The 57,671-nt window shown below is 68.0% G+C and carries 46 protein-coding genes and 1 CRISPR repeat array (1 of these 47 running past the window's edge); of the genes, 26 read left to right on the forward strand and 20 right to left on the reverse strand.

Going from position 1 to position 57,671, the window contains the following annotated elements:
* Positions 1-118 precede the first annotated feature (118 nt).
* Positions 119-415 (forward strand): hypothetical protein, encoded by a 297-nt coding sequence (locus ABZ664_RS30620; protein ID WP_362517326.1) that lies wholly within the window; start codon positions 119-121, stop codon positions 413-415.
* A gap of 154 nt (positions 416-569) precedes the next feature.
* Here ABZ664_RS30620 and ABZ664_RS30625 read toward each other — a convergent pair whose 3' ends face one another.
* Positions 570-890, reverse strand: a complete 321-nt coding sequence (locus ABZ664_RS30625) for a hypothetical protein (protein WP_362517330.1) — start codon at positions 888-890, stop codon at positions 570-572.
* Positions 891-1,281: 391 nt separating this feature from the next.
* Positions 1,282-5,295 (reverse strand): MobF family relaxase, encoded by a 4,014-nt coding sequence (gene mobF / locus ABZ664_RS30630; RefSeq protein ID WP_362517333.1) that lies wholly within the window; start codon positions 5,293-5,295, stop codon positions 1,282-1,284.
* A 497-nt stretch (positions 5,296-5,792) separates the two neighbouring features.
* Between mobF and ABZ664_RS30635 the strand changes: the two genes are divergently transcribed.
* Positions 5,793-6,461: a tyrosine-type recombinase/integrase gene (locus ABZ664_RS30635; RefSeq protein ID WP_362517336.1), complete on the forward strand. Its 669-nt coding sequence runs from the start codon at positions 5,793-5,795 to the stop codon at positions 6,459-6,461.
* Between the two features lie 254 nt (positions 6,462-6,715).
* On the opposite strand, the gene ABZ664_RS30640 is transcribed toward ABZ664_RS30635, so the two are convergent.
* A complete protein-coding gene (locus ABZ664_RS30640) occupies positions 6,716-8,071 on the reverse strand; it encodes a hypothetical protein (RefSeq protein ID WP_362517340.1) in 1,356 nt (451 codons plus the stop codon).
* Between the two features lie 143 nt (positions 8,072-8,214).
* On the opposite strand from ABZ664_RS30640, the gene ABZ664_RS30645 reads away from it, so the two are divergent.
* The gene (locus ABZ664_RS30645; RefSeq protein WP_362517343.1) at positions 8,215-8,460 is read left to right on the forward strand and encodes a helix-turn-helix transcriptional regulator; all 246 of its coding nucleotides are present in this window, start codon (positions 8,215-8,217) and stop codon (positions 8,458-8,460) included.
* 60 nt (positions 8,461-8,520) lie between these two features.
* Here ABZ664_RS30645 and ABZ664_RS30650 read toward each other — a convergent pair whose 3' ends face one another.
* Positions 8,521-9,321 carry a WbqC family protein gene (locus ABZ664_RS30650; protein WP_362517346.1) on the reverse strand — a complete coding sequence of 267 codons (801 nt, stop codon included), beginning with the start codon at positions 9,319-9,321 and terminating at the stop codon, positions 8,521-8,523.
* Positions 9,263-11,047 carry an ElyC/SanA/YdcF family protein gene (locus ABZ664_RS30655; RefSeq protein WP_362517349.1) on the reverse strand — a complete coding sequence of 595 codons (1,785 nt, stop codon included), beginning with the start codon at positions 11,045-11,047 and terminating at the stop codon, positions 9,263-9,265. The genes ABZ664_RS30650 and ABZ664_RS30655 overlap by 59 nt, the downstream gene beginning before the upstream one ends.
* A gap of 157 nt (positions 11,048-11,204) precedes the next feature.
* Between ABZ664_RS30655 and ABZ664_RS30660 the strand changes: the two genes are divergently transcribed.
* The 8 genes from ABZ664_RS30660 to ABZ664_RS30695 all read left to right on the forward strand — a co-directional run bounded on the left by ABZ664_RS30660 (position 11,205) and on the right by ABZ664_RS30695 (position 21,118).
* Entirely contained in the window at positions 11,205-11,648 is a 444-nt protein-coding gene (locus ABZ664_RS30660) for a recombinase family protein (protein WP_362517352.1), read from the forward strand.
* 730 nt (positions 11,649-12,378) lie between these two features.
* On the forward strand, positions 12,379-12,561 hold the full coding sequence (locus ABZ664_RS30665; RefSeq protein WP_362517357.1) for a hypothetical protein: 183 nt from the start codon (positions 12,379-12,381) through the stop codon (positions 12,559-12,561).
* Positions 12,562-12,629: 68 nt separating this feature from the next.
* Positions 12,630-12,803, forward strand: coding sequence for an FxLD family lanthipeptide (locus ABZ664_RS30670; protein ID WP_362517360.1), 174 nt, complete (start codon positions 12,630-12,632; stop codon positions 12,801-12,803).
* Positions 12,804-12,865: 62 nt separating this feature from the next.
* The gene (locus tag ABZ664_RS30675) at positions 12,866-14,890 is read left to right on the forward strand and encodes a lantibiotic dehydratase family protein (RefSeq protein WP_362517363.1); all 2,025 of its coding nucleotides are present in this window, start codon (positions 12,866-12,868) and stop codon (positions 14,888-14,890) included.
* Positions 14,887-15,948: a lanthionine synthetase C family protein gene (locus ABZ664_RS30680; protein ID WP_362517366.1), complete on the forward strand. Its 1,062-nt coding sequence runs from the start codon at positions 14,887-14,889 to the stop codon at positions 15,946-15,948. Before ABZ664_RS30675 ends, ABZ664_RS30680 begins: the two co-directional genes overlap by 4 nt.
* Before the next feature lie 36 nt (positions 15,949-15,984).
* The gene (gene fxlM, locus ABZ664_RS30685) at positions 15,985-18,033 is read left to right on the forward strand and encodes a methyltransferase, FxLD system (protein WP_362517369.1); all 2,049 of its coding nucleotides are present in this window, start codon (positions 15,985-15,987) and stop codon (positions 18,031-18,033) included.
* Between the two features lie 16 nt (positions 18,034-18,049).
* Entirely contained in the window at positions 18,050-19,168 is a 1,119-nt protein-coding gene (locus ABZ664_RS30690) for a hypothetical protein (RefSeq protein WP_362517705.1), read from the forward strand.
* A gap of 465 nt (positions 19,169-19,633) precedes the next feature.
* A complete protein-coding gene (locus ABZ664_RS30695) occupies positions 19,634-21,118 on the forward strand; it encodes a hypothetical protein (protein WP_362517372.1) in 1,485 nt (494 codons plus the stop codon).
* Here ABZ664_RS30695 and ABZ664_RS30700 read toward each other — a convergent pair.
* Positions 21,051-21,887 (reverse strand): hypothetical protein, encoded by an 837-nt coding sequence (locus tag ABZ664_RS30700; protein ID WP_362517375.1) that lies wholly within the window; start codon positions 21,885-21,887, stop codon positions 21,051-21,053. The two genes, ABZ664_RS30695 and ABZ664_RS30700, sit on opposite strands and share 68 nt — an antisense overlap.
* A gap of 417 nt (positions 21,888-22,304) precedes the next feature.
* On the reverse strand, positions 22,305-23,681 hold the full coding sequence (locus tag ABZ664_RS30705; RefSeq protein ID WP_362517378.1) for a hypothetical protein: 1,377 nt from the start codon (positions 23,679-23,681) through the stop codon (positions 22,305-22,307).
* 257 nt (positions 23,682-23,938) lie between these two features.
* Here ABZ664_RS30705 and ABZ664_RS30710 point away from each other — a divergent pair, with 257 nt between their 5' ends.
* The 4 genes from ABZ664_RS30710 to ABZ664_RS30725 all read left to right on the forward strand — a co-directional run bounded on the left by ABZ664_RS30710 (position 23,939) and on the right by ABZ664_RS30725 (position 32,823).
* Positions 23,939-25,201 (forward strand): helix-turn-helix transcriptional regulator, encoded by a 1,263-nt coding sequence (locus ABZ664_RS30710; protein ID WP_362517381.1) that lies wholly within the window; start codon positions 23,939-23,941, stop codon positions 25,199-25,201.
* A gap of 65 nt (positions 25,202-25,266) precedes the next feature.
* Positions 25,267-26,538 (forward strand): hypothetical protein, encoded by a 1,272-nt coding sequence (locus ABZ664_RS30715; protein ID WP_362517384.1) that lies wholly within the window; start codon positions 25,267-25,269, stop codon positions 26,536-26,538.
* Positions 26,535-29,849 (forward strand): hypothetical protein, encoded by a 3,315-nt coding sequence (locus tag ABZ664_RS30720; protein WP_362517387.1) that lies wholly within the window; start codon positions 26,535-26,537, stop codon positions 29,847-29,849. Before ABZ664_RS30715 ends, ABZ664_RS30720 begins: the two co-directional genes overlap by 4 nt.
* A 31-nt stretch (positions 29,850-29,880) precedes the next feature.
* Positions 29,881-32,823, forward strand: coding sequence for an RNaseH domain-containing protein (locus ABZ664_RS30725; RefSeq protein WP_362517390.1), 2,943 nt, complete (start codon positions 29,881-29,883; stop codon positions 32,821-32,823).
* A 275-nt stretch (positions 32,824-33,098) separates the two neighbouring features.
* Here the strand turns inward: ABZ664_RS30725 and ABZ664_RS30730 are convergent, their stop codons facing one another.
* On the reverse strand, positions 33,099-33,782 hold the full coding sequence (locus ABZ664_RS30730) for a DUF2637 domain-containing protein (protein WP_362517393.1): 684 nt from the start codon (positions 33,780-33,782) through the stop codon (positions 33,099-33,101).
* A gap of 533 nt (positions 33,783-34,315) precedes the next feature.
* On the reverse strand, positions 34,316-34,483 hold the full coding sequence (locus ABZ664_RS30735) for a hypothetical protein (protein WP_362517395.1): 168 nt from the start codon (positions 34,481-34,483) through the stop codon (positions 34,316-34,318).
* A 107-nt stretch (positions 34,484-34,590) separates the two neighbouring features.
* Between ABZ664_RS30735 and ABZ664_RS30740 the strand changes: the two genes are divergently transcribed.
* From ABZ664_RS30740 to ABZ664_RS30750, 3 genes are all read left to right on the forward strand, one after another.
* Positions 34,591-35,247, forward strand: coding sequence for a DUF4352 domain-containing protein (locus ABZ664_RS30740; protein ID WP_362517398.1), 657 nt, complete (start codon positions 34,591-34,593; stop codon positions 35,245-35,247).
* Positions 35,248-35,380: 133 nt separating this feature from the next.
* Positions 35,381-35,620 carry a hypothetical protein gene (locus tag ABZ664_RS30745; RefSeq protein WP_362517401.1) on the forward strand — a complete coding sequence of 80 codons (240 nt, stop codon included), beginning with the start codon at positions 35,381-35,383 and terminating at the stop codon, positions 35,618-35,620.
* Positions 35,617-36,630: a hypothetical protein gene (locus tag ABZ664_RS30750; protein ID WP_362517404.1), complete on the forward strand. Its 1,014-nt coding sequence runs from the start codon at positions 35,617-35,619 to the stop codon at positions 36,628-36,630. Before ABZ664_RS30745 ends, ABZ664_RS30750 begins: the two co-directional genes overlap by 4 nt.
* A gap of 12 nt (positions 36,631-36,642) precedes the next feature.
* Here ABZ664_RS30750 and ABZ664_RS30755 read toward each other — a convergent pair whose 3' ends face one another.
* Together ABZ664_RS30755 and ABZ664_RS30760 are read right to left on the reverse strand one after the other, a co-directional pair.
* Positions 36,643-37,485 (reverse strand): alpha/beta hydrolase, encoded by an 843-nt coding sequence (locus tag ABZ664_RS30755; protein WP_362517407.1) that lies wholly within the window; start codon positions 37,483-37,485, stop codon positions 36,643-36,645.
* Positions 37,469-38,353 (reverse strand): alpha/beta fold hydrolase, encoded by an 885-nt coding sequence (locus ABZ664_RS30760; RefSeq protein WP_362517411.1) that lies wholly within the window; start codon positions 38,351-38,353, stop codon positions 37,469-37,471. The genes ABZ664_RS30755 and ABZ664_RS30760 overlap by 17 nt, the downstream gene beginning before the upstream one ends.
* A 129-nt stretch (positions 38,354-38,482) precedes the next feature.
* On the opposite strand from ABZ664_RS30760, the gene ABZ664_RS30765 reads away from it, so the two are divergent.
* The 4 genes from ABZ664_RS30765 to ABZ664_RS30780 are packed head-to-tail and all read left to right on the forward strand — an operon-like array spanning position 38,483 to position 42,904.
* Entirely contained in the window at positions 38,483-39,670 is a 1,188-nt protein-coding gene (locus tag ABZ664_RS30765) for a CoA transferase (protein ID WP_362517414.1), read from the forward strand.
* Entirely contained in the window at positions 39,667-40,665 is a 999-nt protein-coding gene (locus tag ABZ664_RS30770) for an NADPH:quinone oxidoreductase family protein (protein WP_362517417.1), read from the forward strand. Before ABZ664_RS30765 ends, ABZ664_RS30770 begins: the two co-directional genes overlap by 4 nt.
* Positions 40,662-42,062: an MFS transporter gene (locus ABZ664_RS30775; protein ID WP_362517420.1), complete on the forward strand. Its 1,401-nt coding sequence runs from the start codon at positions 40,662-40,664 to the stop codon at positions 42,060-42,062. Before ABZ664_RS30770 ends, ABZ664_RS30775 begins: the two co-directional genes overlap by 4 nt.
* A gap of 20 nt (positions 42,063-42,082) precedes the next feature.
* Entirely contained in the window at positions 42,083-42,904 is an 822-nt protein-coding gene (locus ABZ664_RS30780) for an IclR family transcriptional regulator (RefSeq protein ID WP_362517423.1), read from the forward strand.
* On the opposite strand, the gene ABZ664_RS30785 is transcribed toward ABZ664_RS30780, so the two are convergent.
* The 7 genes from ABZ664_RS30785 to ABZ664_RS30815 form a co-directional block, all read right to left on the reverse strand.
* The gene (locus ABZ664_RS30785) at positions 42,876-43,895 is read right to left on the reverse strand and encodes an amidohydrolase family protein (RefSeq protein ID WP_362517426.1); all 1,020 of its coding nucleotides are present in this window, start codon (positions 43,893-43,895) and stop codon (positions 42,876-42,878) included. The two genes, ABZ664_RS30780 and ABZ664_RS30785, sit on opposite strands and share 29 nt — an antisense overlap.
* Complete coding sequence (locus ABZ664_RS30790) at positions 43,892-45,358, reverse strand: AMP-binding protein (protein WP_362517429.1); 1,467 nt, start codon at positions 45,356-45,358, stop codon at positions 43,892-43,894. Before ABZ664_RS30790 ends, ABZ664_RS30785 begins: the two co-directional genes overlap by 4 nt.
* Complete coding sequence (locus tag ABZ664_RS30795) at positions 45,355-45,876, reverse strand: hypothetical protein (RefSeq protein WP_362517433.1); 522 nt, start codon at positions 45,874-45,876, stop codon at positions 45,355-45,357. The genes ABZ664_RS30790 and ABZ664_RS30795 overlap by 4 nt, the downstream gene beginning before the upstream one ends.
* 21 nt (positions 45,877-45,897) lie before the next feature.
* Complete coding sequence (locus ABZ664_RS30800; protein ID WP_362517436.1) at positions 45,898-47,475, reverse strand: amidohydrolase; 1,578 nt, start codon at positions 47,473-47,475, stop codon at positions 45,898-45,900.
* Positions 47,472-47,888, reverse strand: a complete 417-nt coding sequence (locus ABZ664_RS30805; RefSeq protein ID WP_362517439.1) for a RidA family protein — start codon at positions 47,886-47,888, stop codon at positions 47,472-47,474. The genes ABZ664_RS30800 and ABZ664_RS30805 overlap by 4 nt, the downstream gene beginning before the upstream one ends.
* A gap of 50 nt (positions 47,889-47,938) precedes the next feature.
* Positions 47,939-49,369 (reverse strand): aldehyde dehydrogenase, encoded by a 1,431-nt coding sequence (locus tag ABZ664_RS30810; RefSeq protein WP_362517442.1) that lies wholly within the window; start codon positions 49,367-49,369, stop codon positions 47,939-47,941.
* 104 nt (positions 49,370-49,473) lie between these two features.
* Positions 49,474-50,247 (reverse strand): enoyl-CoA hydratase-related protein, encoded by a 774-nt coding sequence (locus tag ABZ664_RS30815; RefSeq protein WP_362517445.1) that lies wholly within the window; start codon positions 50,245-50,247, stop codon positions 49,474-49,476.
* Positions 50,248-50,401: 154 nt separating this feature from the next.
* Between ABZ664_RS30815 and ABZ664_RS30820 the strand changes: the two genes are divergently transcribed.
* Positions 50,402-51,166 carry an SDR family NAD(P)-dependent oxidoreductase gene (locus tag ABZ664_RS30820; RefSeq protein ID WP_362517448.1) on the forward strand — a complete coding sequence of 255 codons (765 nt, stop codon included), beginning with the start codon at positions 50,402-50,404 and terminating at the stop codon, positions 51,164-51,166.
* 62 nt (positions 51,167-51,228) lie between these two features.
* Here ABZ664_RS30820 and ABZ664_RS30825 read toward each other — a convergent pair whose 3' ends face one another.
* A complete protein-coding gene (locus ABZ664_RS30825) occupies positions 51,229-51,426 on the reverse strand; it encodes a 4-oxalocrotonate tautomerase family protein (RefSeq protein WP_344749865.1) in 198 nt (65 codons plus the stop codon).
* A 110-nt stretch (positions 51,427-51,536) separates the two neighbouring features.
* Positions 51,537-53,195: an MFS transporter gene (locus ABZ664_RS30830; protein WP_362517452.1), complete on the reverse strand. Its 1,659-nt coding sequence runs from the start codon at positions 53,193-53,195 to the stop codon at positions 51,537-51,539.
* A 457-nt stretch (positions 53,196-53,652) separates the two neighbouring features.
* A CRISPR array of direct repeats spans positions 53,653-54,082; the repeat unit is 30 nt; unit sequence GTTGTGACCCCTCGCAGGGGCGATGAGGAC.
* Positions 54,083-54,550: 468 nt separating this feature from the next.
* Here ABZ664_RS30830 and ABZ664_RS30835 point away from each other — a divergent pair.
* The 3 genes in view from ABZ664_RS30835 to cas7i are tightly spaced (each overlapping or abutting the next) and all read left to right on the forward strand, a layout consistent with a single transcriptional unit that may run on beyond the window.
* Positions 54,551-55,294, forward strand: a complete 744-nt coding sequence (locus tag ABZ664_RS30835; protein WP_362517455.1) for a CRISPR-associated endoribonuclease Cas6 — start codon at positions 54,551-54,553, stop codon at positions 55,292-55,294.
* A complete protein-coding gene (locus tag ABZ664_RS30840; protein ID WP_362517458.1) occupies positions 55,291-56,700 on the forward strand; it encodes a hypothetical protein in 1,410 nt (469 codons plus the stop codon). The genes ABZ664_RS30835 and ABZ664_RS30840 overlap by 4 nt, the downstream gene beginning before the upstream one ends.
* Positions 56,697-57,671 carry the 5' portion of a type I-B CRISPR-associated protein Cas7/Cst2/DevR gene (gene cas7i / locus ABZ664_RS30845; RefSeq protein WP_362517461.1) on the forward strand. The gene runs 51 nt beyond the window's last position, so the window shows 975 of its 1,026 coding nt (coding positions 1-975); it begins with the start codon at positions 56,697-56,699; the stop codon falls past the right edge of the window. The genes ABZ664_RS30840 and cas7i overlap by 4 nt, the downstream gene beginning before the upstream one ends.

Raw genomic sequence — 57,671 nt, forward strand, 5'->3', positions numbered from 1 at the left:
TTGGACTCCACCACGACAGCGTCACCTGGCGAATCACGGCCATGCCCTGAAAGGCGGCATCGCCTGATAGACCAAGATCTTCATCGGCCTTCTAGTAGTTGGCTTAGTGGCTGTCCTAGTGGCTGTCCTTGCCGGTCCGCGCGTCGCGGCGCTTTTCCGTGACGTCACGCCGCCGTCGGCCGAGACCCTGACGACCGGTTGCCAGTGGAAGATCATTCGCAAGATCGCGGGCGTATATGAGGAGCCGCGCAAGGACGCCCCGCGGATCAAGACCAAGGAGAAGGACAACAAGGTCGGCCCGTACTGCACCAAGTGGACCAACCCCGAGGACGGCAAAACCTACATCCCTGTCACAACCGACAGCGCCATAGATCGCATAGGCTGGATTGACGCGAGCACCCTAACCCCGGCCTGACCTACCGGCCCAGTGCACCCGATTGAGCACGATCAGGCATCCGTCGCGCACTGCGCGAAACACTCGCCGCTCCGTGCGGGTCACCGACTGCACCGCGTCGCAGTTGGGGATAGGCTCCTCCACAACAGGCCTTTACCATGGGGCTCGCGATTTTCTACGCGCTCGCCGACAGATCCCCGGACGTCTGGCACTGGCAAGGTGTCATCACCAGCGTGCGGGTGGTCGCATCCAGGTGCGCCACCGTCTGCGCCCCCAGGCAGTAGCGGCACCCCAGGACGGCGGCGGCCGCGGAGCCGGACCAGATGCGGTGTTCCCAGGCCGGGGGTGGCTCGGTGGGCGGCGGGGGAGGTTCGGCGGGCTCGTGCTCGGCGCCGACCCAGCCACGGCCGTGGCAGAATCGGCACGCGACCCGCAGACGGCCCAGCCGCTGGCCACCGTCGCCCTTGCATTCGGGGCAGGTGATCGGGTCACTCATCGCCGCCCCGTCCCCGCGCACGAGGTACACGTCACCCAGACGCTCTGCTTGGCGCTGCTGCCGTTGCGGTCGATCCATTCGCCGCCCGCGCCCAGGCAGGTGCCGCAGATCGGCGCTTCCTGTTGCTTCTCGGCCTTACCTCGACGCTACGCCGTCCCGAGAATCCCGTCAGGTCCTTCCTGGTCACCTTGCCCGCTTTCCTCCCCGCGCCTTTGCGGCGTAGATTTATTTCCTCGTTTCGGGTCGCGTGGTCGTCGTGGTGGCCCGTAAGGCTGTCGGTGATTGCGGCGGTCAAGGCCAGGAGTTGAGCGCAGCGAAGGTCGTGGCCTTGAGGGCCGCGGAGCCGACGGCCATACTTCGGGCCGCGACGATCACGCCCCTGCCCCCACGCTCACATACGCAGCCCCGGGCCGGGGCCCCTAGCGGTGGGCGGGCGACGGGAGTAGGTCCGCTCGGCGGCCTGGGCGGCCTGGGCGGCCTTGCGTTGTTGCGCTTCGGTGCGCGCACGGGCCTGCTCGTTTCGGGTACGGACCCGCTTGGCTGCGGCCGGATCTTGGCGGGCGCGGTCTTGGCCGCGCCGCACATCCTCGCTGAGCTGGCCGCGGTGGTCGCGCTCGGCGACCAGGGAGGCCAGCAGACGGGTGGCGCGCTCGCGCTGGCCGGCAGGGGAGTCGGCGATGGTGTGGAAGCTGAGCCGGGCGGCCGCGACGCGCTTCCGGTTGGCCAGGCCCGGCATCACCTGCTCCACGCGGTCAGCGATCGTCTTGTTCAGCACCTTGGCGAAGGACGTCGAGCCGGTTAGGAGGCGGTGGCGCGTCTGCAGGTCGGCCGCGCTCGTACACGAGGGGGAGGCCTGGCGGGCGGCGTGCAGCGCGGCCTGCTCGACGCGGGCGGCGGCCTCAGCCCGGCGGGCGGCTCTGGTCATCGCCTGGGAGGCCTCCTGCAGCTTCTCCTGCAGCCGGGTGCGCTGGCTGCTGGGCAGCAGGGCGCGCAGCCCGCTGTTCTTCTCGGCCAGCGCCGCCTGCAGCCGGGCAACGCGCTGCTGGACGCGCTGGTAGGTACCCCGGGCGTCGTGGCGCCGGTCGCCAGCGGTGCGGGCTTGGTCCAGGGCGTGGGCCAGGCGGTCGCGCTCGTCGACCAGCTCGGTCTTCACCTGGACGCGGATGGCGGCGATTTGCTCGGCCTCTTCGCGCTCGTTGCACCGTTGCTGGGCGACCTGCTGGGCCAGGGTCGTCGCTTGGGCGGCGATCGTCTCGATGCGGGCGTGCAGGGCCACATCGCTGAGCAGGCCGTGTGGGCGATCGGGGCGGGTGACCTCGTTCAGCGCCACGCGGGCGGCTACCACCCGGGCGGCCTCGGCCTTGATGGCCGCCAGTTCGCGGGCCTGGGTCACGACCTGGGTGGCCTCGGCTTCGATGGTGGCCAGTTCGCGGGCGCGCACCGCGGCGATCGGCTCAGGCTCAGGGGTGAGGAGATCGTCGGCGCGGTCGCCGTGCAAGGTGGCGGCGTAGGCATCCAGCGCGCGGTGCAGCTCCTCGGCCGCATTACGCGGCTCACCGTGGCGAGCCCGATCAGCATCGGACTCCAAGACGTTACGCGGCAGGTACAGGTGCGCCGACAGACGGTCGCGGCTCATCGCCGCATACAGGGTGTGGGGGTCCAGGCCCATGCCGTAGATGAGGGTATGGTGACTGGTCAGTCCTTGGGCGGCCGCCACCGTCATCGCGGTGCCGTGTGAAAGGCCTCCGGCGGCGATGTAGGCGGGCGTCACCCGCTCGACGACCGGGGCCGGGCCGTCAGCGCCGAGCCGTCGCCACTGCACGCTCACCGACCGGTCGCGGTGAATGGCGGTGACGATGCCGCGGTAGCCGTTGAGGACGTCCGCACGCCGCCCCTTGCTCTTGCGGGAGCGGTAGTCGTTGGCCCGTACCCGCACGTGGTCGCCGACCGCCAGCTCTAAAGTGCGCCCGCCAGGAAGCCGGTACCGGACATCTGGGCCCGCCAGCTCCCCGGCCGCGCGGCGGATCGCGCGCGCGGCGGCGTTGAGGCGTTCGGCTTCGGCGTTGCTGCCGGCCAGCACCAGGACCGCGGCGAGCTCGCCGTGCACGTCGTCGCGGTAGCCAGTGCGCACCGTGGCCCAGTGGGCCAGCAGCGCACCGAGGGTGTCGGTGGCGTCGCGTCCGGCGTGCACGCGCCCGCCGCGACTCCACGTTCGCAGCGCCTCGGTGCGGTCCCCATCGCGCCATTGGGCCAGCGCTTGGCGCTCGATCGGGTCACGCTGGCGCCGGTTCTCACTGAGCACCAGGCCGTCGACCTGGCGGTGGAGGGCGGCGAAGGTGCCGCCGACGCCGATCGCGCGCAGCTGCAGCGGGTCGCCGATCGCCACCACCTTCGTGCCGGTACGGTGCGCCTCGCCCAGGACCACCGCCAGGTCTCGGTCATCAACCATCGCGGCCTCATCGATGACCAGGACGTCGACGCCATCCAGGCCACGGCCGCCGGGGCCCTCGGGGTCGGTGATGCGCTGCATCCAGGTGGCGAAGGTGTACGCGCCGATGCCCGATTCGGCGGTCAGGTTCGCGGCCGCCACCGCGGCGGTCGCGGCGCCGGCCACCACCAGGCCGCGACTTTCCCACCCGGCCCGGGCAGCGGCCATCAGCATGGTCTTGCCCGCACCCGGGACGCCGATGAGCGCATCAACGCCATGGCCGTCACCGAGCAGGCGCTCCAGGACGGCGCGCTGGGAGGGGGAGAAGGTGACGCTGTGGGCGACCTCGAAGGCTTCTCGCGACAACGCAATCGCCGCGGTGTCCAAGACGGCGGCGCCTTCGGTGTAGCGCTGCCGGGTGAGGTGCAGGACCTGCTGCTCAGCTTCGAGGATGTCGGTGGAGGTGTAGCGGGCGGAGTTGACCAGGTGCCGCGCCCCAGCCTCAGCCAGGCGCACGGCGGGCTTGTGGGTCAGCACCGCATCCGTCAGCACCTGCAGGTCAGCCAGATCGGCGACACCGTCGGGGCAGGCATCAGCGACGGCGGCCAGGACATCGGCGTGGCTGACGGTCTTGGTGTGCGCGGTCAGCCCGCTGCCAGGGCGCCAGATCCACTCCGCGATCTGCTGCGCGCCAGGCCGCGGCGGGAGGCCTTCGCCGGGGTGCAGGCAGGAAGTCATGACGGCGGCCGCGTCAACGCCGTCGGCGGCGCACTGGGCGTGCCAGTCGCCGCGCCGGTCCCCGTCCAGCAGCTGGTGTTTGGCCTGGCGGCTGGTGGCGCTGGCCACCTTGCGCGCGTGCGGGTGCGCCTCGTCGTAGGCCAGGCCGTGTTCGGCGAGCAGTTCCTTGATCTGGCCGTCGCGTTTGGAGAAGCGGGTGCGCATCGTCTCGTCGATACCGACGATTTCCCACGCGCCGGTGTGCGCGTCGCGCTCCCAGCGCAGCCCGAGTTCCTCGGTTAACCGGCGCCGAAGGCGGGCCTTGAGGAAGGCGTCGGCGGCGTGGGCGTGGCGGTGCAGGTCCTTGCCGCCAGCTGCGATGGCCGACCATTTGCCGTCGACTCCGCGCACCATGTTGGCGATCTGGACGTGGGCGTGCAGGTGCGGATCGGGGACTTGGCCATCGACGGGGCGGGCGGTCTGGTGCCACATCACCCACCCCAGCAGGCCCCCGGTGGCCGCGCGGCCAGCAAGTCGGCCGTCGCCCTGGTGGCCGCGCTGGCCGTAGGCGACCCACCCCTGCACCGCATCAACGGTCTCGATGACCGACGCGGTGAACTCCTCGTCGACGACGGCGGAGACCGCCGCATCACCCAGGCCGTGCAGCACACTGACGCTCTTGGCGAGGTCCAAGGTGAGGTCATAGCCGCGGTTGCCGACGCGCACCCGGGCCTCGCGCCAGCGCCGCGCCTCAGCCAACTGGTCGGCGTCGTAGACGGCCGCCAGGTCCAGCCCGGCGGCCTTGGCGAGCCGGCGCGCGTCGTCGTAGGGGATCACGTAGGCCTCGCCCTTGCGCCGCACCCCGCGCTGCAGCCGCACCGCACGCTTGGCCATCTCCTCGTTACCGGCCACCAGCGCGGCGACGTCGGCGACGCCGCGCTCAGCCGCGGCCTTCTCCAGCGCGGTCAGCAGCGGGCCGCCGGGCAGCATCGCGCGCGGGTCAACGGCCCGTTTCGCCTCCATCAGCACCTGGCCGGTGTGCGGGTGACGGCCGTCCATGAGAGCGCGGGCCATCTCGTGCTGGTCGGCGGTGAGCGGAGTACCGGGGGTGAGGCCGACCTCGCGCAACCCGTCACCGATCCACATCAACGGGCGATCCCCGGCCAGCCGGTAGGAGATCTGCCCATCCTCCTGACCGCGCACCAGGTGGTGACTCTGACAGCCGGCGCCTTCCTGCAGGCGGTAGTCGACCTGCGCCATGGACGGCCCCAGCGTGCTCACCCACGCCACCAAAACCACCCCCTTCACGTCCGCGCAGCTCAGCGCCGGTTCCTGCGGCCGCAGGCCGTCCGTATCGCCAGATACCTTGGGTCCAAAACTTGAATTGATCTTGTAAGGAATTATGACATATTGTGTTGATATTAGGTAGATCGTAACTAGAGCTGGTGATAGCAGCGTTGAAGTAGTGGTTTCTAAAAGATCTTGCTTGAAGGTTGTTGCGCGTGGATTTGATGTCAGTAACTGGCTGCCGATCACCTTGGGCGGCCGGGGTGCTCGCTATCGGCTCAGGTGGTCGTGGAGCATCCGGTCGAAGGTGTCGCGCAGGTCGAGGTCGCGGGTGACCTCCAGCAGGGCGCGGGCCAGCCGCCGTCACCGCTTGGCGCCGCCACCTACTCGCCGCGGGCGCGTCGCCGGCGACGGTGAACCAGGCGCTGGCCGCAGTGACGCTGCTGTACAAACACGGACCCGCACTACGCTTGGCGGTCAAACGCGCCCGCGTGCCCAAACCCGGCGCCCTGGACGCGTTGTCACGTGCGCAGGAGAACCCGACCCGCCGCACCGCCGACCGCCGCAGCCCCCGCGACGCCGCCCTCATCGCCCTGCTGCTCGGCGCGGGCGCCCGTGCCGAGGAATGCCAACGCCTTCACGTCGGCGACGCGCCGATCACCGCGCGCAGTAGCACCGCCCGCCTGCACGGCAAGGGAGATGAGGTGCGCACCGTCCCGCTGCCGATTCCGGCCCGCGAACGCTTGACCGCCTGGCTGCAGGTGCGCGCCGAACTGCTGGCCGCCCGGCCCGCCCTGGCCAACGCGGTCGGCGAAGGACTGTGGGCCGTCCAGCGCGGACGGCTGACGGTCAACGGCGTCACCGACGTGGTCCGCGCGGTCGGCAAGGACGCCTTCCCCGAGGTTCCCCCTGCCCGCCTTACCGCGCCGATGCGAGCGAATCCGGAAAACCCTCCGAAGCGGCCTCATGAAGGCACCGCCCCGGGCGAGCAGCGCCCAGGGCCCGCGGTAAGGAGAACCGCTCATGATCGACCGCCCGTTACTGCGCCGCCTGGCCCGCGCCGCGCTGGCCGCCGCGGTACGCAGCGCGGCCGCGGCCGCCGCCTCGGCCCCCATCACCCTGGCCATCTGGTCTGCTGATTCACGTCCGAATCGACGCCTACGCGCAAGTGCTGGCCGCGCGCTGCGACCTCGATGCTGAACCCGCTCTCGACCTCGCCGAACTCCTGTCATAGGAGCCTGAGGTCACGCGGCGCAGAAAGGGTCGAAATAGCGCTCGTGACCCCCAGTTGTAGGTAGCGGTTGCAAGCTGACTGATCCACAAAATTATGGAGGTTTCCAGGGATTATTGGCGGGAGTCCCCAAAGGTCCTTGGCGACTGCGTCGGTACGCCTCTATATATCGATGCGGGCCAGCTCCAAGACCTCTCCTGGTGAGATCTCACGATCCCACGGGGTGGCCACCTCGGTCAGGAAGCGCACCGCACCCATCAATGGGTACGGAGCTTCGGGGCGCCCCGCCGCGTGCAGGACCCGCCAGGGGGAACGTACCGTTGTCCCGATCATCAGTTGAGGTTCGTCGCACGAGCCGGTGTCGGTGCTTTGGGTCAGGATGCCCACGTGCTGCCAGAACGCCAGCAGGTCCGCCATGGTCTCCACCTCCGGGTAGCCGCAGGCCTGAACCAGTGCGGAGAATCCGTTGTCCCAGTGGGCCCAGCTGTGCTCATCGCCGATCATCTGCAGCCGCAACGTGTAGATTCCGGGGTATTCGTCCAGTTCGGGCATCTCACCGGCAGCCGGTATGCAGTCCAGGGGCGGCTGGATACCGTCCCAGACGCAAGAGGTCAGCCACTGCTCGCCGTCGTCCCAGCGTGCAGGGGTCTGGGCCACGGCGTGTGCGGCGATCTCCTGCGCCGAGGCGCACGGGGTGTCGAGGAAGGCCCTGATGATCTCACCGGCGCGGGGGCAGATCGTCAGCCAGCCGGTCTCGTACACGCCGATGACCGCGTGCGGCGTATCCGCCGGCTGCGGGACGTCGGGGTGGGTGAGGGTGATCTGGTGCGGTCGCGAGGGCAGGGTGGGCAGTTCCACCCGGTGGGGGCGGCGGCCGTAGCGGTCGAGCCAGTCATGGGCCAAGGTCACTCGCTGGCACTCGATGGCGTCTTCTTCGGCCTGGCGGACCTTGTCGCGGGCGGCGCGCAACTGCTCGCGGCGCTGCTGTTCGGCGGTGGTCAGATGCACGTGGCAGTGCTCGGCGCCGATGCCGGTGAAGATGCGCTTGGCGCAGCGCGCGCCTTTGAGGTTGACGCCGGAGCACTGGGCGTGCGGGAAGAGGTCGGGGCGGGAGGCTTCGCTCAGCGCCTGCAGGTGTTCGGCGGGGATGTCGGGCTTGATGGGGGCATACATCTCCGGGATGACCGCCTGCGGGTCGCTGCCGGCTTCGCGGGCTTGGGCGAACACCGAGCGCGGGCGCGGTACCCCGCTGCTCCAGGAGGGGGCCAAAGGGAGGCGGGATTCGACGATGACGCCGGCGTGCGCGGCATTGATCAACGCTTGGGTCGCCTCGTGCTGGATGGATAGCTCTTCGGTGAGGTTGAGGCGTGCGCCGTGGATGAGGGACAGGATGGAGTTGATCTCCCACGACAGCTGGGCGGCTTGGACGAGCAGCCAGGCGGGTGAGTGGCCGCCGTGGTGGTTGCGGCGCGGTACGGCGACTGTGCGTGCGGAGCGACGCGACTCCGTTGTGATCATGGTTGCCTCTTCAGGTTTGCCGAGGTGAGCAAAGGGGTCGCCGTCAGCTTCCCGGCTGCGCGGGGGCGGGCACTGATCACCCTCCGTGATGTGTACCAAACTTGGTACAGACCTTTGAGGATCATGCACGCCACCGTGAGTAAGTGCCCGCCCCAATCCCGCCACGCCTCGCTGAGCTGCGCAGACAGTTCGGCCTGCGACTGCGTGACGTGCGGGAAGGTCAAGGACTCAGCCAGGAACGACTCGGAGAACTCGCCGAGGTCGACCGCAAAACCATCAACCGTATCGAGAACGGGATGTACAGCCCTCGGCTGGACAACGTCTTCCAGATCGCTGACGCTCTTGAGGTTTCGGTCGGCGAGTTGTTCGACCTCCGACCACGTGCGTGATCGCCCAGCGGGGCGATGGCGATCGAGGGAGTGCGAACCGATCTCCAAAGCCCGGCAGGGCTAGGCACCAGATCGGAGATCGTCCTCAAGAACTCGTCCGCGCAGGGCCTCCAGTTCCCGCCCTAGAGCGCCCGACCCGACAAGCATCAGGGCGTGTACCGCGCTCACCTCCCGGGCGGATGCCCATATGCCCGATCCGCAGGCCTGGAACGGGAGGACCTCGATCGAGTGGACCCGGAAAGCGGCCGGGTCCAGGTATCGCATGCCCCCGGTCCCGCACAGGTAGGTTGTGGCGCCTGTCAGCCAGGCCAGGTCGGCCAGGCGCTGCGAACGTTCACCGGGTGCGAGCAGATCGCTGCTGTGCAGGATCTGCCCCCGCCACCCGACCTCCTCCAGCAACAGGCGCGTGGACAGCTCCGTCACGTCCGCCAGTCGATCCGTGCTCTCAAACGCGGCGAGTACGAGTTCGAGCCCCCTCTTGAACGACGGCCAGTAGGCACTGTGCCGGTAGTGGTCGGCGAGGAGCTGGGCGACACGGCGCCGGCAGCGGGAGGGATCGGCCAGGCGCGCTCCGCGGATGGAGGTGGAGCGGCCGTGCGGCAGATGGGTGGAAATGGAGAGCCACTGCGGCTGCCGCGAGCCGTCGAGCGAGGCGAGGCGCGCGCGGTGCTGGTAGTCCCTGCGTGCGAACTGCACGTCGTCCAGGACGATCCAGTAGTCGGCGGTGAACAGCTTGGCCAGCGTCACCAGCCGGGGGAAGAGGTTGGGCTGGTGGATGGCGCACACCTCGCCGTATGGCAGGTCAGGGCGTAAGGAGCCTGCTGTCGAATCCGGCGCGGAGAAGAGCCTGGTAGGCGTCATGGACCTCTCCTGGGACGGGCTGCTTGATGGCGTAGCCAAGCTTGGGGTACTCGATCACGCGCTGGAGGTCGCCGACGAGCATGTCGATGACCAACTTCGGATCACCGATCGAGCTGACGTAGTCATCCAGCTCAAGCGGCTCGGAGGCGCACACCACCTCGACCTCGGGCCATACCTTTCGTGCCGTGGCGTAGGCCCGGCGCTCCATGTACGGCTTGGAGATCAGGAGCACCGAACCGGGCTGAATACCCGCATCGGCCAGCACCTGGCGGGACAGTGCGATGTTCTGGCCGGTGTTGGTGGCGTTCGGCTCCAGCAGAATCGCCTCGTCGGACATGCCGAGGTCGAGCGCGTGCTCGCGGTAGTGGACGGCCTCGCCTCGGGGGAAGCGGGCCGCGGTGGTGGGGCTGGTGGCACCGGAGAAGACGAGCAGCGGGAACCAACCAGCGCGGTGCAAGTCGACCGCTGCGCGTGCCACCCCCAGATCGTGGCTACCCAGGCCGATAGCCACGTCACACCGGCTCAGGTCGTGGTGCATCTGGTGGTAGTCCCAGATGGTGTAGGCGTGCTGCCACTGCTCGTCGGTGATGACCTGCTGCTTGACACTCACTCGATTGCTCCCTGGTCGCCGTGGCAGAGGAAGGCGGATCTCCCCCTGGATGGTCCGCTGAATGCCCTCGATGCTGCGCAGTTGGTGCGCGAGCCCGTGCTGCGCGGCCTCGCGCGCGGCACGGTCGAGGATCACCACCCCATCATCCACGGTGGCCCGATCCGAAAGCAGGACGTGCCCGTAAGCCGTCTCCAGCCGGACCCGCTGCATGGGCGCATCGGTGACTGCGGTAGCACGAGCGAGGTCGATCAGGCGTAGCGCCTCCGAGAGGTTCCCTGCGCCACGGTGGGCCAGAGCGAGTTTCTGGTGCGCGACGGACCAGTCCTCGGGTTCACCGAGATTCTCGAACTCGCGGATGGCGGTCGTCATCAGGCGGGCGGCGTAGTCGTTCTTGTCGTTCTTGCTCAGGGCGGTCCCCACCCACAGCCGGGCTCGCGCCCTGTCGCGTGGCGAGAGCCGGTCGTCCACCGCCAGCGCCTCATATTCCTTGGCGGCCTCGTCCAACCGGCCCCCCATCTCGGCGACCACCGCCAACGAAAGGTCAAGCTGCGCGATACGACGGGGGATGTCGAGCTGTCCGTAGATTGATCGGGCGTTGAGGTAGGAGCGGCGAGCGGACAATGGGCCGGCGACTGCTCCTTGGTCGCGCTGGAGGTCGCCGAACAGTGTCGTCGATCGTGCGAACAGGTAAAGACCCTTGTCGTCCAACGCGTGCGGGTCGTAGCGGGTGAGCCATCGGTTCAGCAGGTCGGTGGCGTAGCTGAAGCTCTGGCGGCTGAGCGCGACCACAGCCCGGTCAAGGTCGTCCGTCCAGGTCTCGTAGTCCCAGGCTCGTGGTCCCATCCGGGTGACTCTCAGCCCTTGGTCCACGTCCTGGCCGAGTTCCAAGAGCAGCGTCTCGAACCGCAGGTGAGTGGCCGAATTCGCGCGAGCGAGCGCGGTGTCCAGGATGGCTTGGGTATCCGGACGTGGCCGAGTAGCGGTACCGAGCTGGTCCCACTTCGCCACGGTGCGGGGAGCCACGCCGAGGTGCTGCGCGAACACCCGCACGCTCATCCGCAAGGCTCGGCGAAGTGCACGCGCTTCGAGGCCGGTCCACTCATGCACGGTCGTCACGTCGCTGCTCCCTTCCACGGCCATGGAAGCACGTAGAAGTACCGAGGGCTTACGGAAGTGCAACGCAAGTGCGACAGCGGGTCGTATCCAGCGGGGTCGGGGCTGGCCATGCTCGAAGAGCGGGCCATCAGCCCCGACCACGGTAAGGACGGCTACCTTGTGGACACTCACCGAACAACACGATGTGGACGGCCCGATCGTCTACGGGTACCTGCGGCTGCATCGTTCGACGCCCGAGCGGCACGCCGCCCTGACGGTAGCCCTCGCCCAATACTGCGAGCAGCACGAACTACAGCTCTGCGGCATCTTCACCGATCGAGGGGCCGCATCGTCGGACGACCCGGCCTTCGCCGGCCTGCTGGACGTCCTTCTCATGTCCGGCGCCTACGGGGTGGTTCTGCCTACTACGCACCACCTGGGCGAGAAGCTCATCGCGACTCGGCGGCGGGAACAGCTGAACGCGATTGGGGCGCGGCTGCTGGTCGTGCGGGGAGCCCTCCGTACCACTGGCTCTTCCGCCGGCCGACCAGTCGTGACTCTGGCCCGCGCCGTTCCCCATGGCCAGCTCGAACCAACTCGCCAAGGACCCCATGATGATTGACACCTTCGTGGTACCACCGCCTAGCAGCGAATTCAACCCGAACGTGCCAGCGGTAGAGCGCACGTACGCCCCGCTCGCAGGCTCCGACAAGGACGGCTTCGAGGCCGACCGTGCAGCCGCCGGCAGGCTGAAGGGGGCGATTCCTGGGGTAACCGAGGTCGTCCAGGAGAACGCAGCGGCTGTCGCCTCCCCGTACACCTTCGTGAAGTGCTCGATGCAGCCCCGGTATGACCCCGGCGCCGTCGAGGTCGCCAAACTGATACAGGCGCGGGCGCCCCGTTGGGTTGTCCTGTGGCGCCCGTACTGGCGGGTCCTGCAGGCATGGGAGTGCTCCGACCCGCGGCTATGTCGCACCGTCATGGGGCGCAGCGCCGCCGAGCTGTGGCAGCGCATGCAGGAAGCTGAACTTGATCTCTGGCGGGCCTCCCCGCGCGCCATGACCGCGGACCGGCCGCCCACCACACCCGTCCCGGGTGGCCGTGAGGATCTGCCAGAGGCGGCCCCGAGACGATCACCGGACCCGGCAGCACCCCGCCGGCCCGGAAGACCTCGGGGCCCCAGACCACGCCAGGAGGGAGCGCATCGTGTTCACGTACAGTGACGCGTTCCTGGTGGTCGCCGCCGGGTGGCCGTGTTGCTTCTCCTCGTCTTGGCGTGGACAGCCGAGCAGGCTCACAACGTACGGCCGTCCACGTACTCCGGCGCGGGCCCGTGCCCCTACCCAGCACCCATGCTGCCCCGCGCCGCCTACGACGCCGACGGGCGCGGGCACGAGCAAGCCAGCCGAGGCCGGGCCTACCGCGACGTCATCCAGATGTACGCCGCCCTGGTGCGCAAGCACCACCTTGACCACACCAGCCGCGACGAATGGTACGAGGCCGACCCGTACGTGAACCAGGCGGAAGCGGGCTGACTATGCCCCTGCCCGGCTGGCGTGGACACCCCACGTCAGGAACCCGAAACAGGACAAGGAGTAGAGACATGAGCACTCTGACCCCGGAGGAGACGGTCACGGTCGACACGGGAGAGACGTTCGACCCGTTCGCCCTCAACATCGAATTCATCGAGAACACCCCGGCGGCCGACACGGTGCTGATGTGCACCACCGGCGACAACTGCGGAACCTCCTGCCCGAGCGCCTGCACGACCTCGTAGTCCGCGAGGCGCGGGCCCGTACGGACCCGCGCCCCCCTTTTCCCCAGAACGGAGCGTGAGTGATGACGCGGTCGCGGCGGACCCTGTACCGGTGCACGGGCGCCGGGATGCTGCGCGCGGCGGTGAACCTTTCCGCCCCCGCCTTGCCGCAGTGGCCGGGGCCCGCCGCGTCCCCCGAGCAGTGGCGTTCCTGGCTCGGCCCAATCTGGGCCGATGACACGTTCCGGCGCGCGGTCTCCAGTGCCAGCCTGGACCTGGCCCGCCAGGTGGAGGCAGTCCTGGACGGGCGGTTGTTGAACGCTCGCCGGGCGCGTCGCGCCGCGCTCGCGGTCGCCCGGTACGCCATCAGGTATGAGCACCGGTCCACGCCGTTCGGCCTGTTCGCCGGCGTCTGCCTGGTCGACTTCGGCGAGACATCCGCCGTGCTTGTCGGGGATGAACACGAGATCGTTACCCGAGCCGACCCCCGGGCGCTGGACAAGGTGATCAGCGCCCAGGAGGCCGACTGCGCGTCGATGGCGGCCGTCGAGGTGTGCGTCAACAACCTGGCGCACGTGCGCGGCGGCCGCGTCTTCGTGCCGTCCGAGGGCTCGTCGGAGTTCTCCCTCGCACTGACGCCTGCGCTGACGCTCGTTCTCCAGGCGGCCACGTCACCCATCCGGTATGCGGCGCTCACGGGAAAACTCGCCGCAGAGTTCCCGCAGGTGGAGGAACACCGCCAGGCGGCGTTCCTCGCGGAGCTGCTGCGGCTTCGGCTGCTGCTGTCGGCGCTGCGTGCCCCCGCCACGATCGTTGACCCGGCAGCCGTCCTGCCTGCCGTCGCCTTGGACGCCCGCGATCGGGAGGCGTGCGTGGACCTACGGCTGGACGCCAGGGTTCGACTACCAGAGACAGTCGCGGTCGAGATGGAAACCGTGGCAACCGTGCTGGCCAGGCTCGCGGCCAATCCAACCGGCACCCGGGCGTGGCGGCGCTACACCGAGCAGTTCGCCGCCCGATGGGGCGAAGACGCCGAGGTCGGCGTGGAGCAGCTCGTTGACCCGGACAACGGGTTGGGCCTGCCTGACGGGTTCGGCTCGGTGTCCGAGCCGCCACGACCGATGTCGCGGCGCGACCGGCTGCTGTTGGATCTCGCAGGGGCCGCCGCCGTCGAACGCCACCGGACGGTGATCCTGTCCGAGCCGCTCATCGAGGAGTTGGAGGCGGCCGCAGGCGAACCTACCGCCCTGGCCCCGCACTTCGAGGTGTGCGCACAGGTCCAAGCCCGTTCGCTTCCGGCGCTCGACCGAGGCGACTTCCGCGTCCGCGTTCACACCGTCTCCAGGGCGGCAGGCACGATGACGGGACGATTCGGGCACCTGTTCCCGCAGGCCGCCGGGCAAGTGGCCCTTCCCACAGTTGACCCTGTGGCGGAACTGGCTCAGTTGTCGTTCCATCCCTCCCGCGTCGAGGCCGACCTGCTCACGCGCACCCCGCAAGTCTTGCCGAAGCTGGTCAGCGTCGGAGAGCACCGGGGCAGCGGCGCCACGGTGTTCGTCCCCTCTGATCTGGTCGTAGGTCTGCGCGGCAGCCACCTCTACCTCGCGGTGTCCGCCACCGGGGAGCGCCTGGAGCTGCTCGCGCCGACCGCGCTCAACTTCATGTGGAACAACTTCACCCCGCCGCTGGCCCGGTTCCTGGCCGAGATCAGCCGTGCCGCGGCTCCGCAGGTGACCTGGTTCGACTGGGGTGCGGCATGGACGCTGCCGTTCACGCCGGGGCTGCACTGTCGGCGCAGCATCCTCGTTGCCGCCCGCTGGCAGCTTCGGGCCCGCGTCCTGCCCGGCCGTGCGGCATCCCTGGAGGAGTGGGCCGCGCGGCTGCACGCCTGGCGCGGCCGGGCGGGTGTGCCGGAGCGTGTGCTCCTGGCCATGGACGACCAGCGCCTGCTGCTGGACCTCACCAGGGAGATGGACCTGGACGTGCTCCGTACGCACCTGCGCGGCTCCCCCATCGCAGTGCTCTACGAGGCGCCGCCGCCGGACGTGGATGGATGGATCGGCGGGCGGGCCCACAGCATCGTCGTCGCGGTCAAGGCGGGCCGATGAGCCCGCCCACGACGCAGGCCCTGGCCGAGGGCGCGCTGGGGATAGCGTTGCTGCACATCGAGCGCGGCAACCTTGCCGCAGCCCGGCCCCTGCTGGCCGAGGCGGTCGCCGGCGGCGTCAGCACCGGCTCCAACGCTTCTCTGTTCCACGGCGCCCCGGCCCTGGAGTTCGTGCTTGGCCGTGCCGGGCGCGTCGACCAGACCGTTCAGGCGGCCGTCGACCGGGTCGTGGCCGCCCGGCTCGCCGCGGCCCGCTGCCGACGAAAGGCGACCCGGCTCCCGACACTGGCAGAGTTCGATCTCATCCGGGGGCTCACCGGGCTGGGGGTGGTGCTGCTTGCCCGAGCAGGCTCGCCGCCGCCGCTGCTGCAGGAGGTGCTGGCCTACCTGGTGACGCTGGCAGTCCCGGCCGAAGCCGATGCCCAGGTCCTGCCCGGGTGGTGGTCGCCAGACAGCCCCACGCATGAGGAGATCACCGGTGGCCACGCGAACAACGGGGTAGCCCACGGCATCGCCGGCCCGTTGGCGCTGCTATCTCTCGCCGCCCGCCGCGGCCTCCTGGTGGAAGGCCAGATAGGCGCCATCAAGACGTTCACGGCCTGGCTGGAGAAGTTCGGCTCCTTCTACTGGATCACCCTGGACCCGCTCGCCGCTGAGGCGTTGCAGGCGCCGCCCCTGCGCCCCTCCTGGTGCTACGGGGACCTTGGTATCGCCCGCACGCTGCAACTGGCAGCCTGCGCGCTCGGCGACGACGCCCGCAGGCAGAAGGCCGAGGAACTCGCCATCGCCGCCCTCACCGACCCGGCCCGCCTGAGCCGGGTCACCGATGCGTCCCTCTGCCACGGCTGGGCCGGGCTGCTGACCGTCACGATCGCCCTCGCCGCCGACAGCCGTACCTCCGACCGGTTCGCCGAGCCCATCCGGCAGACCCGCCAGAGGTTAGAAGCGGGGATCCCCGCACTGTCCAAACCCGGGTTCATGGAAGGCCGAGCCGGGGCGGTCATGGCGCTGAAGGGCTCCAACGTGACTGGCTGGACCCGCGCCCTGTTGATCAACTGATCCGCCGCCACAACCGAGCAGGAGCGAACCGAGGACATGGACTGGAACGACGAGAACCTACCGCTGCCCGACGAACCAAAGTGGTGGCACGCCACCATCCGCTTTCCCGGCGACGCCGGAGCGACCCCGAAGGCTGCGACCGCACTCGCGGCCGCGCTGTCCGGCTGGCGTTTCCACTTCCTGCGCAAGGAAGGCAATCTCCGGCTGCGCACCGAGAGGCCCGCTGCCGACCTGCTCGATCAGCTCGTCGCCGACGAAGTCGCGGCCGGTTGGGTTGGCGGCATCTACGAACCGGAGATCGAAACCTTCGGCGGCGAGCAGGGTATGGCCATCGCCCACGAGGTGTGGTGCGCCGACAGCCCCGCGGCCTTGGCCGAGACCGGCAGCCCGTACGCCCGCGAGCGGTGCATCCTGCTGCTCTCCACCATGAACCGCGCGGCGGGCCTCGACCCGTTCGAGATCAGCGACGTGTGGGCGACATTCGGCAACCTCCGCCCGGCAATCGACCCACCGCAGGCGGCCTACCAGGCGTCTGCGATCACTGCCATGCGACGCCTCGTGCACGCCGACGCCGCCAAGCGGGACACCACCGAACCCGGCTGGCTTGACCGCGTCGCCGCGTTCGAGGACGCCGGCCGCCGCCTGGCCCGGCTCGCGACCAGTGGGCAACTCCGGCGGGGGCTGCGCGCGGTCCTCGCCCACCATGCGATCTTCGCTTTCAACCGCGCGGCCACACCCGTGGCCGAGCAGGCTGCCGCGGCCTGGCTGGGCTGGAACGTCGCCTTCGGAGACGGCGACCCAGCCACCGTGTCCAGCAGTCAGTCCGCACCCGTAACCCTTGTTTTCAAGAGGATGGAGAGCACCATCACTACGACCGACCTCGCCGAGCTGCGCAACACTATGGTGGACAAGCTCACCGGCTCCGGCCACCTGCGCACTCCCGCGATCATCGACGCCTTCCGGGACGTCGAGCGCCACCGGTTCATCCCCGACGTCGAGGCCGTCGCCGCCTACGTCGATGACGCCGTGTCGGTGAAGAACGACCGAGACGGCGAGATGATCTCCTGCATCTCCGCGCCGTCGATCGTCGCCACCCAACTGGAGCAACTGGGCGCAGAGCCCGGCCACAAGGTCCTGGAGGCCGGGGCGGCCACCGGCTACAACGCCGCCCTCCTCGGGCGGCTCGTCGCCCCCGGGGGCCGCGTGTGGACGGTGGACGTCGACACTGACCTCGTCAACACCGCCGCGAAGCATCTGGCCGCTGCCGGCGCATCGAACGTGACCGCGCTGCTGGCCGATGGCGCGACCGGTCTGCCCGAGCATGCCCCGTTCGATCGGATCCAGTTCACCGTGGGCGCCGGTGACATCCCCCTCCCTGTCCTGAATCAACTGGCCCCGAACGGCCGTCTCGTCATCCCGATGCGGATCCGCGGCAGTATCTCCCGCTCCTTCGCCTTCGAGCGCGACGGAGACGGCGAGACCTGGAAGACCGTCTCCTGCGAGATGGCCACGTTCGTCCCGCTGCGCAAAGGCGTGTGTGATGACGTCCGTACGGTGGTCCCCATGGCCGGGGAGGGCAATGTCCGGCTGGAAACCTACAGCGAGCAGCTCGTGGACCGGGAGGCGATGCGGACCGTCCTGGACGAGTCCTCCCACCAGGTCTACACGGGCGTGAAGTTCCGGCAGGGTTCAGCCTGGGAGTGGGTCTATCTGTGGTTGGCGTGCGTCCTGCCCAACGGCCTGTCTCGGGTACCTGGCCGGCGGCCCGGGTTCACCCCGCATTTCGGGTGGGGTTCGATGGCGGCGCTCGACGGCGACAGCCTGGCCTATCTGACCGTCCGCGAGGGTGAAGACACCGTGGGCCGGTTCTGGGAGATCGGCGCCATCGGTCACGGCCCGCGCGCCGCCTCCCTCGCCGAGCAGGTCGCCGCCGCGATCCAGGAATGGGACCGCGACTACGGCAACGACGCCCCGGCCCCCGGCTTCCGCATGGCCACGGCCGCCAACCGCGACCTGCTGAAGGCCGCTGACTCACGCTTCGTCATCGACAAGACCAACAGCCGACTCGTCATCGACTGGCCGTAGGAAGGGGAACAGCGTGATGAACCCTGCGATCGCCGCCCGTATCCCGCTGGTCTGCCGCCCCAAACCCCCCGGGCTTCCACTGGACAAGCGCATTGCAGAACTCACCGCGCTGACCGCCGAAACACCCGGCGCGGACCACTCCAAGCGGGTGGCCCGCGCCTGCGGTGTCCTCAACTTCTCCGCTCTCATCGCCTCCGACAGCGGCATGCCCGACCTGGCAGCCGAACTGTGCTGGCGGCAGCACAAGGTCTTCACCGAAGCCGAGAGCCTGGACCAGGACATCGCCGTGATGTCGCTGATGCCGCTGGTGAACATCGCCCGACTCCTGATCCGCGAAGGTGAAGGTAGCGCTGCCTTCGCGGTGCTGCAGCAGTTGTACCGGGCCGCCGAGCAGCGCGGCGCCACCGTCATCCGCGATCACGCCGTCGACCTGTCGCCGTTGATCCGGACCGTCGCAGACCACCGCACGATCTGTACGGAGCTGTGGGTCGCCCTGCTGATCGACGGCGCCAGAGCTCTTGCGAGCGTCGGCCGTTGGACCGAGGCGGCCGAATCCATGGCCGCGCACCGCGGCGTCGGCCAGCGGCTTCTCGACGGCCGCCAGCTCACGATCATGTCACTGATGGAACAGGGCCTCCCGCAGCAGGCCGCCGCCATGATCGACTCCAGCGTTCCCACAGAGCCCTGGGAGAACGCCGTCGCCGCCATCCTGCGCGTCTACTGCCGTCCTCCGACCACGCCGACACCACAGAACGAACTGGACCATGCGGGGCGGGAAACTCTCGCGCTGATCACCGACCCCGACCCGATGACCGCAGCGTTCCGGACCCGGCTCGCCCTGACCGTGCTCGACCTGACCGCCGACCGACCCACGGCATATGACTCCGACCTGCGGTCCACTGTCGTCGGCGTGGCCTGCTCGGACGCCTACGCTGCCCGAGAGGTCATGGGGCACCACGGGATGCGCTCCCGCATGACCCCGCAGCAGGAACAGGAAGTCGCCGACGTGCTCACCGCCTCGGGATTCGGCGCCGGACACCTCCCAGCAACCCACCTGGATGCCCTCACTGCCGCAGTCCGTCACGGCGAAGACAACCTGCGCGCCCTGCTTGCCGAGCTACACGAAGCGGCCTGATCCGACCCATGATCGCTACTCCGGCCGTGGTTGCGAACCCCGCACTCCAATCACGGCAACCGCCCGGCGCAGACTCGAACCGGGTTTCGGTCATACAGCCGCCGAACCTCTCCCGCCGTGCTACTCCTGCCCCAGGCACAGCGAAAATCGCCTGCTGAAGATCCCGAACTGGCGGCTGCTGGGGTTCCCCGGCATAGGCGTATGCCACGCTGTTAGACCCGATTCTGTCGAGTTGAGTCCGGGAGTCGCCACCTTGCGCGCTCATTCCGGGCATGAGACGTCCATCCGTGGGGCATCGACCCTGCTCAGGGGATAAGCGAACAGTTCAAGTCCCCCTGCATGCTCCACGCCAAGAAGGTCGACAAGCTCGCCGACGCGACGCAAATCCTGAAACCACTTGCCTGCGGTGACATTGCGGTGTGATCTGGTGACGTGCAGCGATGGGGCAGGTTAAATGATCGTCAGTTGACGGTGTTGCAGCGGATCGGGAAGAGCCAGGAACCGGTCAGCGCAAAGACGCCGGAGCTGGCTATAACGGTGTACGCGCTTCGTGACCGTGGCTTGGTCACCACGCCGCGAAAGGACGGATTCTGGCAGGCCGAGATCACTGAGGCTGGCCGCTTCTATCTGGAGCATGGCCATCACCCGGACCGGCCAACTCCAGGCACAGTGAGCAGTGCCGTCGTTGCCCGTACACCAGGCGCCTCCAGAACACGCGACGCCGGTCAAAGCCCCCTCGGCCTGGCCGAGGAGTTGATCGAACGCCTACAACACAATAGGGGAACCTTCGAGATCCAGAACCCTGACCAGGAGACACGCGCGTCCTACCGGCGGGCGATGCACGCGGCCAAACAACACAGCCTGGTACCCGCAGGTTTCCATCTACGGCACACCGGCCGAAATGGCGGCGATCTGATCATCCGGCTCTTCGACGACGCGCATCCGGACGAGACGGACTGGAACCGCATCCGCCTTAGTGCACGCGACAAGGTCACCGATGCCGACGCGCTGGTCAAGCTGCTTCGGGATCATCCCGAGGTACTGGCCGTCTCCGAGGCACTCATGCCACGGGCCATCGACCTGGTCAAGTCCCTTGCAGAAGAAGCCCGCCGACGCGGCCACAAACTCGCGATGTCCAAGAAACGCAAAGCTCGCGGACTGTACATGCAGGTCGGTACAGGGCAGCACCCGATTGCCGTCAAAGAGGAACAGGACCAGGTGGTCCGCGAGCCAGATCCCGAGGAAAAACGCCGAAGACCTTATGCCTGGCAGCGAGTCCCCGTGCAATACGAATCCGTACCAACGGGACGCCTTCGCCTGGAGTTACCCCAGTCGCCGCATAGCCGACGCGACCAGTGGACGGATAGTTCGCGCTCGCTGGTGGAAAGCAAAGTACGCGAGGTCGTCAAGGAGATCGAGCATCGCGCTGGGGCGGAGGAACAGGCTGCCCTCGCCCGAAGACAGGAATACGAGGAGTGGCTCGCCAAAGAAGAACGAGAAGAAGCCGCGAAGCGGGCGCGCTGGGAGGCCGCGATGGTGCAGGCCCGGAGCCGCGCAGTTGACGACTACCGCAACACGACATTCGCCAATGCCTTGGATGCCTGGGGGGCGGCCAGCGAAATCCGCGAGTTTTGCGCCGCTCTCGACCAAGCCGCGGCCGGCTGCCAGGAGCCAGGGGAAGCCGAACTCCTGCGACCCTGGATCGAGTGGGGACACGCGATCGCCGACCGCCTGGATCCACTCCGCGGTCCATCTCGTCTCGCCCACGCGGGCTTTGACAAGGACCCGGCCCCAGACGACCTGCGCCCTTACCTCGGGGACTGGAGTCCCCATGGCCCCCAAAAGGAGTATTACCGGCCTCAAGCCGAACAGCGAACACAGGTCAGCGATGCCTACCGTGAAAGCTGGTCGTATGGACGCCGAGGTCGGCCTCAATGGTGGCGGCGATAGCGTGACACTTGCGGGCCCTCAACTCCGACACTGCGCGCTGGACCAGCCCACCCAGACGTTCGACCTCGGCTCGTAAGGCCTTGAGCTCATCATAACGGTCGATGGCTTCCTTACCGCACCACTCATAGAGCGTGCCGACGACGGTCTCCAGCCGCTCCAGTTCGCGGTTGGTCTTCTCATGTCCGTACCAGGACTCGCTCCGGCGTTGTGTCTTCAGCGCTTCTTCCTGCTTCGCCATGGCCTTGAGGATGTCTCCACCCAGAACCTGGGCCACTCGCATGGCCACCTGACGAGTCGTCGGCCACGAAGCGACATAGGTTCCGAACCTGTCCTCAAAGGCCAGCGCTTCCTTACGCAGGTCCTGAGGGTCGAGACCAAGCCACGACGCCACCCCATCGAGATCGGCGATCTCCATCACTCCGGCATCCGCGACAGCATGCCGGAGACGAATCTTGTTCTTCGGCCGAACATGACCGAAGAGCAGCTTGGCCACTTCGAATTCCGCGCTACCTCGAACCTCACGTGAGCTTTCAATCGCTGCCGCCCACCGGCGATCGTCATCAAGGAACGCCCCGACGTCAGCCCACGGAGCGACCAGTTGACCACGCGCCACCCACTCCTGCAGCCCGGCCTCCTCGCCATCGAGGAAACGCACATGCAGATCGCCGTGTTTTCGCGGCCCATCGACCCGGACCACCTCCACCTGGTACACCCGCCCCCCGACGGTCTTCGGCTGATCCCTGAACCCCCAGACATCACCGACGTCCATAAGCCTGCTCACCTTTCAAATCCGGCAAATGCTACCCTTTCAAGACATCCACCCTTAGCGCTTTGGTGAATCAGCCCGGTAGCGCACCCTCGGATGAATGTAGCGACAGCTCATGTCAAATTACGGCATGAATGCCCCCGTCAGTTCATCTGAACAGAAATACAGAGCCGCTCGACGAGAAGATGCGAGAGAGAGGCATTCACGGATGGGTGCTATCGCAGGGGCGAGCAGCCTTTGATGATCATTTACTGTGCTGGCATTGATCGTTCCCCCGAGATGGGGGTCAGACTCGACTCCCCTGTCAACATAGCGACACGTGGCCTCGGCGGATCCCGGTGGTGCACGTCCACGCCAACGGGAGCGGACGAGTGAACATCGCCGCCTTGGTCTACTGCAAGAGCGGCGAACGTTCGCGGCTCATCTACCAGCCGCTGAAGGGTTGTATCCCGACCGAATCAGAGCTTCTTCCAGCGCCGGGTAGCTGTAGTACTCACCTTCGCCTTCCAGTGCTCGAACGTTGGTCAGGAACTCGCCGAACACGGGGGCGCGTTGGGGACCGAGGTGTGATGTGCCTTGGAAGAGGAGTACGGCGAGGTTCGGCATGTCTGCCGCGGTCCGGCACTCTGAGTTTTCCCACCAGCCGTTCAAGGCTTCTCGCAAGGTCTCGATGGTCAGGAAAGGAGCGTGTTGGACGAGTATCCGCCCAGCCTGCTCACCCATACGCCAGCTGCCAGCTTCGTCGATGAATTGGACCACCGCCGACACAAAGTACGGGTCGGGATGCATGGTGGCTACCCCGAGGCGATGGGTCCAGGACAGCTCGGTGAACCGCGTTTCCAGTACTGACAATCGTTCGCGCGCGTACGGGCTCCGAACCAGGGCAATGGCAGCAGCCGTCGCCGGGGGAAGCGGCTCCCACTCGACGGGGGTGGACAACTTGGCCACCATCTCCTGAAGCCGTGTGGCCAGCGCCTGGTCCACCATGCTCCAGAAGAAGTCCTGGTCTCCAAACCGCACCGAGGCACGCAGCTGGGCGGCACCTTCGAGCACCTGGAACCTCTCGCTTTGCGCGGAAATGGCCGAGCGGACCAGCTCTCGGTCCCGCTGTGCGAAGGCGATCAGGGCCAAAGCCATCCTGTCGGAATGTTCAGCAGCAGGCAGGCGCCCGTCGGGATCGATTTCAAGCAGGGCATGCTTGGCGGCGAAACTGACGATGGTTTTGCGAGTCGCAGTTCGAACCCGATCGAAAAAGGTGGCCTGCATGTGCGGATACGTAGGCACGAAGAACGGGTCGCAGATGTAGGTGCTGAACTCCTCGACAACCTTGCGGCCCTGCGTTGGAGGATGGGTGAGCAGGGTCGCCAGTGCGACGGCCAGGTGGCCACGGGCGACTTCTGGGCGAGGCTCGTAGACGTCCCCGAGCGTGCGCAGCGAAGGATGCGCGCACAGGTTGCGATCCTCGCGTATACGCTCCAGCTCACGTGACCCGATCGAGTCGATGAGCTCGAACTCCACGGCCTTGTCCAGCAGGCTCGCCTCGATGGCCTGCATGGCCCGTACGCCTTCCTTGCTTAATCCCTTCTTCTGAGCATCGGATAGCGCGGTACGGAACGAGACGGCCTGACTGTCACCGTCATCGGCCAGCCGCACGAGCTTGGTGATGACGTCGGCGGTAATGGCGCTCCACGTCGTGGTGATGCAGGCGCGGATCGCGCCGGCGTTGTAGCAGCGCCAAGCCTCCTCGACCAGCGGTCGAACATCCGGACCCCATACCTGGCCGATCAAGCTCTCCACGTCTGCCACCATGCCATTCTTCACCCAAGCGGACCACACCAAGAACATTTTGGGCATTCCACGCACTTGGACTCTGGCTCGTTGGTACAGCCAGCCCCCGGCTCACCACATCCTTCATCCACTGACGGAACCGTGAGCCGTCATGACTTCTCCGGCAGGTGTCACAGTGACAGCGAACTCGCGCACCGAGTCGCCACGACGTCATTGAGCAGGTTGGTCGCGATAACGGCCAGATTCGGCATCGATCAGTAGTTGCAATGAAGTCTTCATTGAAGTCTGCTGAGGGTATGTCGAGACGTCTGCTGTCCGTTGAGCACACCAAGATCCGGGCGCTGCGCGAGCAGGCTGGACTCACGCCACAAGAGCTTGCTGATCGCGTGGGGGTCACATATCGCCTGGTGGTGTACTGGGAGGAGGGCAGGTATGCGCCCGAAGCCAGAAACATGAGACGTCTCGCTCATGCTCTCGGCTGCGCCACTGCCGACCTCACGGGTACGCGCAGCGGAACCGAGATGTTGGTTGACCTCCGGTATGCCGCTGGTCTCACGGCAGAGGAGGCCGCCACCCGACTTCGCGCCACTGCCGTCGGCGGTGAGCTATTCGTGGACGCCCACAAGATCCGCAGCCTGGAGCGGAATCGTCAGGTGTCTGGGTGGAACTGGAGAAAGCCGGAGTGCACAGGACGGCTTGTACAGCAGTTGGCCGCCTTGTACGAGGTGCCAGTACGTATGGTCATGGATGCCTGGATGCGTACTCGGCCCATGGATGAGCCTCCGAGCCTGCCCGAACATGAGCGGCACGGTCCGCCGACCTCAGCAGTCGTGGGCTGGGACAGTTTGAACGATCGGCAGCGGGTCTATCTCGGTGAGATCCTGCGGGACGACCGGATGACCGAGGCTGAAATGTGGATGCGCCGTCAGAACCAGGCCCGGGTTCCACCGGCCAGGCTGTGGCGGAGGCTACCGTTTTCTCTCGACGCACCCGCCAAGCTGGTCGGTCACACTCGCCTTCAGTTACGCCTGCGGAGCGCCGGCGTTCACGATCAGGGCGCCGGAGCCACTCTCCATGCCCTGGAGCGACTGGGCTTGGTCAAGGTGGCCAAGGACCGAGTGGAGATTCCCGGGGTCGGCGAGGTGGATCGCACTCTGGTGGAGATCACTCGCCGGGGCCGTGCCTGCGCGCGTGCTGGGCTGGGGGAACCTGCAGAGCCGGCGACACCCTCACATCTTCTGTCCGAATGGCTGTGGAGTGTCCTGCTGCGTGTCGCCGACGCCGGCGTGGAAGGTCTCCATGAGAGCGAGTTGGCTGGTAAGTCTTTATTCTATCTGGCTGTCGGTTACCGGCCCAAACGGCAAGCACATCCCAGTAGAGGATTTATCGAACTGCGCCCCCGGATGGCACCAGGTGATACGCACGTCCTTGAATACCGGTGGCACGCTACCGCACTCGGACGACAGCATATTGCGGCTTATCTGCACATATACACAGACATATACCCGAATGTCACACCTCCACCGTAGTGATCATTTAGGGCGGCCCGAAGCTGTTCCGGTTTTTGTCGGCCCCGTGCCCTACGGTGTCTCTGGTGACGACCCATGCCGACGATGACGGCCTGACGTTCTCTCATTTCGAGGCGTTCCGCTTAATCAACTTCACCTTTATCAAAGCCTGCGAGACGATCGCGACCCCGGGCCTGAACCCGAGGCGCCGGGCCGAAAAGCTGATGCAGTATCACGGCGACCTACTCGCCGCGTACGGCCCTGGAGTGCCGTTATCGTTCGGTGAGTTCCGCGAAAGACTGCGCGGTCCGATCGACGGCCTGCTCCCTCCGTGGCTGGACCGCTCCGGCTTCGACGATCTCGATTTCCCTGTTGTCGATGCCGAGGGTTGCGTCACCGCCGACGCCTTCGACCTGCAGTGGGAGATCTCTCAGCTGCACCGGATCTTGAAGCGGCTTCAGAGGACCGGCCGGATGCGATTCACAGAGGAGCAGCTCCAGGACGAGATCGATCAGGATCAGATGTACGAGATACTCAAAGGCCGCGGCGACACCCAGTACGTCAAGGACCGTTCCACACTGGTGGAATGTCCTGCCGGCACGGTCGCTGAGCTGAACGGGCGCGGCCTACCTCTCAACGCGATCGCCTACTACGAGGCGATCCCCTACCACGCCATCTATCGCACCTGGTGGTTTCCCTGCACGGTGTGCAAGTGGCCCATGAAGATCAGCAAGCGGATGAGCGCGGGCCGCGAGTACTATCGCGTCGGTTGTCTCTACGCCCGTCACGCCGAGATCGGTGCCAGTTTCATGTTCCGGCCGACATCCGGAGATGCGCCACAACTGCACTCTGACAGCCCCGACACTCCCGCTCCGCGCGAGGCGGCACTCGCGCTCGGCGCTGTCGGTGCCGTGCCGGAGGCGAAGCCAGTGGAGGGACATCTGGCCCTCAAACGCGGAGTGTGGCGTTACACCTGTGTGCCGGGCCTGCACGAGTTGCGTTTGCACTCCGTCCTGCGTGAGCGGCTGGCCGCCAATCAGGCAGATGTGAACGAGGCCGTCAGGCTTTGGCCGATGAGCGATGCGTACGACCATCGCATCGAGGTCAAAGGCCCCGAGGGGAGCACTCACGTCTTCACCGTGGATGTGAAGGACTACACCCACGGCCGTGTCCTGGCGCAGAGCCTGCATCGCAATGAAGGCGACAAGGGCGGCGCCGAATGGCTCGTCATTCCCGACCACCGGGCCGACCAGATCCCTCTTCTCACTGTGACCTGCGACAAGTACAGAATGAAGGTCGCGACCATGACCGACTTTGCCCAGATGGTCTGCCGGAGCGCCGGGGTGGAGTGGGCATGAGTCAGATGACCGCCAAGGACGCTTTCATCTATGCCGCGCTGACCCTCGCCGCCGAATACTTCCCAGAGCAGGACGACAACGGCAAGCCTGTGGCCTCCTTCCGCCATGCGGCTTTCTTCGCCAGCTGCAAGCCACAGGCGTGGGAGCGATGGAACGAGCTGAGCAATGAGGAACGGCTGCTCGTAGCGGAGGTGATGAACCTCAGCAACCCCGACCTCGTCGACGAAAACCGTTTCGCCACCGCCGCGCGGATTCTCCTGGGAGCCCTGGACTCCGAGCACGAGGATGAGGAGATCCCCCTCAACCTGTTCACCCTGGTCGGGGATCCGCTCACCGCGACAGCGGCCCATCCCCATCTGGGAGCGGACTACCGCGGCTATGCCAACCGCCTTCTCGCTCCCTTCCGTCGACCCAGCAGCCGGCGCAAGCCCCACGACTTCGCAGCGCCGGGCAAGACATACGAGACGAGCGAACGCACCGAAGGCCACGAGGTCGTTCACGGGCGCGTCACCATCCCCCGCTTTCCCGCTTTCACCCAGCCGCTGGGCCACGACTCACTTCCCGCCATCACTACCCGGCCTGGCTTGGATTCGGTCCCAGTGCCCGTTCAGGAGCTCAAGGACATCGCACAACTCCTGGACACCCAGTACAACGGCACGAAAACAGGCCCCTGGTTGTACGAGGTGCTGACGGGGCTGCTCGACCGGCTCAAGGCTCGCGATACAGACAACGTCAACATGCTGGACCTCCTGACTGGCCGAACACAGATCTTCCATGCACCCACGGGAACCGGTAAGTCTGTACTGGTTCGCCTCTTGGGCTCCTGGGCCGCGCTTAACGACTACCGCGTCACTCTCCTCGTCCCCGACGTCAAAGCCACGCTCGCCTCAGCCTGGGATATCAACCGCGACCTCGAGATCCTGCACAGGGAAGCCAAGACCAACCATCTCGCGACGTGCGCCCCACTGATGTCGCCGTCCTCGCGGTACGAGCGGGCCCTCAAGCATGCGTCTTTGGTCAAGGAAAACCCTGAGGCTCCCGGGGAATGGGGCAAGCGAGGGCACCGTGACGTCGATCACCTCGCCTACGGATGCGCACAGCAGCACTGGCTCGAATCCGCCGGCATCTACCGTCCCGGCAAGGAGAACTGCCTCGGCCTCCACAGCGGCGGACAGATATTGGCCTGCCCCTGGATCCCGACCTGCGGCAAGTTCACGCCCGCCTACCAGGCCGCCGATGCCACAGTGATCGTCACGAATCACCATAACTTCATCCAAGGCACCATGAGGGTGGGCATCCAAATCGATGGACGCCCGGTCCGTTCTGTCACCGTCCGCGAGTTCGTGCTCCGCGTCAGTGACTTTGTCATCATCGACGAGATCGACGCCTTCCAGTCCGTCGCCGTAGATCGGTGCGCCACCACAGTCGACCTGCACTCCCGACGCCCGTGGACCGCGGAACCGCAAATTCTCGACACTGCGGCCAAGCATCTTCCCCTGCGATACGAGGACCAGCTCATCGAACCGGTCAGCCACGTCCGGCTCATGGCCGAGTCACTGCTGACCGGACTGTGCACCAAAGTATTCCGGCTCAACCACCGCGACGACTCTAAAGTCGCGAGGCTGCGTCACGAATATGACTACGAAGGATGGCGCCTGGCTCGCGCCAAGGACCGCGAACTCATACGCCTGCTCTTCCCCGAACATCAGGTGAGCGACGGAGAACCGCTTCCGCGCGAGGCTATCGATCGGCTCAACGCTCTCGTCCCGGCCCCCGACTTCGGTGCAGACGACGAGGCGGCTCCCACCCCCATGCTTCTGGACCCCGAATGGGAGCGCGTCGGGCGCATCCTCGAGACAGCCGTGTCACCACGCGGCATCAACCAGCGCGACGAACTCAAACTCAGGCTGCACGAGGCACTCGCACCGATGATCAGTGACGGCCGTGCACGCAGCCGGGCCATCGACCACCTCCTCATCCGCACCTTGATGAGCGAACTGGACTGGTCTCTTGCTCGGCTGCGCGACACCGCCCAGTCTCTGCGCCACTCCGGCCTACTTTCCGCCAACCGCATCATCAATACCATGCAGTCTGGCGGCATCGCCGACGTCCTACCGCATGGAATGATCGGCAGGCCGATCAACGGATATCGGGTCACCGGCATGAAAAACCCGGAAAAGGACGCCAAGCTTTCCACGCAGCATATGGCTGGCGACCCGCACACCTATGTATCAGAGCTCGGTGGACTGGTCTCTCTGATCACTGCCGGCGTGGAGCGGCCTATCTTCGGCCTTTCCGCCACCGCCTACTTCCCGCAGGCGGTCAAGGAACACGTCCACGCGCCCGTCATGTGGTGGATGACCGACGCCCAAGAGGAATCGATCTTGGTCGAGTCCTCAGCTGTCACCTATGGGGATGGCCACAGAAAGGCTGGGGAACGCATCCCGATCGCTGGCCGGTTTCCTTCGGACAAACCCGAAGCCTTGCGAGAAATCGGCGAGCGCCTGTACGAGACGAAATTGTCCAAGAAACTCGCACGCCTGGCCAAGACCGATGAAGATCGTGCACGAGTGATCCTTACAGCCAACAGCTACGAGCAGTGCGGCCACATCGCCACCGGCCTCGCCAAGGCGAAAGGGCTCTCTCACAAGGTGTGCGTCCTCGTCCGGGAGGAAGACCGTCTCAGCAACGTCCGTTATCTCCCCGACCCGTCGCTGGTCCGCCGCATCACGGTCGAAGAGGTCGAGGAATTTCCCCAATTCGGCGACATCTTGATTGCTCCACTGGCTAACATCGCCAGAGGACTTAACATCGTCGTCAATCTTCGTTCAGCAATCCACTCCATCTATTTGTGTGTGAGGCCCCCGCTGATCATCGATGATCCTGCTTGGATGTACGGCAGCGTCAACGCAGCGGGTATCAACTCACTACCCACGTCAGGCGCCGCAGATCCAACTGAGGTTCTACAAACGGCCCGTACTGCAGCACGAGATCACCTGGCCACCATCATGCGTTCCTCTCCGCAGCTGTCGACCATGGACCTCATCCTTCAAGAGCAAATGGTCGCCGGAATGCTGGTGTCCCTCATCCAACTCGCTGGCCGAGCCCGACGCGGCGGCACCAATATGGAACTGCACTTTGTGGACTATGCCTTCCACGATGAGACCTGGAGTTCCGACCTGGCCAGCATCATCGAACGCATGGCCTCACGGTGGCTGCCGGAAGAACGCCGGCAGATGGCCGAACTGTACGGCGAAGCGGTCAATGCCTTCCTAACCTACGCGGGCGTTGACCTCACCCTTTCCGCATAGCCCAGCGCTTTATCCTGAAAGAGTCACAGCATTGAGCGACAGCACTGCTGCCCTTCCGCGGGCCCTCACCTTGCGCTGTACCCCCGAACTCGTTCAGGGTCAGAAGGTGTACGTACGCAACTTCTCGCGGAGCGTGCGTGACGAATGGGAGAAGCTAAGAGGGGACGGGGACGATGAGAAGAGGAACCTGCCTTACTCAACCGCCATCACTTATCTGAAGATCAAAACCGGCGGTTACGTCCACCTCGACCGGGGCCTCGACTTCCTGGTCTCGCTGGAGAAGATCGACGACGACACCCTGCGCCATGTTTTCCGGTGCATCGTCGGCTACAACAAGGGGCTATCCACCGATCAGGCCATCCTCCTAGACGTCCCGCCGGTGGCCGATGCCATCGCGAGCACGCCTGAGGTGGAGTTCGATATGGCACGGTCTCTCAAACCGATGCATGGCAGGCAGCCTAAGTGCCCTGACTGGATGTACGTGGCTGTGCCTTGGGTGGTCTCCAAGAAGCTCGCTGAGCAGAAGTTCACCATCTATGACCTCGTCCCGATCACTAAGCAGGTTCCTGCCAAGGAGACGGACGGCTCTCTCAAATTGGACGCTGACGGCCAGCAAATCTTCAAGAACCGTACGATGGGCTGGAAGGCCAACCCGAACAAACGGGAGGTCACGTACCTCCCCGACAGCAATGGTGGGTTAATCGCGTGGAACCACCCTTTCGGGCGCAAGTACAACATTCGTGACGACGGGACCGTGGTAAACGACGCCACCGCGGCCCAGTACGCGATGTCCAGATTCTCGGTGGTCATGAAGACCGTGCCCAACATCGTCGACCCCGTCATCTTCCTGGACGCGCACGTAACCCGCGTTCACAGCAACATGGTCTTCGCCAAGTCGACGAACATCTACCAGGGCAGCGACGGTCTTCCGATCCTCTACACCGAACTGGTGCGCAGCGGTAGCGTCCGAGAAGTCAACCATCGGGCGCTGGAGTTGCTCGCGCGTGACAAGATGGACGTCAGTCTTTTGCAAGAACTTCAGGCACGCGTCACGCAAGAACGGACTGTGCTCGAGAAGGCCGCCGCCAATGGGGAATTCCCGTCGTTCATCACTCCCGACGCTGGGATTATCCGCCCCCTCATGCCGAAGAACGACAACTTCGCCGTGGGCACGGGACCAGGAACCCTTCACCTGCGGCTTCTAGCCGAGCATGTCACCAAGGTGCTCGGCGAGAAAACCAGCTGGGTGAGCTTTGCGGTGGAACCGATGATCTTTGAGCCGCGCCCCACAGACAAACAGAAGATGTCTCCTCAGGAACGGGCTCAACGGATCGAAGCCGGTGAACTCCTTCACACCATCGGCTTTCCCTCACCCGAGGAGATAGCCGCTTCCGTCAATGCTCAAGGCTTCGATCATCTGCGGATCGTATGCCTCTGGTATCGCCACAGCACCCGCCTGCGCATGATCAATGCGCTGTCCCTGGCCTTCCCTGACAGCCCGTCAATCGGTGATCCGCAGTCAGGCGAGGAGGTTCTCCTCGTTCCCGGCATCAGCGTGGTATTCCGCAAGGCTGAGCGCTTCCTGTCACACGGCGACGACATCAACCGGGTCGAGGAGTTCAGATCCTTCGAAGGCGACTTCGCTGGTGGCGACTCGAACGTGATAGTCGCTGCCTGGTGCGAGACCGAGATCCCGCTTGTGAAGAGAAGAGAAGGAGAAAAGCGGAACGCCTACTTACTCCGCAAGGAGCGGTATGACGGAAAATTCCAAGTCCGCCGCCTTCTGGCCAAAAAGGACTTCGTCTGCCAGTTCACGAAAGGGATGAAGCAGGGGGCGTTCGGAAATCCCAGCACAGAGATCAGCCCGCCGATGCTGGGGAAAGATCACGCCGCTTACATGGCGCTAATGGATCTGTATCGCTCGCTTGGCATCATCGACCAGCGCCTAGCGCGAGCCATCGCCAAGGACAAGAAGGGGAAAGAGGCCGGAAGTATCGTCTACTGCGGTATCCACGTGCGCCGACAGGCAAAGACAGTCGACGACAAACAGACCAAGCGAATTGTCATCGCCACTGCCCTGTTCCCTCCTGAAGAGGAGGGCGGTGTCTGGACAATGCGAGCGTGGACGCCACTAACGGGTTCATGGCTGCCTTACCGACAGGCGATCAACGCTTTCCACGCCAGTGACTACGCACTTCATGTTGATGGAAAGGCCAAGACGGACAAGGAACGCTGGGCAGAGGCAGCGGCCCACGTCGAAGACGCGCTCGCCAGTCTCGTCCGAGACGAATTGGAACCCGACATGAGCTACGTCGTCATGGTCGACGGGCTTGCCTGCCGTCGAATGTGGACGGGCCTGCACAACGAGAACCAGAGCTACAACGAAGACAACATCACCGATCCGCGCACCTGGCTGCCAGGGCATGGCAAGGGCAAAAACGCACCGCGCAAGAAGCCGAGCGCTGTCATCCGGATGAACGTCAAACCCGAAGAGGTGCCTCAGTACGTTCCTGTTGCTCGTGAGAGCGAATCGGACACCGAGCCGGATTCGATCGATTTCACATCGGCCAAGCTGCACCGCGCCGAGGTGGACTTCGGAGACCCCTTCTGGGTCCTCTTCAACATTCCGCGCAACTACCAGGCAAAGGGCGGAGACTTGGGCAGGACCTTCACACGCTGGGACGCAGATCCGGGCCGGGCCGGCGACGTCGGGGAACGGGAGGCTAACCAGCTCAAAACCCCGTGGTATGCCATCACGGCAACCGAGATCTACCCTGTTGGTATCGGCAAGGGCGTCGACAAGGCGATGCTTGCTCGGACGACCGCACGTCTGTGCCACCAGACCATCGCTTGGTCTGACCGTTCCCGCTATCCCGTTCCTTTGCATGCAGCGAAACAGATGGATCTCGACCATCCCCAATACCGACGGTCAGCACCGCCCGAGGAGCAGGAAGACGATGCTGCCGACGAATAGGCTGCGATAGCCCGACTGCCAAACAAGTCACATTCGGAGGACTTGCCTGCGGCTTCGGCAGTCCAGACTGCAGATGAAACAGCCAGATCACACGATCTCGTTTCGACAAAGGCGGGCCGGTAATGACTGATTGCTCGGCGGCTGCTTATTAATGCGCAGTATGGGAATGATTTATTGCGGCCCTGAACCTTGATCGTTTCAGAATGGGAGGCCGCCCGATGGCCGAGCTTTACGACTGGAGGACGGCCTGACCACCCCGTTACCGATGTCCTTTACTACGCGCCACAGGCCTCGCTCGTGCCAGTTGAACGGAGGCCTCCCGGCGGCGGCACGACACTCTCTGAATCGGCCACCTCGGCGATGGCGTGGGCCCGCTCCTTCTCCACCTCGGCGATGATCTCCTCGGCCTCACGCTGTTCCAGTCCCCATCGGCTCATCAGCGGGCGTCGGCCGACCCGCTGATTGCCCTCACTGAGGCTCTCGATATAGGTGAGCCGCGCCGCCTCGTACCGGTCGGTGGGCAGCACCGGCAGCACACGTTCCACCTCAACGAGAGTCTCAACGGGCTGGCACACGTGGTCCTTGGCCGGCGTCTCGGTGGACGGTTGCCGGGTGTTCCGGACGATCCACATGAGCAGTTCGTACGCTCCCGCGAAGGCCAGCGGTGCCAGAGCGCTGACCAGGCGCGATCCGAGTCCGCCGGACCAGCCGTGCGCCACGTTCGCCGCCAGTGTCACCGCCCCGCCCAATGCGAGCGCCACCCATGCCAGCACCGGCACACGTAGCCGACGACGCGAGCAGTAGACCATCACCAGCGACGCCATGACGATCACACCGTCGGACATCGCCGGATACAGAATGGCCATGTCGTGTCGCTCACCCAAAGCGATCGCCAGACCGTAGAAGTGGTGGTACGAGACGTAGGCAGCCGCGCCGGCGACCCCCAGCAGGACAGCCACCGCACAGCCGAGAATGACCCGGTCCCCAACCCGATCTCGCCGAGTACGCTCGACCCAAGCCCCTTCGATCGGAACCACCTCCCCGGCAATTTCTGGTGTCGAGGGGTGGCGCACGGCCCGGCTTCCGGGTTGATCAGGTTGCCGGGATGCAGGAAGGGGTTCGATGCTGCGATCACCGAGCTCCTGCCCCCTTACCACCGCTGCCCTGAGCGCAGTTGAGATCGTCTGCTGAGGATCCTGAACTGGCGGTTGCCGAGCTTCCCCGGCATGAGCGTGTGCCGCGAGGTAGGACCCGATCTCGTTGAGGCGGGCGTGGGCACCGCCCCCTCTCCGCGTGCCTATTCCGGGCATGAGAGGTCCAGCCACGGAGCGTCGGTGCTGCTCAGGAGATGGGCGAACGGTTCAAGTCCCCCCTCGGACACCAGGGAAACCCTGAGTCTCAGAAAGTCGGAGACTCAGGGCTTTTTCGTTTTTGCCCCCGAAACGGGTTCCTGATCCTGCTCCGAATACCTCCGGTCCGCGGATCATGGTTTTCAGGCTTCGGCGACAAGCGACGCGAACCGATTGGACGCCGGGTTCGACGTCGCCCGCATCACGATCCGCAAGGTGACCGCACAGCTGCGCGAGGACGAGCCGATCATCATGACGCCCGGCACGGGCTCGTTCGTCGCACCTCGCGGGAAGCCGGTTGTCGAGTGCACCTGTCCTCATCCGGCCCATGCCCAACGCGTCTGTAACGCCCTCCCCACCCGTCTCAGGCACGTCTCCTGATGTCACCGATACATCACAGACCGAGACGGAGAGTCACATGTCCCACCCACCGGAGTCCGGGGCGCACCACCAGACCCATCCCGGCCATCACCCCTCACCCGGGTACTCGCCGCACCACCATCCCGGCCCGCCGCCGAAGAAAAAGGGCGGCGCCCTGAAGTGGTTGCTCATCATCGGCGCCCTCCTGCTCCTACCGGTCGGGTGCGTCGCCCTCCTGGTCGGCGCCGGCAGCGATCAGGCGGGCACGACGAGCGCAACCCCGGAGAAGCCCGGCGCCGCCGGCGGGGCACGGCAGGATACGCCCCCCGGGATCGGCGACCTCGTGAAGGACGGGAAGTTCGCTTTCAAGATCACAAAGACCGAGAAGAGGACCACGATCGGTGGTGAGTTCCTCAACAAGAAGGCCCAGGGCGAGTTCCTGCTGGTCCACGTGACGGTGAAGAACATCGGCGACGAGGCGCAGGCGTTCACGGGGGGCGCGCAGAAGCTGTACGACGACCGTGGCCGGGAGTTCGAGGCCGACGACGGCGCCGCGATCTACCTTGAGGACTCCAAGTCCTTGTACGAGGACATCAACCCCGGCAACAGCGTGAAAGGCATCGTGCTGTTCGACCTGGCGAAGTCCGTGAAACCGGTATACGTGGAGCTGCACGACTCGGTGTTCTCCGACGGGGTGAAGGTCGAACTGAAGTAGCCGGCATCCCGGCTGTGGCACCCTCCCGCCGGGGTGCCACGGATAGGTTCCGCCGAGCGAAAACCCCGCCGCTTTCCACAGAGTGAGAACGGGGACCCCGGGATCTCGGCTGCGGGCTCGCAGACTGGTGCCCGTGCTTCGATTGCCCTCCGTACTCGCGTGCTGCGCCGTACTTCTCACCGCCTGCGCGACCGCGGACGCCGAAAGGCGCGCCGACGCCGTGGAGGCCGCGGCGAAGGCGATCCTTTCCGGCGGCCACGGCATCCTGCTCTTCGAGCAGGCGTCGTCGGTGGGGCTCGCGGAACGGGTGACAGGGATCCGCCTCGACGCGTCGGGGCGGCCGATCTTCCAGGACGCGGAGGTAGGCGCATGACATGGAACGACTTCGCCGGAGGCCGTGCGGTGGATCCCGCGACCTTCGTCGCCGCCGCGAGCACGCTGCTGGAGTCGGCGGTCGCCGCCGCGGGCGGCGGCGAGGCCACCAAGGCCGACTTCGTCGCCGGGCTCCAGGCCACCCTGAGCACGTCCGGCCCCTATGGGACGCTGCGGCTGGACGCCGGGCTCGCCGACCGGGACGTGCGGGGCGAGCTGCGGGAGAACGCCATCGCGGTGTCCGAGGTGGTCCTGGACCTGGTGAGAACCGTGCCCGGCACGGAAGCGCCCGGCCCGTCGGACATCCACAGCAGTTGCGTGGGGTATGCCTGGATTCCACCGGTGGTCGAACGGCTCATCGCCGGTCCCGGCCTGCACGCCGCACGTAACCTCTACAACGAGTGGCTGTGGCAGCTCGTGCTGCTGCGGGACGCCCTCATCCCGTTCACCGACCCGTCGCGGGTGCGGGTACTCGCCGACGCCGATGGTCTGACCAGGCTCCAGGACGCCCGTGATTGGTTCGTCGTCCAGGTGATGACCCGGCGGATCGCCCACGCGGCGATCGTGCGATTCGCCGCCGAGGCCCTGACGGGCGGGCACGCCGAGGGGGCCTACGGGTTCCAGTACGGCGGCGCGGTGGTCCTGCCGCCGGTGGCCCTCGACGGTGAACTTCTCGGCCCGGCGTACCTGCTCGGCCTGCGCGAGGGGACGCTGGTCGAGCAGGACACCGCGTACTTCGTCCAAGGGCTTCAGGACGACGTGCCGCTGTTCCCCGCCCGAGGCGAGGACGGGCTCGCCGGTCTGGTGTTGCCCGCCGTGACGCTGGCGGTGCCGTCGTCGGCTTTCGTGGCGCAGGTGCTCCTCGAACGACTGACCGTCGAGATGCGGGACGGCAGGATCATCGAGTCCGGCCCGGCGGCCGATGTGCTCGCCGCCCCCGAGGCGCCGTTCACCCGCGAACTGCTGGCCGCCATCCCGGGCGGGCCACCGGTGGGCCGCCGTCCGGCGTGACGGGCATGGTCGTCACCGTCGTACCGGGGCGTGGTGGATGATGTCCGCCACCTCGGCCGGGGCGCCGGCGAAGACCGCGTGCCCCGCGTCGAGGGTCACCTGGACGAACTCGGTCGCGGGGGCCAGCTCGTCGGCGTGCCGGATCATCACGTCCTGGAGCGCGACGGGCAGCGCGCGGTCGCGGGTGGTGCGAACGTAGGTCCGGGGCACGGTCCCCCAGCGCTCGGCCGTGGCCCCGGTCGGGGTGGTGAGGAACGCCATCGGCTGGTCGGGGGTGAGGAGGGCGGCCATGGCCTGGAAGCCGGGGCGGTCGAGGTCGCTGAAGTAGGCCGCGTACAGTTCGTCCTGATAGGCGGGGTCGGTGCTGCGCGGGTCGATTCGCACCGCGCCGACGACCGCGGGATCGCCCAGGTAGAGCCCGCCGCCGAGCGCGCTCCGCGCCTCCGGCAGTGCCAGGTACGCGCCCGCAGGACCCAGCGAGGTGGGGACGAACGCGGTGACGTACACCAGGCCGGCCACCAGCTCGGGGGCGAGTTCGGCGACCCGGGTGGCGACCGTCCCGCCCATGCTGTGCGCGGCGACGATCGGCGGGGCGGCGAACCCGCGCAACCTGTCCACCACGTCCGCGGCCACGTCGTCGAGGCTCAGGTCCGCGAGCGGGGACACCTCCGTAGGCAGCGCGGCGACGTCTCCGCTGAGGTAGCTCGCCGGGAAGCGGGCCCGGGTGCCGTGGCCCACCAGGTCGAGCGCCAGGACGCGGCGGCCCGTGGCGGTCAGCGCCCCGGCGAGGGCCACCAGGTGCCCGGCCCCGTGCCAGGCCCCGTGGATCAGCACCACGTCACTCTTTTCGTTCACGCGACTCGACCTCCCGCCACATCTCCGTCAGCAGCCGCGTCAGTTCGGCGGGGCGCTCCTCCGGCACATAGTGCCCACACTCTTCCACCCAGTGGGCCGACACATCCGCGACGGCCTCCTGGACGGTGTCCAGCCAGCCGAGCCCGACGCCCTGCCGCGCGCCCACCACCAGCGCGGGCACCCGCAGCGGCCCGGCGGCGCACAGCTCCCGATTGTCGGCGATGTCGGTCGGCAGCGCCCGGTAGTAGCCCATGGTGGCACGCACCGCTCCGGGGGCGGCCAGGGCACTCGCGTAGACGTCCATGGCCGCGTCGTCGATCGCCCCGGTCACGTACAGGCCCACCGTGTCACGGCGGAACATGAACTCCAGATAGCCGCGCTCGCGGCCGGCGAGCAGGAACTCCGGCAGGTCGGGCACCATGTTGAAGCCGAAGTGCCAGGACCCGCCGGTCAGCGGGTTCGCCGCCGCGAGGCTCCCGCCAAGCCCGGGGATGCCCGCCTCGACGAACGTCAGGCTGCGCACCGACTCCGGGTGCAGCGCGGCGAGCGGGTAGGCGACCTGGCCGCCGACGTCATGGCCGACGAGGTGGTAGCGGGTCAGCCCGAGGGCGGCCATGAGCCGGGCCAGGGTGCCCGCCACCGTGCGCTTGTCGTACCCGCCGTCCGGTCGCGAACCGGCCCCGAAGCCGGGCAGGTCTGGGGCGACGACGGTGTACCGGTCGGCGAGCAGCGGCACCACCTCGCGCCACGCGTGGGCGGTCTGCGGCCACCCGTGAAGGAGGAGCACGGCCGGCCCCTGCCCCGCGACCACGCAGTTGATCACATGGCCCGGCAGCCGGACACGGATCGGAGAGAACCCTCTTGCCATGGCGACCATGGTGCCGGACCGAGGCCCGCTCGATATGGAGGCGTTCCCACCCAGCGGGAACGCGACATTGGGGCTGGAGCCGTGCGTTCCTACGGTCGCACTGCCGGGTAACCGCTGCTGGGAGGGTACATGATCGACTCGATGAGGGTGCTGAGTTTCTCGCACTTCGTGCAAGGGCCCGCGGCCTCGCAGTATCTGGCCGACCTCGGCGCCGACGTCGTCAAGGTCGAGCCGCCCGGCGGGTCGTGGGAGCGCAGGATCGGCAGCGCGGGGATCCGGGTCGCCGGGCGCAGCGTGACGTTCCTGTCGGTCAACCGGAACAAACGCTCGATCGCCGTCGACCTCAAGCACCCGGATGCCCTCACCGTGCTCCGACCGCTCATCGAGCGGGCCGACGTGCTGCTGGAGAACTATCGGGGCGGCGCCCTGGAACGGCTCGGCCTCGGGTACGAGGCGGTGCGCGCGATCAAGCCGGACATCGTCTACGCCTCGGCCAGCGGCTGGGGCTCTCGCGGTCCGATGGCCGGGCGGCCGGGGGTGGATCTGCTCGTGCAGGCACGCACCGGACTGGTGAACGTCACCGGCGACCACCCCACCGCGGCCGGCACACCCGTCGTGGACCAGCACGGCGCGGCACTGCTCGCGATGGGCGTGCTGGCCGCCTACGCGCGCAGGCTGACCACCGGCGAGGGCACGCGGGTCGAGTCGAGCCTGCTCGGCGCGGGGCTCGACCTGCAGGCGGAGTCACTCGCGCTGTACTACTCCGGCCGCAGGACCGAGGCGGACGTCCGTCGTCCCGCCGAGTCGGCGTGCTGGTCGATCGACGCCCCCTACGGCGTGTACCGGCTGCTGGACGCGTCGATGGTGATCGCGCTGAACGGGTCGGAGGACGACCTCGGCGACACGCTCGGCTCCCCCGCGCTGGCCGGCTACGACCAGGGGGCCAGGCGGTCCAAGCGGGAGGAGTACACCGCGGCGGTGGCCGGGGTGCTCGCCGGGATGACCTACGCGGAGGTGGCCTCCCGGCTGGAGCCGCGCGGATTCTGGTTCGAGCGGGTGGCCACCTACGACGACGTGCGTGACGACCCCCAGGTGGCTGCGGAGGGACTGCTCGCCGAGTTCCCGGTGGGCGAGGAGCGTGCGACCGTGCTGCGGCACCCGGTCCGCTACGACGGCGAGTTGCCCGGCCTGCGCACAGCACCCCCGGAACTCGGCGCGGACACCGTGGAGGTGCTGCGCGCGGCGGGGTTCTCCGCCGCCGAGGTGGACTGCTTCCTGTCTGCGGGCGTCGTGTCCGCCCCCGGGGGCGGCGAGTGAACGGGCGCGCGCTGGTCTGCGCCCGGCTCGGTGTGCCCGAGGACCTTGAGCTGGCCGACGTGGCGACGCCGAGCCCGGGGCCGGGCGAGGTGGTGGTCGCGGTCAGCCACGTGGGGCTGAACTTCCACGACACGCTGATCATCGCGGGCACACACGTGGTGAGGCCGGAGCCGCCGTTCTCTCCCGGTAGCGAGTACGCGGGGACGGTCGTGGCCGTCGGCGAGGGGGTCACGTCCGTGCGGCCCGGCGACCGCGTGGCGGGCAACGAGGAGTACGGGTGCGCCCGCGATGCCGTACTGGTCCGGGCGGACCGGGTCACCACGGTGCCCGGCGGCGTCACCGACCGGCAGGCCGCGGCGATTCTGGTGGCCTACTCGACCGCCTACCACGCACTCGTCCAGCGGGCCGGGCTGCGCGCGGGCGAGACGCTCGCCGTGCTCGGCGCCGCGGGCGGGGTCGGTTCCGCCGCCGTGGACGTGGGAAACCTGCTCGGCGCCCGGGTGATCGCGGGCGCCTCCACTTCGGAGCGGGCGGAGTCGGCCCGCCGACAGGGCGCGCACGAGACCTTCTCCTACGGCGGCGACGGCGACGCCAAAGTCGCGATCAAGGAGCTGACCGGCGGAGCGGGCGCGGACGTGGTATTCGACCCGGTGGGCGGTGCGGTGGCGGAGGCGGCGGTGCGCGCCGTCGCGTGGGGCGGCCGGTACCTCGTGGTCGGGTTCGCCTCCGGCGGCATCCCACGCGTCGGGCTGAACATCCCGCTGGTCAAGGGCTCCTCGGTGGTCGGGGTGTTCTGGGGCGAGTTCGTCCGGCGGGACCGGGCGACCCAGGAGCGGAATCTGCGCCAGATCTTCGACTGGGCCGCGGCCGGTCGGCTGCGCCACCACGTGCACGACGTGCTCCCGCTCGACCAGGGGCCGCGTGCCCTGCGCGAACTGGCCGACGGCCGGGTCCGGGGCAAGCTGCTGCTGCGGGCGGGTGGCCCTGCGGGATGACGAACGCCGTCCGACCGGACCGCGGGGCGACGACGACGCCGGCGGCGCTGACGGCGCTGCTCGCGGGCACCCTGCTCGCCCCGCTCAACTCCTCGATGATCGCGGTGGCGCTCGCGCCCATCCAACGCGATCTCGCCCAGCCGCTGGCCACGACGACGTGGGTCGTCACCGTCTTCTATCTGACCGCCTGCGTCTGCCAGCCGGTGCTCGGCCGGGTGGCGGACCGCGTCGGCCCGCGCAGGCTGTTCGTGGCCGGGATGGCGGTGGCGGCCGTCGCCTCCGCGGTGGCGGCCACGGCCACGTCGCTGCCACTGCTCGTGCTGTGCCGGTGCGTGCAGGCCGCCGGCGTGTCGACTGCGTTCCCGTGCGCGATGGTCGTCATCCGGCGGAACGGCGACGCGACGCGGCTGTCCACCGTCGCGACGGTCAACACCACCGCGGGGGCGGTCGGCCCGGTGCTCGGCGGACTGCTGACGTCCTGGGCCGGGTGGCAGGCCATCTTCTGGGTCAATCTGCCGGTCATGCTGGGAGCGCTGGTGCTCGCCTGGCGCGCGATCGGCCCCGAGGAACGGCGGCCCGCACGCGGAGGCCTGGTCCGCGCGATCGATCCGGCGGGGGTCGTCCTGTTCGCGGGGACGGTGATCGGCCTGCTGGATCTGATGCTCGCCCTCCCGAGGGTCTCGGTTCCCGGCTTGGCGACCGTGGTCGTCGCCGGGACCGCGTTCCTGTTCTGGGAACGGCGTACCGCCGAGCCGTTCGTGGACGTCCGCGCGCTCGCCGCGGCACCCGGGCTGGTGCCGGTGCTCGGCACGTTCACGCTGTTCAACCTGGCCTACTACGGCGCGTTCTACGGGCTGCCGCCGTGGTTGCAGACCGCCCTCGGGTTCGACGCGGCACACACCGGACTGTTGATCATGCCGATCGCGGCGACCAGCGTCGTGGCGACCGTGCTCGGCGGTCCCGTCATGCGCCGGCTCGGCATCGGACGGACCCTGCTGGCCGGCGGCGGACTGCTGCTGGCCGGCGTCGCCGCGATCACCACGTTCGACACCACGACGCCCGCGTGGGCTGTCGTGGTCGACGGCGTGGTGCTCGGCGTGCCGTACGGGTTGTGCAACCTCGGGTTGCAGAGGCTGATGTACGAGCGCGCGCCCACCGGCATGTCCGGCGTGGTCGGCGGTCTGTTCCAGTCGGCCCGCTACGTCGGCGCGATCCTCGCGGTCGGGCTGGTCGGCGCGTCCGCCCCCGGCGACCCCGCCATGCCCGTCGACCCGCGTGCGCTCGCGGTGGCGATGACCGCCGTCGCGACGGCCGTGATCGTCATACTCGCCCTTGACCTGCGGCGATCTCGAAACGATGAGGTACTATCCATGCACCGGACGGCTGATCCGCGATGACTCGACCCACGATTGTCCCCATGAGCGCACCCCGAGACGCCCACAAGCCTGGCCGGACGGTGTCCAGCCGGGTCTTCGCCCTGCTCAACGCCTTCTCACCGGAGCGGCCCGCGCTCCGCCTCGTCGAACTGACCGCCGTCACCGGGCTGCCGGTCTCGACGGTGCACCGTATCGCGGCCGAACTGGTCGAGCTGGGGGCGTTGAAGAAGGAGCGCGACGGCGTCTACCGGATCGGGCTGCGCATGTGGGAGCTGGGCTCGCTGTGCCCGCAACCGCGCACGCTGCGGGACGTGTCGCTGCCGTTCATCCATGATCTCTACGAGACCACGGCGGAGAACGTCCACCTCGCGGTGCTCGACGGCGACGAGGTCCTCTACGTCGAACGCGTGTGGGGGCACCGCTCGGTCGACGTGGTCAGCCGCGTCGGCGGGCGCTCTCCGCTGCACGCCACGGGGGTCGGCAAGATACTGCTGGCCCACGCGTCGCGCGAGCTGCAGCAGGCCGTGCTGACAGCCGGGCTGAAGCGCTACACCCCGCACACCATCGTCATGCCCGGCCTGCTGATGCGGTCGCTCCAGGAGATCCGCGCGACCGGCATCGCCCGGTGCGCCGAGGAGCTGTCGCTGGGCACCGTGTCCGTGGCGGCCCCCATCCACGGGCCCGACGGCAAGGTCGTGGCGGCGCTCTCCGTCGTCTCGCACACCGTCACCCGTACGCGGTCACTGGCGGCGGTGGAACCCGCGCTACGGCTGGCGGCGAAGTCGATCTCCCGTGAGCTGGCCAAGGGCTACACGAGCGGGCAGGCCGGCACCGTCACTCCGATCCGGTCAGCAGCGCGGTAGCCGTCCCCGCCAGGACGGCCGCGGCGTTCCCCGGCGCGAGCCCGAGCGCCGCGACCGTACCGAGCGGGTCGGTGTCGGCGAGTTCGAACGGATAGTCCGTGCCGACGAGCACGTGGTCCACGCCGAAGTCCTCGACGAGCCGTCGCAGCAGCGGGGTCGAGAAGGTGGCGGTGTCGTAGTAGAGGCGGCGCAGATAGTCGCTCGGTGGACGCGGCGTGGTCCTGGCGACCGGTTTGCGCGACCAGCCGAGGTCCAGCCTGCCGAGCAGGGACGGCAGGCACCCGCCGCCGTGTGCCAGGCACAGCGACAGGTCGTGCCTTTCCAGGACTCCGCCGAGCACGAGCCGTGAGACGGCGAGCGCGGTTTCCATCGGGAAGCCCGCGAGCTGAGGTAGCCAGTAGTCGGCGAGCCGCGGGCCGCCGGGGGCGCTGTTGGGGTGCAGGAAGACGAACGCCCGGCGCTCCGCGAGGAGCTCCCACAGCGGCTCGTGCACGGGATCGTCCAGTTCCGCACCGAGGCCGCGGGTGCCGATGGCGATGCCCGCGCATCCCAGCTCGTCCAGACAGCGGCGGGCCTCGTCCGGTGCGGCCGGCGTGCCGAGCGGCACGTACCCGAGCGGGTCGAGCACCCCGCGGTGCCCGGCGAGGAGGTCGGCGAGCGCGTCGTTGCCTCGGCGGACCACGGTGAGGACGTCCCGCTCGTCGGCGACGTCGGCGCATGTCACGAACGGCGGCACCGACACGAGCTGGCGGGTGACGCCCATGCGGCGCATGTCCTCCAGCCGCTCGGCGACGTCGTACTGGGCGGGTGACAGCGGGATCGGCGCGTCCTTCGGTATCCCGGAAACCAGCGGGTCGATCCTGACCACGCCCGCGGCGAGGTCGGACAGATCGGCGAGGCCACGGCCGGACAGCCAGGTCAGCAAGGACATCGGCAGCGCATGGGCGTGCACGTCGATCACCGGAGCGGGCACCGGCGTAACGTCGCTCATCCGGCCACCTCGGCGAGCCGGGCGCGGTCGAGCCGTCCCATGACGTCGCGAAGCAGCCGCTCGACCGGGAGGACCGCGTCGATCACGACGGGGGCGTCGCGCAGCGCGTCGCGCACGGCCTTCTCCGTCGTGTCCCACGACGCCGTGTCCAGCGACGCGACGTCCTCCACGAGAACGGCGACGCATCCGGGGCCGGTCGGGACGACCGCCGCCGGATGCCCGGTGTGTCGCGACACGGCGGCCTCCAGATCGTCCGGGCACACGTAGGCGTCTCCGATCCGCAATACGTCCTGGACGCGGTTGACGTGGTGAAGGCGGCCGTGGGCGTCGCGCCGGCAGACGTCGCCGGTGCGCAGCCAACCGTTCTCGACCGGCGTGCCCGAAGGGAAGGCGTAGGCGCGCGCGGTGGTCGGGCCCCGTACCCACAGCTCCCCCGCCTGCCCCACCGGGAGGTCACGGCCGCCGGGACCGCACACGCGGACCTCGGTACCGGGGAACGGCACGCCGAGCGAGGAGCGAAAGCGCGGGTCCAGGTGGTCGGCCGGGCGGGTCCATGCGATCGTCTTGGGCACCTCGACCTGGCCGAACACCCCGCACAGCACCTCGCCGAACAGCGCGTGCGCACGGTCGATCTCCTCGCCTGTGAACGAGGCCCCGCTGTAGACCACCAGCTCCAGGGACGACCAGTCGTGCCCGGCGGCACCGGGGTGGGCCAGCAGCGCGCGCAGCGCGGGCGGCATCGCCATCAGCACGGTCGGACGGTGCCGGACGGCGGCCTCCAGCAGCGCGTCAGGGCCGGGACGTTCCGGGACGACGAACGTCCCGCCCAGCATCAGCGTCGGCAGCACCATGTTGCCGAAGCCGCCGGACACCGACTCCGGGCACAGCACGCGCGGCCGTTCCGGCCACGGAAGGGTGTCGCGCAGCACGGTCGCCACCGCGCCCAGCGCACCGCCGGACAGCTCGACGCCCTTGGCAGGGCCGGTGGCGCCGGAGGTGAACGCCAGCCGTACCACCGCGCTCGCGGGCGCGGGCGTGCGTACGGCGATGCCGGGCTCCCCCGCGGCCGTCAGGTCGCGATCGGTCAGCACGCGTACTTCCGGACGTGCCCGCAACCACGCGTCCAGATCCGGGTCGCCCGGCTCGGCGAGCACGGCGTCCGGCGCGACGAGGTCCAGCCGCTCGGCCAGTGCCGCGCCGCGCAGCGCCCCCGGCGACAGCGCGGCCGAACGATGGCCCGCCACGTAGCAGGCGGCGTTCACCAGCCACTGCAGCGGGTCGTTGGGCCGGATCTGCAACACCGTGTCACCCGGCCGCAGGCCGGCCCCGGCCAGCGTGTCCACCACGCCCAGCACCAGCCGCTCCGCCTCGCGGTAGGTCAGCCCGGCGCTTCCGTGCAGGAACGCGACGTGGCCGGGACGCGCGCGCAGCGCGTCGAGCACCAGGTCGCCGATCGCCGTCACAGCCGTTCGTCCGGCATGACCGTGCCGCAGGATTTGCAGGTCCTCGCCACGACGTCGCCGTAGAACCGCTGGTAGGCGCCTGCCACCGGGTCGGTGCGGTAGTCGCTCACGTGGACGGCCTCCTCGTGGAGGAACTCATCGCAGGCGGGACAGAACCAGCGGAAGCGGTCCAGCTCGCCCGGCCGCCGCAGCCGTTCGATGACCAGCACGAACGCGTCCGGCGCGAACCGGGGCGAGTGGGCGATGCCGGTCGGTGTGAAAATGGTCCCGCCCTCGGGGATCACCGCGATGTCCGAGCCACCCTCCGGCTTGCGGTAGTGCAGGTCCATGGAGCCTCGCACCATGAACATCACCTCGTCGCTCGGGTTGAGGTGGAACTCGCTGCGGTATTCGCGGCCACGGGCGAGGAAGGCGAGCGACTCGCTCTCCTGCCACAGCACCTTGACCCGTTTGCCGCTCTCCTGCAGTTCGCCGGCCGCCTTGCGCAACTCGACGATGGGCATCTGGCTGGGGTGCATGGTTACCTCCTGATGTGCTGCTCAGCCGAGCAGGCCGGTGTCGTACACGATCTGGCCGCCGACGACGGTCATCAGGACCTCGGTCGCGCGGAGTTGGTCGTCGGGCGCGGTGAGCGGGTCGGCGCCGAGCACGGCCAGGTCGGCGAGCGCGCCCACGGTGAGCCGGCCCTTCACCTCCTGCTCCCCGGTGTGCGCGGCGCCGGACGTGGTGTAAAGGCGCAGGGCCTCCGCCCGGGTGACCGCCTGCGCGCGCCCCACGACGTCGTCGGCCGCGTCTCGCCTGGTCGTCATGGCGTAGATGTTCTGGAACGGGTCGAGGGCGTTGATCGGATAGTCGGTGCCGGCCGCGACACCGTGGAGCCCGAGGCCGTCCACGAGGTCGCGCAGCGGCACGGCGGCCTCGGTGCGGGCGTCACCGAGGTGACCGGTGATGGCCGCCCGGTTGCGCCACAGGAACGGGATCTGCGCGGCCACCTGGACGCCCAGCGCACGGGCGCGGGCGATCTGGTCGGGCTGGATCAGGCTGGCGTGGATGAGCACGTCCGGCAGGAGGCCCCGATGCCGGGTGGCCGCATAGACATCGAGCGCGACGTCGATCGCGGCGTCGCCCACCACGTGCGTGCCGACCGGCCAGCCCGCGCGGTGCGCCGCGCCGACCAGCTCGGCGAGCCGGTCCCGGTCGGCGATCAGCTCGCCGTGATAGCCGGGACGGGTGCGGTACGGCTCGCGCGTGGCCGCCGTACCGAGTGTCATACCACCGTCCACCTGCAGCTTTATACCCCGGGTGAGGTAGTGATGACCAATGGGCGCGGGCGGGCCGTCGGCCAGCGCCGCCTCCCAGTCCGCGACCTCGACCGACGGGTTGAGCTCGCCGGTCGGCGTGACCATCGCGGCCACCCGGAGCGTGGAGCGTCCGTCCACGGCCAGCCCGCGCACCGCCTCGACGTCTTCCGGCGGTAGCGCGCCCGCCACGACCGAGGTGACGCCGCACCGGTTGAGCGCTCGCATGGCGGCGGTGAGCTGGGCGGCCCGCTCCTCGCGGGACCAGGCCGGTACCACCCGGGCGACGGTGTGCATGGCGCCCTCGACCAGCCTGCCGTCGTGCCCCTCCGGGTCGATGCCGGCCCGTTCCAGCGCGGCGGTGCCGGCCGTCGCGGCGTGCCCCTCCGGCAGATAGACCGGGCGTCCGCCCGCCGCGCGGTCCAGCTCGCGCCGGTCGGGCCCGCGGCCCTCGGCGAGCTGGAGCGCCGGGTTCCACGGCTGTCCCCGCACCCATGCGCCGGGCTCGCGGGTGGCGGCGAGGGTGGCGATCCGGTCCAGTGCGGCGTCCAGCGTGCGGACGCCCGCGAACGACACGGTGTACCCGTCCATGCCCGCGTTCTCGAAGTGGCAGTGCGAGTCGATCAGCCCGGGGATCACGGTGCGGCCCGCGAGCCGTACCACCCTGGTGGACGGGCCGGCCAGGTGTTCGACGTCGGCGTCCGAGCCGACCGCGGACACCCGGCCACCGGTCACCGCGACCGCCTCGGCGACCGTGCCACGCGCGTCCAGCGTGTGCACCCGGCCGCCGAGCAGGACCAGGTCGGGCACCACGGTCATGGTCGGATCACGGCGGCGACGCACTCGACCTCGACCTGCACGCCGGTGCGGTGCGGGGTCGCGATGACCGTGGTCCGCGCGGGAAAGTGCGGGGCGCCCTCGAAGAACTCGCGGTAGACGGCGTTGAACACCGGGAAGTTCGCCACGTCCCGCACGAAGCAGGTGCACTTGAGAATGGACTCCCGGCTACCGCCCGCCGCCTCGACGACCGCGACCAGGTTGGTGAGCGTCTGCCTGACCTGCTCGGCGAAGTCGTCGGAGACGATGGTGCGGGTCTCCGGGTCAAGCGGCCCGGTGCCCGAACAGTAGATGGTGTCGCCGTGCACGATCGCCTGGGAGAGCGGTGCGGCCGTACCCGTGGAGAAGCCCACGGTGGGTGCGTTGCGGGTGCTGACGGCTCGGATGTCGGTCATTGTCTGCTCCTTGCGAGTCGGACGCGCGGGTCGCGGTGAGGCGGCCCCCGTCACGAGATCTCCATGATGACGGCCTTGGGTTCGGTGAAGAACTCCCGGCTGTACGTGCCGCCCTCGCGTCCGACGCCGGAGTTCTTCGCGCCGCCGAAAGGCGCGCGAAGGTCTCTGACGAAGAAGCAGTTCGCCCAGACGGTGCCGACCCGCAGCGCGCGTGCGACACGGTGGGCGCGGGAGAGGTCCTGGGTGAACAGCATGGCGTTCAGGCCGTACGGCGTGTCGTTGGCCGCCGTCACCGCCTCCGCCTCGTCGTCGAACGGGAGCACGACCACGACGGGCCCGAAGATCTCCTCCTGGGTGACCCGGTCGCGCTGCCCCGCGCCGACCACCACGGTCGGCCGCACGGCCCACCCCTCGCCCAGACCGCCCGTGTGCAGCCGCGCGCCGGCCGCCGTCGCGATGTCGAGGTAGCCGGCCACCTTCGTGAAGTGCTCCTGGGAGGACAGCGGGCCGATCTGCGTCGCCTGGTCCCTCGGGTCGCCGAGCACGAGCGCGTCGGCCGCGGCGGTGAACCTGGCCAGGAACTCGTCGTACACCTCGCGCTGCACGTACAGCCGGCTGCCGGCCAGGCAGACCTGCCCGCTGTTACTGAAGATCGCCCGGATGGACCAGTCGACCGCCTGGTCGAGGTCCGCGTCGGCGAAGACGATGTTGGCGCCTTTGCCGCCCAGTTCCAGGCTCACCGGGGTCAGGTTGGCCGCCGCGGCCCTGGAGATCAGCCGGCCGGTGGCGGACTCGCCGGTGAAGGTGATCCGGTCGACCAGCGGCGACTCGGTCAGCGCCTGGCCCACCGAATTCGGCCCGAACCCGTGGACGACGTTGAGCACGCCCGACGGCAGGCCGGCCTCGATCGCCAGCCGGGCCAGGATGGTGGCCGAGGCGGGCGACTGCTCGGCGGGCTTGAGTACGACCGTGTTCCCCCACGCCAGCGCGGGCGCGACCTTCCAGCTCGCCATCATGAGCGGGAAGTTCCACGGCGCGATGGCGGCCACCACGCCCGCGGGATCGTACTGGGTGTAGGCGTGATGCCCTGCCGGCATCGGGAACGTCTCGGCGGGGGTGATCTGGGCGTGGTCGGCGAAGAACCGGAAGTTCCGCGCCGCGCGGGGGACGTCGTGGCCCGCGGTCTGGGTGATCGGCTTGCCCATGTCCGCGGTGTCGGCCGCCGCCAGCTCGTCGACGTGCTCCTCCACCAGGTCGGCGAGGCGGTGCATGATCGCGCCGCGCTCGGCGAAGCTCATCCGCGGCCACGGGCCCTCGTCGAAGGCCGAACGCGCGGCGCGTACGGCGCGCCCGGCGTCGCCGGCCGAGCCGAGAGCCACCGTGGCCCACGACTCCCGAGTCCACGGGTCCACGGACTCGAACGTCGTCCCGTCGGCCGAGGCGATCTCCTCACCCGCGATGACGTGCCCGAACGATTCCACTGCCGGTCCTCCTCTTTCTCGCTGTGTCGTAAACTCTCGGCGTGCGACCGGCGCACGCTCAACGGGCGCTTTCCACTCGGTGGGAAACCCGGTGTGAAACACGGTCAGCGGCCACGCACCGCGCGCGACCACTCCGCCCACCGCCGCCCGAACTCGGGCGAGCGCACCGCCCGGATCTGCTCGTCGATCTCCCGGTCGACCGCCTCCGCGAACCCGCCGTCGACCGCCGCGGCGATCAGGCGCTTGGTCGCCCTCGCCGCCTCGGGCGGCGCCGCCGCGAGCTGCTCGGCGCGATCGAACGCCTGCGTGAGCGGGTCGGCCACGACGACGTCGAGCAGGCCGATCCGCACGGCCTCCTCCGCCGCGACCTTCCGCCCGGACAGTGCCAGCTCCGTCGCCCGCGCCGCGCCGACCGCCCGCGCCAGCAGCCACGACACGCCGAAGTCGGGGACCAGCGCCATCTTGATGAACGGGCTGGCGAACACCGCGCCCGGCGAGCCGATCCGCAGGTCGCACGCGAGGGCGAGGGCCATCCCCGCGCCGACGGCCGCACCGTCCACGGCGGCGACGGTCGGCGCGTGGAACTCCAGCAGCAGTTCGGCGATGCGGAACTCGCGGGTCATGCGCTCCCGCGCGTCCTGCGGCGACTCGTTCCCCAGGTCGCCGATCGCGTCCAGGTCGCCGCCCGCGCAGAACGCGCCGCCGCGACCGGTCACCACCAGGACCCGGACGGCGGTGTCGCCGTCCAGCTCGCGCAGCACCTCGGGCAGCCCGTCGAGCAGCGTACGGTCCAGCGCGTTCCGGCGGTGTGGCCGGTCCAGTTCCAGCAACGCGACCCCCTCGGCGGGGAAGGTCACCCGTAGTCCACGTACGTCCATGGCTCAGAGCTGACCGGACGAGAGGCCCGGTGACCAGGACCGGTTCTCATTGAGCGGAACTCCGCAGGTGGCCGGGCACCGTGCCACCACGCATGATCGGAGCGCATCACGCCCGGTGCACACCGGGTGCACATCAAGGTTCGGGAGGAAATTCGTGAACGAGCAGTTGCGCGGCAAGACGGCGATCGTCACCGGGGCGGCGTCGGGCATCGGACGCGCGACCGCCGCGCTGTTCGCCGCCCGCGGAGCGGCGGTGCTCGCCGTGGACCGCGACGAGAAGGGCCTGCTGGAACTGCGGGACGAGGTGACGGCGGCGGGCGACGAGGTGGCCGTACTGGCCGTCGACCTCGCCGCGGCGGGTGCGGCGGAGCGGGTCTTCGACCACTGCGCCGAATCCGTCGGCGCGCCGAACGTGCTCGCCAACATCGCGGGCAAGGCCGGGGACCGCCCCGCGGCCGACACCACGGACGAGGACTTCGAGTTCTTCCTACGGGCCAACCTCGGTACGACGTTCGCGCTCAGCCGCCGCGCGGTGATCGCGTTCGGCGACGCGGGCGGGGCGATCGTCAACACCTCCTCGGCGTTCGCGCTGACCGGGGTCGCCGGGTCCGCGCCGTACTCGGCGGCCAAGGGCGCGGTCTCCAGCCTCACCCGCCAGATGGCCGCCGAGTACGGCCGGCGCGACATCCGGGTCAACGCGGTGGCGCCGGGTCTGATCGAGACCCCGGCCACCCGTGCGAAGATCGCCGCGGGCGTCTTCGACGACCTGGTGACCCGGTCGCGCCCGCTGCCCAGGGTCGGGCAGCCGATCGACGTCGCGCGGGTCGTCGCGTTCCTCGCGTCCGACGAGGCGGCGTTCGTCACCGGCCTCACCGTCCCGGTGGACGGCGGCTGGACCAGCACGCACTTCCGCGACTGACGGCGACAGCGACGACGCGGAACGGGCCGGGGCCGATGTCGGCCCCGGCCCGTTCCGGTTCTCTACGAGCGCGCCCTGCGCTCCGCGATCGTCTCGCCGTCCACGGCCCAGTGGGTCGGCGGCAACTCGCGCACCAGGACCCGCACCGACTCGGACGGGACCCCGAGACTGCGCACGACCGCGTCGTGGACGGCCGAGATCATCTCGCGCAGTTCGGGCTCGGTACGGCCGGTCAGCAGTGAGATGTCGATGATCGGCATGATGGCTTCCCTTCTGGTCGGGATGGGACGGTCGACCGTCCTTACGTGCGGCTCTGCTCGGGACGGAACGGTCGACCGTCCCTACGTGCGCTCCGGTCTGGATGGGACGGTCAGCCCTCCTTGCGTGCGACGGGTTCCTCGGCCGTGTCACCGGCCAGTCGCACCTCGGCGAGGTCCACGCCCTTGGTCTCCGGCAGGGTGAACAGCAGAATCAGCAGGCCCAGCGCCATCGCGCCGACCGGATACCACAGGGCGGTGGTGATGCTGCCCACCTCGGCCCCGATCGCGACCATCGTCGCCGGCAGCAGCCCGCCGAACACACCGACGCCGAGCTGGTAGGGGATCGAGAGGGCGGTGGCGCGTACCCTGGTCGGGAACACCTCCGCCATCGCCGTCGCGGCCGGCCCCTGGGCCATCTGCGCGAACGCGACCAGTGCGAGGAGCAGCAGCGCGACGGTGAGGACGGGCCCGTCGAAGAAGTCCCCGATACTGGCGATCTTGAGCGTGCCGCCCGATCCGTCGGCCGGGTACCCGGCCGCCTTGAGCGCCGCCGACAGGTCGTCCGTCAGCCGCGGACCGCCGGAGACCTGGGTGTCGTTCACGAGGACCTTGGTGGGGCCGGTGGTGTCCTGCCGCTCGAAGATGACCGAGTTGCTCTGGAGCACGTTCCGCGCCCGGTCGCAGTCGGAGGTGAAGGTGGCGGTGCCCGCGGGATTGAACTGGAAGGAACACTCGGCCGGGTCGGCCTGGATGGTGACCGACACGTTCTCCTGCGCCCGGGCGAGATCCGGGTTCGTGGTCGAGACGATGGCGCCGGTGACCGGGAACGTGAGCAACGCGGCCAGCCCGAGCCCGGCGAACAGCACGGGGCGCCGCCCGACCCGGTCGGACACCCAGCAGGCGAGGACGCACAGGAAGAACCCGATCAGCATGACCACCATGAAGATCGCGTTGATCGTGAACGAGTCGGCCTTGAGGTAGGTCTTCATCGTGGTCACCATGTACACGGTGGACAGGTAGCCGATGAACGACTGCGTCGCGGCCATCACGAACACGATCGCCACCATGCGCACCCGCGCCCGCGAGCCGAACGCCTCACGCAGCGGCGCCTTGGTCTGGGTGCCCTCCTCCTTCATCTTCAGGAACAGCGGGCTCTCGTGCAGCTTGGTGCGGATCCACACGGAAAGCGCGAGCGGCACGACGGAGATGAGGAACGGCACCCGCCAGCCCCACGCCTCGAAGGCCTCCACGCCCACGATGGCCTGCACCAGCAGTTGCACACCCAGCGACATGCTGAAGGCGAGCGCCGTGGTGCCGGTGAGCCAGCCGACGAAGAAGCCGCGCTGCCGCGCGGGGGCGTACTCGGAGACGTAGGTGACCGCGGCACCGAACTCGCCGCTGACCGCGAGTCCCTGCAGGATGCGGCAGGTCACCAGCAGGATCGGGGCCAGGATGCCGATCTCGTCCGCGGTGGGCAGCAGCCCGACTGCGACCGTCGAGACGCCCATCAGCACCAGCGTCATCAAGAACACGATCTTGCGGCCGACCAGGTCGGTGATCCGCGCGAACACCAGCGCGCCGATCGGACGGACGACGAACCCTGCGGCGAAGGTCAGCAGCGCGAACACGGTCTGCGCCGACGAGCCGTAGTCACTGAAGAACTTGCTGCCGATCACGGGGATGAGTGCGCCGTATAGGAAGAAGTCATACCACTCGAACGCCGTGCCGACGGCCGACGCGCCGACGACCTTGAATTCCTGTTTGTTCATCGACGGTTTCCTCCAGCTGGGATGTTTCCCTCCGCCTCGGGGGCATGACGGTGGGTTGGAGTGACCGTAGGACCAGCGACGACGGAAACGACCACCCGATTTCCGGTGTGTGGGAATACCGGCTGAAAGTCGTACCCGCCAAGATCCGCTACCGCTACCTCCGCGACCCCGACGAGGACGTCATCGAGCCGATCGACACGGCCCGACCGCAGTCAGAACGCCCGCGCCGACCGCCGTCCGTGGTCTCCGCGCGCTGGCGAGGGTGCGCGCCGACGCCGTCGACTGCCCGGGGGGGTGCGCGCCGATCAGATCCAGCAGCACCAGGTCCGCCCTCTTGCCGATCTCCAGGGACCCGATCCGGTCGGCCACGCCCACGATGCGCCCCGCCGATTGTCGCCATCTCCAGCTCGTGGTGATGCCCAAACCAGTGCCTCCAGGCTCCACAGCCTCACAGCCAGTTATGACCCCTCGCAGGGGCGATGAGGACCCGAACGGAACCCGCATGTCTCCCTTCGCCAGGTTGCGGTTGTGACCCCTCGCAGGGGCGATGAGGACTGGTCGGGCGCTCGTCTTTCGGCGCGAGCCCGGCAAGTTGTGACCCCTCGCAGGGGCGATGAGGACCTCCACCCCGGCGCCAACGACATCGCCTGGAACATGTTGTGACCCCTCGCAGGGGCGATGAGGACCCCGCCGGCCGATGTCCGCGTGCCGCTCCTCCGGCAAGTTGTGACCCCTCGCAGGGGCGATGAGGACGGCACATAGACGTAGGCGCTGGCGGTGTAGACATTGCGTTGTGACCCCTCGCAGGGGCGATGAGGACACGCCCTCGCGGTCGGGGTTGAGCTGCTCCCACAGCTGTTGTGACCCCTCGCAGGGGCGATGAGGACCCCAAAGTAAAGCCGCAGGTCATCTACCGTGCGATCAACCAGTTTCAGGCCTGATTTTCAGCAGACCTTCGGTTGTGCAAGAGACCCGGGAGTGTCGCTGAAATTCTGATGCTATTTGGAAGTCAAGAAGCAGCGACCTAAGGCTACTGGCCGCTGCTTCCGATGGCCCCTCAGAGGGGCGATGAGTGTTGAAGTCCCATGCCGTGGATGGCGAGGACCAATCTGTTGCGACCCCAGGGAACCTCGTCGGATCCAGGGAACGGCTACACCCGATAGTAGCAACGTCACCTGTGGGCTATTTGTCGCAGTTGCGAACATGCATCGAGATTAGTCTTAGCCATCTCAAGTAGACACGCCTGGAATACGGCGCTACCTTAAGAGCCCTCACACAGAGGTACGTAGTGGTCACTGTCTCAGCGACCACTGACATTTCCGCCTTGGCCCTGTTGGGCAACTAGGGAGGGCACGGTGCGGGTGCAACTGGATGTCCACACGGAGGCACGGGAGCTGGCCTGGTCGTCGGTAGTGCGGCCGGGGAGGGCGTTGGCGTACTCGCTGCTGGATCGTGAAGCACCCGAACTGGGAACCGAGCTACACGCGCAGGGGATGAAACCCTACGGAATGGTCCCGTTCGGCTATTCGGCTCCTGTCTTCCCTCTGGCGGAGCGGCGCAGGGGGGTCTACAGCCTGGGGGGTCCAGGTACGTGGGAGTTGGGGAGCCCGGTGCCGAGAGTCGTGCATTCCTTCGGGTCCGCGCTCGCCGGGATGCCGGTCATTGCGTGGGGCGCGACGGCGTTCTTCGTCGATGCGGTCCGCGTGGTGGAGGCGCCCACGTTCTCCTCTGGCGGGGCTGTGTTTCGAACCAGCACGCCTGTGGTGGTGAAGGGGACCGGGATCGGGAGCTCGGGAGTGCGTGAGACGCGGCAGGACTGGTTGTTGCCGGGAGAACCAGGCTGGGATCTGGCCTTCGAGCGCAACCTTCGCCGGAAAGCGGAGACGCTGAGCCTGAATCCTGATGTCACGCTGGAACGCGTCACTTGGGTCGGCCCCAAACGGTCCTTCACTGTCGCGGGAAGTACGGGAAAGGGCGGGAGCAAGCCTGGCGCCTGTGTGGAAGTGACGGTCAGCGCCGACCCCGAGGTGCTGCAGGCCCTGTGGAGCTGGGGTTTGGGACAGGCCAACAGCGCTGGCTTCGGCTGGGTGATCGCATGACCGGCGACAGTTTGACTCAGCGGCTGGCGCTGACAGCGCATCCCTTGCAGCGGGTCGGAGCGTACGCTGTGGCCGCACTGGCCGGCGATCTCCAGCCGGAGGAGCTGTCCGCCGATGACTTTGAGCGGGTCGTCAAGACCATGACGCGGGATGCCGTCCGCGCCGCTCTGGTGCGGGACAGCAAGAGCGCGAGGGGGTTCTGGCTCAAGGCGAGCTTCTCCCTGACCCCGAACTCGCCGATGAACCATCCGAGTAACGCCAAGAAGTCGGATGCCGCCGTCAAGGCGCGGGTGGAGGAGTGGCGAAACGCTCCTGGAGAAGGTGCTAGCCCGGATGTCGACTGCGTTCTGTGCGGGCGCCCGGCGATCGGGTTCTTCGGGAAGCTTGATGTCCCGCTCGCGGAGAGCAATGCCTACCGCAACAGTACTCCGCGTGGGCATGAGGGGATGGCGTTGTGCCGTCCGTGCGTGGTGAGTTTCCACGCGCTTCCTTACGGCAGTCATCTCACGGGCGGAGCCTCATACGCGTTGCACAGCTGGGACGCGGGGTTCATGCGAAGGACCATCCAACGTCAGGTCGACCGCAATCTGATCATTGCCGAGACCGGAAAGGTCGCCGAGGGCTACGCGGAGGTCCGTGAGGTGGTGGCTCTGCGGGCGCTGAGGGGATACGCGCAGCGGATCACCGCCGGCGTCGAGCTGCTGGTGTACAACAACAACAACCGTGGCCAGACGCTGGAGACCCATTCGCTTGACCAGCCGCTCGCCGAATGGCTGCGCCGCACTCTCCGGCCGGCGAGCAGGCCGGGCTTCAAATTCCTGGTGCGGGCCCATGTCACGCCGTACTCACCCGGAGTCGTGATGCTGGCCCGCAACGCTTTCGGTGAGCCGACGCGACTGTTCAACACCACGGTCCGCCATCTGGGACGGGTCGTCTCGCTTCCCGACTACAACCGTGAGCAGACGATCTCCGCATCGGGTTTGCTCTATTCCTTCGTCACCGAGGTGATGCAGATGAACGAAAAAGATCTTAAAGAGATCAGGACGGCCGCACACAAGGTCGCTGGTCTGCTGAGCCACCAGGAGACCGGCGGAAAGCTGAACGCCCTGCGCGCGTCGATGCGCGATCCCCGCAAGATGCGGGCTTGGCTGACCAAAAACAGCCTGGAATGGGCGATTCAGCCGCCGAAGGACGCCGAGGGCCCCTTGGTGACCGAGCGGGCGTTCGTCTTGCTGTTCGGCCCCGGCCAGGACAACCCCGCCTGGTTCCACCGTGACGTGTTCCTGTTCGGCGTGCTGGAGAGGCTGTCGGAACTCGGCTGGAAGTCGAAGAAGGCCGAGGAGGACCTGGAAGAGATCGAGAACGCCACCGACACCAAGTTCATCAACGAGGAGGAAGAACCGTGAGCTACCTGGCCGGAAAGATCGTTCTCGACATCGTCGCAGGCGCACCCAACAACGGTGAGGGCGAGGACAACATTGGCAAGGCCAAGCAGTTGCGGGTTGGCCGGGATGTCTATCCATACGTCTCGGCGCAGGCGGTGCGCCGCTGGCTGCGTGACTCCCTGCCACGTGAGGAGCCCCGGTCGGGAGTGACCCGTTCGGGTTCGGGCAAGAAGCAACAGGCTCACACCGAGGGGCGTCCGGACCGTTACCTGGACGACGACCTCTTCGGCTACATGGTCGCGGTGAGCAAGCAGAACTACCAGCGCGACACCGTGCTGGCGACCGGGACGTTCGTCTCCCTCACACCGCAGCGGCCCACCGAGGACTTCGGAACGATGAGCCGGGATTTCCCGGCCGGTGAGCATCCCGTCATCCACCAGCATGAGCTCTACAGCGCGGTCCTGGCCGCCGACATCCTGCTGGACGTCCCCCGCGTAGGCGTGTTCGAGACCGACGGAAGCGGGCTACGGGTAGCGCTCAGCCCGGCCGCCGCGCAGGAGGCCGAGACGGAAGGCTCCACGCGTACGGTTCTTCGGCGCACCGAAGCGCTGCGCCTTCCCCAGGAAGAACGCCGCCGCCGGGTCGCGGTCATGCTGGAGACGTTGGCGAAGCTACGCGGCGGCGCCAAGCAGTCGTTGCACTACGGCGACCGTACTCCCGCTCTGGTTCTGCTGGCGCCCATGAAGGGCGGAGTCAACCCGTTCACGCGGGTGGTGGGCGCCCGCGATGCCAAGCCCGTCTTCGATCCGGACGTGCTGCGTGAGGAGATCAACGCCTGGGACGACGAGTTGGACGGGCCGATCCGCGTCGGGTGGGCCCCAGGTTTTCTCGGAGATCAGCGAGAGAAGACGGAGCGGGAACTCAAGGACCTCATCGAGGCCGGAAAGGTGACCATCGCACACCCTCGTGCCATGCTGACCGGCCTCGCGAAA

The sequence above is a fragment of the Streptosporangium sp. NPDC006930 genome (assembly GCF_040635605.1).
GTDB lineage: Bacteria > Actinomycetota > Actinomycetes > Streptosporangiales > Streptosporangiaceae > Streptosporangium.

Excerpts from the sequence above, each read along its gene's own strand:
- ABZ664_RS30680 (WP_362517366.1), top strand. The coding sequence starts at position 14,887 with ATGAGCCCGCCCACGACGCAGGCCCTGGCCGAGGGCGCGCTGGGGATA.
- fxlM (WP_362517369.1), top strand. The coding sequence starts at position 15,985 with ATGGACTGGAACGACGAGAACCTACCGCTGCCCGACGAACCAAAGTGG.
- ABZ664_RS30795 (WP_362517433.1), bottom strand. The coding sequence starts at position 45,876 with ATGCACCCCAGCCAGATGCCCATCGTCGAGTTGCGCAAGGCGGCCGGC.
- ABZ664_RS30740 (WP_362517398.1), top strand. The coding sequence starts at position 34,591 with ATGTCCCACCCACCGGAGTCCGGGGCGCACCACCAGACCCATCCCGGC.
- ABZ664_RS30830 (WP_362517452.1), bottom strand. The coding sequence starts at position 53,195 with ATGAACAAACAGGAATTCAAGGTCGTCGGCGCGTCGGCCGTCGGCACG.
- ABZ664_RS30650 (WP_362517346.1), bottom strand. The coding sequence starts at position 9,321 with ATGACGCCTACCAGGCTCTTCTCCGCGCCGGATTCGACAGCAGGCTCC.
- ABZ664_RS30840 (WP_362517458.1), top strand. The coding sequence starts at position 55,291 with ATGACCGGCGACAGTTTGACTCAGCGGCTGGCGCTGACAGCGCATCCC.
- ABZ664_RS30700 (WP_362517375.1), bottom strand. The coding sequence starts at position 21,887 with ATGGACGTCGGTGATGTCTGGGGGTTCAGGGATCAGCCGAAGACCGTC.
- ABZ664_RS30800 (WP_362517436.1), bottom strand. The coding sequence starts at position 47,475 with ATGACCGTGGTGCCCGACCTGGTCCTGCTCGGCGGCCGGGTGCACACG.
- ABZ664_RS30815 (WP_362517445.1), bottom strand. The coding sequence starts at position 50,247 with ATGGACGTACGTGGACTACGGGTGACCTTCCCCGCCGAGGGGGTCGCG.
- ABZ664_RS30760 (WP_362517411.1), bottom strand. The coding sequence starts at position 38,353 with ATGGCAAGAGGGTTCTCTCCGATCCGTGTCCGGCTGCCGGGCCATGTG.
- ABZ664_RS30775 (WP_362517420.1), top strand. The coding sequence starts at position 40,662 with ATGACGAACGCCGTCCGACCGGACCGCGGGGCGACGACGACGCCGGCG.
- ABZ664_RS30665 (WP_362517357.1), top strand. The coding sequence starts at position 12,379 with ATGCTGCCCCGCGCCGCCTACGACGCCGACGGGCGCGGGCACGAGCAA.
- ABZ664_RS30690 (WP_362517705.1), top strand. The coding sequence starts at position 18,050 with ATGAACCCTGCGATCGCCGCCCGTATCCCGCTGGTCTGCCGCCCCAAA.
- ABZ664_RS30825 (WP_344749865.1), bottom strand. The coding sequence starts at position 51,426 with ATGCCGATCATCGACATCTCACTGCTGACCGGCCGTACCGAGCCCGAA.
- ABZ664_RS30805 (WP_362517439.1), bottom strand. The coding sequence starts at position 47,888 with ATGACCGACATCCGAGCCGTCAGCACCCGCAACGCACCCACCGTGGGC.
- ABZ664_RS30710 (WP_362517381.1), top strand. The coding sequence starts at position 23,939 with ATGAAGTCTTCATTGAAGTCTGCTGAGGGTATGTCGAGACGTCTGCTG.
- mobF (WP_362517333.1), bottom strand. The coding sequence starts at position 5,295 with ATGGCGCAGGTCGACTACCGCCTGCAGGAAGGCGCCGGCTGTCAGAGT.
- ABZ664_RS30785 (WP_362517426.1), bottom strand. The coding sequence starts at position 43,895 with ATGAGCGACGTTACGCCGGTGCCCGCTCCGGTGATCGACGTGCACGCC.
- ABZ664_RS30625 (WP_362517330.1), bottom strand. The coding sequence starts at position 890 with ATGAGTGACCCGATCACCTGCCCCGAATGCAAGGGCGACGGTGGCCAG.
- ABZ664_RS30765 (WP_362517414.1), top strand. The coding sequence starts at position 38,483 with ATGATCGACTCGATGAGGGTGCTGAGTTTCTCGCACTTCGTGCAAGGG.
- ABZ664_RS30675 (WP_362517363.1), top strand. The coding sequence starts at position 12,866 with ATGACGCGGTCGCGGCGGACCCTGTACCGGTGCACGGGCGCCGGGATG.
- ABZ664_RS30750 (WP_362517404.1), top strand. The coding sequence starts at position 35,617 with ATGACATGGAACGACTTCGCCGGAGGCCGTGCGGTGGATCCCGCGACC.
- ABZ664_RS30670 (WP_362517360.1), top strand. The coding sequence starts at position 12,630 with ATGAGCACTCTGACCCCGGAGGAGACGGTCACGGTCGACACGGGAGAG.
- ABZ664_RS30640 (WP_362517340.1), bottom strand. The coding sequence starts at position 8,071 with ATGATCACAACGGAGTCGCGTCGCTCCGCACGCACAGTCGCCGTACCG.
- ABZ664_RS30720 (WP_362517387.1), top strand. The coding sequence starts at position 26,535 with ATGAGTCAGATGACCGCCAAGGACGCTTTCATCTATGCCGCGCTGACC.
- ABZ664_RS30780 (WP_362517423.1), top strand. The coding sequence starts at position 42,083 with ATGAGCGCACCCCGAGACGCCCACAAGCCTGGCCGGACGGTGTCCAGC.